Raw genomic sequence first — 47,912 nt, 5'->3', positions numbered from 1 at the left:
GCCGTTTACGCTGAGGTAGTGACGGTTGGTCTGGATCGTGGTGCCGGAGACGGTGTCGATCTCGCGTTCGAAACCCAGGCCACCGGCGTTATCCGGATTCACGAAACGCGTCGTGCGCATGCCCAGGGTCGAGATGCGGGCTTCAAGGATGCAACGCCACGCAGACCCGCGTGCCGTTTTTTTATCGCGAGTGCTATGTTGCCGGCACAAACCTCACCACCCGCCATGCCCACCATCATCACGCACGCCGCGTGCGCCGCCACGCTGCCCGACGCCGACACCGCCGGACTGCTGTTCGGCATCCCCTTTGGCACGCCATATAGCCACCGTGGCTTTACCCATTCGATCTGTTTTGCCGTGCTCATCGCTACTGGCGCTGGGCGCCGCCCGCAAACTGAACACAACGCGCCTGCGCGCCAGCTTATTTGTGTTTATCGCCACGGTGTCGAATCCCTTGCTGGATATGTGCACCGACGGCGGCAGCGGCGTGGCGCTGTTCTGTTTATGTAGCCACCAATGTAATCAATCACTGCGCCCTGGGGCGAAACATAGCATTTGAGATGATGCGCCCATGAAAATCGTTGCTCAGACCATTCTCCTTCTTCAGCTCTTCCAAAGCTTTACCCCATTCTCTTCGGCTGAGATCCTGGTCAAAGTGTTCGTTCAGCCGGTTCGCCGTTCTCTTATCAATCTTGTTGCCGCCGGTCTGCAGCACCTTGGCCTTTTCGTCTTTCTTGTCAGGACCAGGATTGTTCGGATCATCAGGCGTTCCCTTCGCATCTGCCGGCTTTTCTTTGTTTGTACCCACCGGTTCCGCCAGTGGCGCTTCCGGGTTGTTCTGCTTGGAAAAAACTGCGGTCGCACGCATATCTTTGTAGCTCAGGTTGCCGCCTCGCCCCCGTGATTCGTATTCAACTGCACGGTTAACTAAACCACGCGCAATGACCAGTTATACAATTCCAACCGTCTTGCACCTTTCGTGGTTTTCTTTGCTGTGCCATATGCAAACGCAACCATAATGCCTACTGGATTCGTGTGTGCAATCTTCCCCGCCCGCAGCTTTTAATTCCGAAGAAAAAGTTCCACCGAACTTGCCCAATACCCTTGCTGTCTTTGCCGCATCTAACCGGCGTTATTGCATTCAAGCATTACCGTAACATCCAATGGCTGCTCTTCAACAAACACATCAGGCAAAGTAGCATTCACAGCGAGTCTTTGGATGGACTCAGGTAATACTTCTAATGTAATCGGATTAAGTGGCACCGCTACAGGCTCGTATGAATGGGTAGATTCATACGCAGTACGATGTATATCACCCCAGTCGTAAACGAAGAATCCGCGCCGAGCAATTTCGATGAAATCATCGGGTCGCTTCATCTGGACAAGCAGGCGAATCTCTGAGACGTGTGGCAGCTCACACACTGCCGCTTCAACATCTTCGATTGGAAACGACGCATCGCTCAATGCGGACGTGGGGATAGGGCCAGCGCCTGCCGTAACAAACGCAGCAAGATGTCCGTTCCGATCAGCGGCGAGCCAAACACAATCAAGCCCGTCAGGATACTCACGTGTAGTCATTTTCATCTATTGATCTGATTTGAATAGGGTCCCTGGCGGGAAAGAATCGTGACCGCCGGAAGCTCCAGGCCGCAAAAAACCGGCGCGGATCGCTCCGGCACCGGCTTTTCAATTTACCCTATGCGGCGCAATGCGCTTCGATTCAATTACGCTTTACAGCCTTATTTGCTCTGCTCGTATCAAATTCCAGACATCCGGATCTTGAGACTCCAAAACATCTTCAAACCAGCTCCATCCATGATCGGATACAAGGCCGGCTTCTTCCGTGGTAATGGGGACTAACAAAGCAAAAATGACTGGCAGCTCAGCGCCAGAGAATTCGGCGAATCCAGTATCGAATGGAGTTGGATTCGTTACATAAACAGCATTTACCGTAGCGTTACTTATCAGAGGGCGCCATGGTCCGATCACTTCACCGCGTAAAACCGCCCGCCCACGAATCTTGATGTGCTCGGCAAGAGAGAGTAAAAACGCCGCAACATCACCACCGGCAAAGGAATCATTCGCAGAAACAACCAACTCCTGTCGAATCTTCCGCCCTTTTGGCAAATCAAGCTCGTTTTCACTAAGCCCGAGCGTCACATAAGTAGTAATACCGGGGATAGGCTGCTCTTTAAAGCACACAACCTGGATTCCATGCGAGCTAGCACCGTCAGACCACCCTGACGAAATTGGGCCGAGGTGACCTTCAATATGCTCAGCGACAGAACCAAAAGCACTAGCTACCATTTTCCGTCCTATTGCAATTTACCCAGCGCAAACGCGTGTCGCGGTTAAATTCGTCAAACACACCCTTGCGATGCTTTTCGTTCAAGTCACGGTCACGCCAAGGGCCATCTTCGGCAAGGCTAGTCGCCCTCATCTCCATAGGCGGCTAATTCAAAACCATATTCACGCCGTGAATCCCTGGATTCTTATCTATTGAAGTCATCCGCTTTGAGAAGCGATGTACCGACATCGACAACCAGCATCGCTGGTCTGATGACAGCCTTTCTTCGATCCGACGAAGATCCCGCTCTTCTCCGAGTTCATATAAATCCAGTTCGGGGCCGCAGGCCAAAGCGGCATGCTCGAAGGTTTCCATGGCCCATCCCGCAAGCTGGGCAAGAACCCAGGATGCCGACCATGCTTCCTGAGCTTCAGCACTGACAAGCCGCGGGTGCAAGGAGAGTGTGATGACACTTTCGTTTTGACGGCTGTCGAGGGACACGCTCTGGCGCCCGGCCGCATCATTTCCGCCGACCACGAAATAGGTGAAAAGTAATGCCCCAGACTCAAGCGGAGCCTCAACCAGCTGCGCGGATGAGTCCCATGGCAAAACGGTAGCCGCACCAGTCCGACCATCAATCCGCATTACCTCCACAGGCGCCGCAATCGGCCCCTTAAAGCGTGACAGAACTTGTTCAATGCTCGACCGATGCTCAAGCGCCGACAGCATCCGGTCGCCCACGCAAATGAAGTTCAAACGTTCGCCCATCTGGTGCCTCACTTGATCGGACATAGACGCCGCCTCAACGTCTTCGATTAAAAACGACGAATCGCTTAAAGAGCACCACCCTGCACAGCAGCCACCGAAACGCCGTTGATGGTGACTGCGGCACTGCCGCTGTGGTTGCCCGTGCTCAGGTGGGTGGCAAATGTCGCTGCCGTCGTCGCGGCCGAACGATAGGCCTGTTGCTGGCTGGGCCGGTTGCGGGCCGGTTGCCATAGGCGCGCCGGAAACGCGCAAATTAACTTACCGGGTTCGCCACCTTTTCATCAAACCAGGCATCGCTTAGCGGCGAATAAAATCGATAGCCAAAAGATGGATATTTTTCTATTCAATTCACGCCCCATCTTCGCGACTCCATTTACCTGTTTCCTGGCCACCTTTGCAGAAGTCCGGCCAGAGCCCCATGCTGGAATTGATTCACCAGCATGCGGGCCGGGCTTCAAAGTATTCTTCTTACCGTCATTCGCGCTTTCACTGTTTGTACCATCTGTTCACGCCGTTCGCGAACAATCTACGCTCTGGCATGGAGTACAAACAATCCACAATTCTGAGCCATTACTTCGATTTCCGCACGGTACCGTTGATCCGCCAATATGAGCAAATCGGTTCTATCGTAGCCACCAACAACCCTGACTTGATTAGCGACAAAGTAGGCATCCATGAGCCGCTTTTCACGGAGGCTTTCTAAAAAAACCGTCTGAAGTCGGCAATCATCATTCCGCATAAATTCTGGTTGAGCATCGGAATTTAGAACGACGCCATCTACAGCAAGCGAGGAATAGAAATCCAGGAAGCGTTTTTCGCCAATGATGTAGTCGTCCTCAGCGTCCTGGCCAAGCGCGACCTTAAAATTCATAAATCGACAGCTGCCAGCTTCTTCTTCGCTCAACCAGTGATCGAATACAGAAATGCTCATCAGTGCGATATTCGGCACTATCAGTTCGCCCTCACCAGAATAGATTTCCGGAAAATGCATTAAAAGCGGACTCTTAGTCGTCTTAATAACCAATTTTTCCTCGCGAATTTATCTATTTCGTTACGAATGAGGCATTCGAATCGAGCATACCAACACGATTGCCGGCGTTATCGAATAGCTTCCAGATGCGCCTACCGCGCGCCTGCTCACGAACAGCCCCTGATCGGCACCTCGATTAGCGTGTAGCGCGCGCCCCGCCCACCAGTTCCAGCGGATCGCTGCGGCGGCAGACCCGTTCGGTGGCCCAGCATACTTCCACCCCCAGGTGCACCGGCGCCTGCGCCGCCAGCAAGCGGGTCTGGCCGCAGTAGCTGCGGGTTTGCGTCGACTTCTGCCCCATCTCGTCCGCCCCCGCTTCGCATTCGCGCGCTTTGGTTTGGTCCGCGCCGATGGCCTGGCCGCTGTCGGCGTCGATCCAGCGCCAGCGCACGGGCTGTTTGCCCGCAGCCAGCATAGGCACTGACCACATCACCACCCACGAATCCGCCACCTTGCCCAGCAAAGCCAGTTTGGGCAACGCGGCGGGGTCAACTCCGGCCAGCATTACTTCAAGCGGATAAACCTCGCTGTCGGCACAGTCGAGTTTGCTGCACAGGCGCACGGTCAGCGCGTGGGTGCCCGCCGCCAGCTCGCGCAGTTGCGTGCTGGCGCTTTGGGTATGGTCGGTGTTTTCGTTGAAGGTGGTGGATTCATAAACCACGCGGCCCTGGTCCAGCACCTGCCAGTAATGGCCCGGCGTGCCCCACCACATATGCCAGGTCAGTTCCAGCGGCTCGCCGGTGCTGACGTTGGGCAGCCATTCGATCTCGGGCACGCTGGGGCTGCCGATGGCCTGGTCGGTGCCGCCCACCCAGGTATTGCCGCTCACGCTGGTGCAAAGCGGGCTGCCGTCGATATTGGCGTTGCAGAGGCGTACTTCAAATAAATGGCGGCCGGCGGCCAGGCGGCGCAGCGTGTATTCGCCGCTTTGTACCGCGACGGCGCGGGCGCTGATATCGGGTTTGCTGGATGACACCAGCGTGCGCTGGGTGAAGTCCTGACTGCGTATGGCCAGCACGCCGTTGTCGTAGATTTCCCAATATTGCGCGGTGGTGCCGAAATTGATGTCCCAACCTATACGCAGGCTGTCGCTATCCAGTTTCTCCGGGATGGCGTCGAGTGCCGGTTTGATTGGGGCCTCGGCGCTGCGTGGCGGGAAATGTTCGCCGCTGTATTGGATGGCAGGCAGCGGCTGGATGCTGGGGTCATTGCCGGGTGCGGGGTCGGGCGCGGCCAGGTCGGTGCAGTCGAGCATGCCGCCCCGCGCCGGTTTGCAGACCCGGTTGCCCGGCTGCTGCGCTTCTTCTGGGGTCAATAAAGTGGCGTACGCAGTACTGCTCAGCCCCGCGTAGCCCAGCGCCCATATCGTCAGCATCGCCGGCGCAATCCGGCGCCATGGTTCTCGCATCCGTGCATCCTCTTTTTGTTTTGACCACGCAACAACCGCTGCCCGGATGGCGGCTTCGGCTTATTCGCAATGCTCCAGTTGTAGCTGCAAAATGCGCTCGCCGCGAAATTCGTTCACCGAGATCGAAAACACCGCCGTCACTTGTTGCGGCAGCGTGTCCGGATGTTGAAAGCGGATGGCATCCAGCACGTGGCCATAGCGCGTGCGCAGTTTTACCTTGAGATGGCGTTCGCCCACCACCCTTTGTTCCAGCACGCGAAATTCGTCATGAAACCGCGGCGCCGGAAATCCCTGGCCCCAGACCTGGCGGTCCAGTTTCTCGGCGACGGCCATGCTATAGCCGTCTTCGGGCAAGGCGCCGTCGGTCTCGATTACGCGTTCCAGTGCGCTGGTGGGCATCAGCTCGCGACACACCGCTTCAAAGGCCTGCTGGAAAGTTTCAAAGTCGCCCGGGCGCAAGCTCAAGCCTGCTGCCATGGCGTGCCCACCAAATTTGAGGATCAGGCCGGGATGGCGTTTGGAGACCAGGTCAAGCGCGTCACGTAAATGCAGGCCCACGATGGAACGGCCAGAGCCTTTGATTTCATCGGGCCCGCCATCGGCAAACACAATGGTGGGGCGATGAAAGCGGTCTTTAACGCGCGAAGCAACGATGCCAACCACGCCCTGGTGCCAGTCAGCGCGATACAGCGCCAGGCTGTAGCTGGCTTCGCAGTCGAGGCTGGCAAGCACGGTTTCGGCTTCGTCGCGCATACCGGCTTCGATGTCGCGGCGCGCACGGTTCATCTGGTCCAGTTCTTGTGCCAGCGGCAGCGCGGCGTCGACGCTCCCGGCCAGCAAGCAGGCAATGCCCAGGCTCATATCGTCAAGACGGCCAGCCGCGTTCAGGCGCGGGCCGAGGGTAAAACCGAGGTCAAAACAAGTGGCTTTGTAGGGATCGCGCCCGGCGGCGGCAAACAGCGCCATCACGCCCGGACTGGCGCGACCGGCCCGCATGCGTTTGAGGCCCTGTTCGACCAGGATGCGGTTATTGCCGTCCAGCTTGACTACATCGGCCACCGTGCCCAGCGCCACCAGATCGAGCAACTGGCCCAGGTTGGGCTCGGCCTGGTCGGCAAACACGCCACGTTGGCGCATTTCGGCGCGCAAGGCCATCAGCACGTAAAACATCACGCCCACGCCCGCCAGATTGCGCGACGCAAAAGTACAGCCGGGCTGGTTCGGGTTGACGATCAGGGCGTCCGGCAGCGCGTCGCCGGGCAGATGGTGATCGGTAATCAGCACATCGATCCCACGCGCCTTGGCGGCGGCAACACCGGCCACGCTGGCGATGCCGTTATCCACGGTCACCAGCAGATGCGGGTTTTTTTGCGCGGCCAGCGCCACGATTTCGGGGGTCAGGCCGTAGCCGTATTCAAAGCGATTGGGCACCACAAAATCGACGATGCCGCCCAACAAACCCAGGCCACGCATGGCTACGGCACAGGCCGTGGCGCCGTCGGCGTCGTAATCGGCCACGATCAGAATGCGCTCTTGCGCGGCGATGGCGTCGGCCAGGCGGCGCGCGGTTTCGGCTATGCCTTTCAGGCCGGCAAAGGGCAGCAGGCGCGCCAGTTCGTGTTCCAGATCGGTGGGTTCGCTAATGCCGCGAGCGGCGTACAAGCGGGCTTCCAGCGCCGACAGGCCGCTTTGCAGCAAGCGGGCCTCAAGCTCGGCAGGAATGGAACGGGGCTGGATTCGGGGCATGGCAGACCAGGTTGGGTGCAACACAAACAATCGGAACAACACGCGTCGCGCGCGCGGACGGTATTAAAACGGCAGGCGTTTGCCTTGCCAGAAGCGCCACCGCAGGCTGGCGTCGGTGCGCACTTGCCAGCCCGCATCGGGCGCGGTCAGGGTCACGCTGCTGACACTGCCCTCCTGCAAACCGGCCAGCAACGGCGCAAACCAGTGCTGCTCCAACGCTTGCCACGCGGCATACCAGGCTTGCGCATCGTTAGCGCGGACCGCCGCGGCCAGGCTGTCGACAATGACCAGGCCCGGCCGCGCTGGCAAATCCTGCGCGCCCGCCGGCATGGCCAGCGCGGTGCCGCCGCTGGCACGAGTCAGTCCTTGCACGATGTCGTCGTCGCTCCACACCACGCGGTCGGTCTGTTGAGGCAAAGCGGGCATCGGCCACGCGCCGCCGCCCCACAGCCAGATGCTGTTGATGCTGAGCTTGCCCAAAGCCTCACGCACATCATTGGTCGCGTGGGTGTACAGCAGCATTTGCAGTTCATTCAGTGCGCGATGCCAGTTCATGGCATCCGGGCCGCGCGGTAGAAACGGATCGATATTCAGGCCGATCACTTCATCCAGCGGGGTGAACTGCAATTGCGGGTCAGCCGCCAGCTGTAAATACCAACGGTTGGGATGCGGGGCATGAAAAGTCCAGCCATCCTGTTTAAACAAACCATTCAATGCCAGCACCAGCGCGTTGGCGTCGTTCTGGCTGATATCCAGCGTGCGGGCATCCTGCAGGCTCAGTTGATCGCGGCCCACGTGCAGATGCACCGGGTCGGCGCGCAGCCAGTAGCCGGGCGCGGCATCGGGCAGATCCAGCGCCAAGGTCAAGGGTGCGGCGGCGGCGCTGCCAAATTGCATATGCAGCCAGCTCGACCACGCTTGCGCGGGCACGGACTGGCGTTGGCCTTTGCCAAACAGGGTGGCAAGGGCAGGAAGTTGTAATTGCGCGCTGATTTGCGATTGCAGGGCCGGATCGGGCCAGCTGGCATGCGGAAGGACAAGATGCGGGTTCATGCGGCGGGATTTTACATGGGCCGGGGCGCACGTGCATAAGTACGCCCCACCCGCTCATCCCCACGCCATTCAATGCTGGACGCTGGGTGCGCCAAATTCGCCATGGGCCAGCGAATCGTGGAATTCAGCAATCCACTCCGGCGGTCGATATTGTTGAAAACCTCGGTCACGCAACACCGTGACCACCTCGATACCGTCACACAGGGTGTCGGGAAAATGCGCATCGGCACTGACCACAAAGTCATGTGGCTCAAAGCCGAACTCACGACAAATGGCTTCAAACGCAGTGCGTTCTTGCTCAGGAAACTGGTCCAGGGTCATCAGGCTCATCGTGGTCTCCAGGTGCAGAGGTCTGGGGTGCGGCAAGGGCCAGTTTGTACCTTGTCGCGGCGATGGGTTCTGGCCGGACGCTTCTGACGGCGCACCGGGGCGCAGAACGCCGGGCAAGGCCGAATGTCGCAAATGCAAACAGCTTACGCATCTGTCGCCCGATGGAAGGTGGCTTGCGGGTTATTGATACAAACGCGCAAACCGAGCCTCCGGTCGCAAATGCGCCAATGTGATTGTTTTGCTACAGCTTTTTTGCGGCGGCGCAAGGTCGAAAGCGCTTGCAAATTCAAAAACCGTCGTCGCGATGTCGCGCTAACATAGCGGCCTTGCCACGCTTTACTGACGTCACTCAACGCATGGATCTCCACCTTAGCCTGCACGGCCGCACTGACTTGTCGGGCCAGATCTATCGCCAATTGCGCAGCGCCATCCTCGACGGCCGCCTGCCGCCCGGCGAACGCTTGCCGTCCACGCGCGATCTGGCAACGCAGCTGGGGGTATCGCGTAAAACCACGCTGGATGTGTTCGAGCGTTTGCTGGCCGAAAGTTTTTTACTCAGCAAGCCGGGCCACGGCACGTTTGTGGCCGACGGCCCGCAACGGCTGCCGCAAACCCAGGCGGCGCCGCAGCAGGCGCGGCCATCGCCAGTCTGGCAGGCCATGCCCCCGGCGCTGGCGCTGCAATCGCGCTCGCTACATGCCGATGATTTTATGGGCGGGGTGACTGATAAATCGCGCTTTCCGTTTGAGCCGTGGCGACGCTGCATGAACCACGCCTTGCGCTTGCAGGCACGCGGACGCGGCGGTTATCACGACCCAGCCGGCGAGCAGGAACTGCGCCTGGGCATCTCGCGTTATCTTGGCTTTAATCGCGCGGTGGCCTGCAGCTGGCAAGACGTGATCGTTACGCAAGGGGCGCAACAGGCGCTGGATTTGCTGGCACGCGTGCTGTTGCAGCCGGGCGATATCGTGGCTATGGAAGAGCCCGGCTACGCCCCGGCGCGTGCTTGTTTTAATGCCGTGGGCGCGCGCGTAATCAGTGTGCCGGTGGATGCCGAAGGTATGCGCGTGGATGCCCTGCCCGACCAGGCGCGCCTGGTGTATGTGACGCCATCGCATCAATTTCCGCTGGGCGTACCGCTCAGCCTGGATCGGCGCATCGCCTTGCTGGAATGGGCGCAACGGAGCGGCGCAGTGATTGCGGAGGACGACTATGACGGCGAATTCCGCTTTGAAGGCCGGCCGCTCGATGCGCTGAAGAGTCTGGATCGCGCGGGTCTGGTCGCCTACGTCGGCACCTTCTCCAAAACCATCTTTCCGGAATTGCGCGTGGGCTATCTGGTGCCACCGCAGTCGCTGGCAGCGGCGCTGATCAAGGCCAAGCAACTGAGCGACTGGCACAGCGCCTCGCTCACCCAGGCGGCACTTGCGCGCTTTATGCTCGATGGCGAATTTGCCCGCCATTTGCGCCGCAATCACAAGCTGTATCAAGCGCGACGCGCCATGCTGATCCGCCATCTGAGTGGGCCACTGGCACCGTGGTTCAGGCCTATCGTGACCATGGCTGGCATCCACATGACGGCGTTGCTGCGGCCCGGCATCGACGAAGACGCAGTGATTGCCTGCGGCGATGCGGTGCAGGTCGGCTTGTACGGCACACGCCATTTTTATGCCGACAGCCCGGCGCAACCGGCTTTGTTGTTTGGCTATGGCGAAATCGACGTCTGCCGCATCGACGCCGCATTGACCCGGCTGGAACAGGCCTTGCGTGAGCGCATGCCAGTGGTCACCTGAAAACGCCACAAATTGGCGATTTATGCCGACCACGTCCCGGCCTAAGCTGGCGCTCAGATTCTCACCCACCCCTGGAGCCTGCCATGTCTGAACGCCTTAACTTCTACAAAGCCAATTCCGCCGCCGTGATGGCCCAGAGTGCGGTTGAGCAATATCTGGCCAAATCGACCATCGAAAAATCACTGGCTGAACTGGTGCGCTTGCGTGCTTCGCAAATCAATGGCTGCGCCTTTTGCGTGGATATGCATGTGGCTGACGCACGCAAAGGCGGCGAAGATGAGCGCCGCCTGGCCACGGTCTGCGTCTGGCAAGAGACCCATCTGTTTACTGACCGTGAACGTGCCGCGCTGGCATGGACCGAAGCACTGACCCGCATTGCCACCCAGCCAGTGACTGACAAGCTGTACGACGATCTGGCCACGCATTTCTCTGAAGCCGAACGCGTCGATCTGACCTTGCTGATAGGCAGCATCAACACCTGGAATCGCATGGCCATCAGCTTTCGCAAACCACTGCCCTAAGCAGGCTCGCCCACGGCACCCCGCGCCGTTGGGCTGATTGCCAGGTATTACGCTTGCTCGCGGGCCGCCGCATCCTTTTAAATCCGGCTGGCCCGCGCGGCTTGTCTGGTGCGGGCTTGTTTGCAACCCGTATCGAGTTCTCTTTTATGCAAGCCGTCGCCGAGCAGATCGGCCAGGCGCAAGTCCGCGCCGTGGTCACCGAATTTTATAGCCGCGTGCGCACGCATCCCGAACTGGGCGTGCCGTTCAGGCGCGTGAGTGACTGGCCGCATCATCTGGATATCCTCACGCACTTCTGGTGGGTCACGCTGGGCGGCGAGCGTTACCTTGGGCATCGCTACGAAGTCACCGAGCGCCATCTGGCTGCGGGCTTCACCCCGGCGCTGCTGGACATCTGGTTGGCGCTGTTCACGCAGACGGTGCACGAAATGCTGGCGCCAGCGCTGGCCGATGCATGGCTGGAGCGCGCCCAGCGTATCGGCAAATCGCTGCGTATTCTGTACGTATGGCAGCAAGACCCCAGCCGCGCCGAGCGCGAGTTGTAAATCTGTTGTAAACATCCCGCATGTCGCTGGCTGCAATATAAACCACGCGACAAGCCTGCACATAGCTGTCTAAACTAGACAGCGTGTGCGCGTCCGGGCGTGCACGGCCATCACTATAAATTTGCCGTCCACGGCATTGTGTCGCGTCGCAAGGGGTGTTTTACATGAAAACCAGAACCGTTAAACTGCCGCTCGGCATCACGCTGGAAGTCTATAACCGCGCGGGCACCAACGCCGTGTCCGTCGCGCTTAAACGGCGCGAACGCACGCTGTTGTTCTTGTTTGATAACGTGCCGCAAGCGCATGTGCTCAGCGCGCTGGATGAATTCCGCGACGCGGTGGCCGCCTTACCTGCGGCGCATGCCGCCCATACCGAAGCCAGCAAACCTGTCGCTCTTGAAAGCGATTTGATTACGCTGCGCACCGGGCTACGCCAGGCCGTGATGCGCGGTTTGTTGGCCGACGACAAACAACCCACCGGCCCGCAACCGCCGCAAGTTTATGCCTCGATCATTGGCGATTTTGCCTGGGTGGCCAAGCAGCCGCTGACGGAAAGCGGCGTCAGCCCGGAAAACCAGCTCACCGGGCTGCTGGAACGCAATATCCGCCGCTCCGACAGCCCGCTCAGCAAAGCCGACGCCGCCCACGTCTCGCAACGGCTGGTGGACGCGCTGCTGGCTGAATTCAATTTTGTGCCGCTGCGCCGCTAACAGCGCAAGCCGGCCCGGCCGGCGCTTGCAGCTGGCGCAAGCGCTTGTCGGCTGCTGTTGATATAACGCCTTGCAGATGAGAACGGTTCTCGTTTATATTCTGCCGCATGGATACCCGTCGCCCTCACCCGTCCCCCACGCCCGCTCCGTCTGCAGTCAGCCACGGGGTCGAGCACACGCCGGTCATCAATAGCCGTGATCTGCTGCATGCGGGTCATTCGGTGGTGATCGAACACAACGGTGTGCGCTACACACTGCGCGAGACGCGACAGAGCAAGCTGATCCTGACCAAGTAGGCCCGGCCCTGATCAGCGCTTTCCATAACCACCCATAACAATCACAAACCGCGCACGCCAGCCAGCCGCGTTTATTTGTGCTGCCCGCAGCACAAGCCAGCCAGCCGCGCCGAGACCTTACCGTCATCTATTACCTTGCTCGAAGGTTTGACGGGTGCGTCTCTACGCTCAAGGAAACTGGCATGAACCGAATTCCGCATCGCCCCGTCGCGGCGGCGCTGACCTTAATGGTGTGCGCGCTTAGCAGCGCCTTTGCTCACGCCGCCACGGCCGACACCGTGGCCAGCGCCGCCAGCACGGCAGCCGCAGCGAGCGACAGCGCCTTGTCGCCGGTGGTGGTCACCGCCACCCGCACTGATAAAACGCTGGCTGAACTGCCGCCGTCGGTGACCACCACCGACCGCGCCGAGCTGGACCAGCAATTCATCCGCGACTTTACCGACCTTGGCAATCGCGCCGAGCCGGGCGTCAGCATCAACAAACAGCCGCGTTACGGCGCCACCAACATCAATATCCGCGGCCTCGAAGGCAACCGCATCCTGATGCTGGTGGATGGCATACGGCTGCCGGACACCTTTTCGTTCTCGGGCCGCGACACCTTTATCGGCCAGGACATGGTCGACTTTGGTTCGCTGGCGGCCATCGATATCGTGCGCGGCCCTGGCTCCACGCTGTATGGCTCGTCCGCACTGGGCGGCATCGTCGGCTTGCGCACGCTGGACCCGACTGATTTGCTGAAGGGCGGCAAAAAGTTTGGCGGGCGCATCGATGCTGATTACGACAGCGCTGACAACAGCTACGGCGCACGCGGCACCGTGGCGGGCGAAGCGGCGCCGGGCACGTTCTGGCTAGCGCAAGTGGGCGGGCGCAAAGGCCATGAGATGGACAACAAAGGCGAGACCGGTGGCACCGGCAGCAATCGCACCGAACCCGATCCGCAAGATTCATCCAGCGAAAACTTTCTGGGCAAGCTGCAGCATTACTTTGATGGCGGGCACAAGCTGGGTTTGACTGGCGAATACCGCCACACCAGCACCGATTCGGACATGTACAGCGATCTGACCAGCGCCATCAAATCCAGTCGCGCCGAAGACGTGCAATCGCGCAAACGCGTTTCGCTGGAGTACGACTACACCGCCCCCGATAACGCGCATTTTTTTGACAGCGCCAGTGCACGCGCCTGGTGGCAGCAACTGGACAGCGATCAGCATCGTTACCAGGTGCGTACCACCGCTGCCAACTATCAGCGCGATGGCCAATACCAGGAAGACATGTATGGCCTGAATGGCCAGCTGGTTAAAAACATCGATGGCGCGGTATCGCAGCAACTGGTGTTGGGCGGCGAATGGTGGCGCAGTAAAACCACCGAATTCGCCGCCGGTACGCCCGCTTCGTCCACCATCAATGTGCGAACCGTACCGGTGACCACCGCGTCGCAATGGGGCGTGTTTGCCCAGGATGAAATCGGTCTGGGCCGTGGTTTTACCCTGACGCCTGGCCTGCGTTACGACCGCTATGAACAGAACCCGGAAGTAGATGCGGTGTTGGCCGCACAAATTGCAGCCGGGGCCGGCATAGCGCCCAAGGATCAGAGCGATAGCAAATGGTCGCCCAAAATACTGCTCAGCTATCAGGCAGCCGAGCATCTCACCTTGTTTGGCCAGTACGCCCAGGGCTTTCGCGCGCCCACGGTGGTGGAAGTCAACGGCCAGTTTACCAATACCGCCTTCGGCTACACCCTGGTGGCCAATCCGGATCTGAAGCCGGAGACCAGCTCGGGCGTGGAATTCGGGGCCCGCTGGGGCACCGATGATCTGGGCGGCTCGGCCACGGTCTATGACAACCGCTATCACAACTTTATTGAGCAGGTCACGCTCAGCCAGGGCGACAGCGGCTGGATCGCGGGTTATCCGGCGGGGGTATTCCAGAACGTCAACATCAGCAAAGCGCGTATCTCCGGCACCGAAATCGCCGGGCATTGGGTGTTCTGGCCGCAATGGCACAGCAACGCTACGCTGGCGTACACGGTGGGTCGCAACGAGACCGATGATGAATGGCTGGATTCGGTAGCCCCGTTCAAAGCCGTGTTCAACGTGGGTTACGCCCGCGAACAATGGGGCGTGGACAGCACCTTCACCACGGCCAGCGCCAAGAAACACGTTTCGGCCGACACCCTCTACCAGGCGCCTGGTTATGGCGTCATCGACTTCACCGGCTGGTATGTGCTGGCCAAAGATCTGCGCTTGTCGGCTGGCGTATTCAATCTGTTCGATCACAAATATTGGGATAGCCAGACCCGCCAGACCAGCAATGGCGGCCCGGGCACCTTGCTACAAGCCAATAACCCGGCCATCGACCGCTATACCGAACCGGGCCGCAGTTTCCGCGTTTCGGCCAACTATCTGTTCTAGGCCCGCACTCCCTCAGTCAACCGCGCGCCATCCATAAGCAACCGCGCGCCGCCGCCCGCCGTGCACCCGCTCTCATCCAGCGGGACGGCCGGGCGGCGTTTTTATCCAAGGACATCTCATGACCGAAACCACTGTCGCCACCCCGAGCTACACCGAGTTTGCCGCCGAACTACACAGCCGCTATGCCGCGCTGGTGGCGGCTGAACCGCGACTGCGTATCCGCGATCTGGCCAGCAAGCTGGGCGTAACCGAAGCCGCGCTGGTCGCGGCGCAATGCGGCGTGCAGTCGCAGCCATTAGCAGGCAGCGCGCAAACACTGTTAAAACAGCTGGGCACGCTGGGCCGGGTACTGGCGCTATCGCGCAACGATGCTTGTGTGCACGAACGTCACGGCCGCTATGAAGACATCCACGCCGAAGGTGCGGTCGGCATGGTGTTGGGGCCGGATATTGATTTGCGCCTGTTCTTCAATTGCTGGCAGTTCGCCTGGCATGTGACTGATCCGGCGCACGGCCGCGACAGCATCCAGTTTTTTGCCGCTGATGGTAGCGCGGTGCACAAGGTGTATCGCACCGACGAAACCGACGTCGCCGCCTGGGCCGCGCTGCTCGCCGCCTTTGGCCAGCACGAACGCAGCGTGCCGCAATTCAGCGCCTTGCCGGTGGCGGAAGAAGCGCATGTGGCCGCCGACGCCGGCGCCGTGCGGAATGCGTGGCTGGCGCTGGACGACACGCATGCGTTCTTCCCGATGTTGCGCAAATTCAAGCTGTCACGTCTGGGCGCTTTGCAGGCCGCAGGCGCCGATCTGGCCCAGCGCGTGGCCAATGACGCCGTCGAGACGCTGCTGCAACGCGCGGCCGACACCGGCCTCGCCATCATGTGCTTTGTCGGCAACCGCGGCATCGTGCAGATCCACAGCGGCCCGGTGCAGAAACTGCTGCGCACCGGCCCATGGTTTAACGTACTCGATCCCACTTTCAATCTGCATTTGCAGACCACGGCCATCCACAGCAGTTGGGTGGTCAACAAACCGACGCGCGATGGCTGGGTGACTTCACTGGAAATCTACAACGCCAGCGGTGAGCTGATTGTGCAGTTCTTTGGCGTGCGCAAACCGGGCCAGCCCGAGCTACCGGCGTGGCGCGCCCTGCTCACCGATCTGTGCGCGCAGCCGCTGGCCGCGTAAGGCCGCTCCGTCCCCACTCCCGAGAATCGCGATGAAATCCTTGCTGTCTATCCTGTTTTGCCTGAGCAGCCTGACCGCCCTTGCCGCGCCGCCACAGCGCGTGGTCAGTCTGGGCGGGCCCTTGACCGAAGTCATTTACGCCCTCAATGCCGGGGATCGGCTGGTGGGTGATGACGCCTCCAGCCTGTATCCGCCCGCCGCCACCAGATTGCCGCAGGTGGGCTATTACCGCGCGTTTTCGGTGGAAGGCGTGGTGGCTTTGCATCCTGACCTGGTGCTCGCCACCGATCAGGCCGGGCCCCCTGCTGCGCTGGCGCAGCTGAAGCAACTGGGCATCAAAGTCACCGTTCTGCCGGGCGCTGCCACGCTGGATGCGCTGGAACAACGCGTGCAAGGCGTGGCCAGCGCCTTGGGCTTGCCCGATAACGGCGGCCAGATGGTCGCCCGTATCCGCCAGCAAGTGACGGCGCAAACCACCCGACCGAGCAATGTGCGCACGCTGTTTGTGATGAACCGCAGCGGCAAGCTCGAAGGCGCGGGCAAGGATTCAACCGCCGATGCGATGCTGACCCTGGCCGGCGCGCGCAATGTGCTGGCTGCACAGAGCGGCTACAAACCGTTGTCGGCCGAAGCCGCGCTGGCCTTGGCACCGGACGCCATCGTCACCACCCGCATGTCGATCGATGCCTCGGGCGGCTTGCAGCGCTTTATGGCCTTGCCCGGCGTGGCGGGCACGCCCGCCGCAAGCAATGGTCGCGTGGTGGTGATGGATGATTTATTGCTGCTGGGCTTTGGCCCACGTTTGCCCGAGGCGCTCAAGACGTTGAAAAACGGCCTCGACGCCCCGACCACCGCCAGCAATTAAGCGCATGACGACCGCACTCCTTATGCACCCGGCGCGCACACGGCCGCGCCCAGCCGTGTGGCTGGGCGTTGCTGTGTGCAGCCTGCTGCTGCTCACCCTGGTTGCTGCCGCACATGGTGCGGTGGCGATTCCGCTCAGCGCTTTACCCCGCTTGTTACTGGCGCACGATCTGAGCGCACAAGAACAGCTGTGGCGCAATGTGTTGCTGCAGATCCGCTTGCCGCGCGTGGCACTCGCCATCGTTGCCGGGGGCGGTCTGACCATCACCGGCACGGCGATGCAGGCGCTGTTTCGCAACCCCCTGGCCGAGCCCGGCCTGATCGGCATCGCCTCAGGCGGCGCCTTAGGTGCGGTGGCCGCCATCGTACTGGGTGCGCCCGGCCTGTTCTGGCTGACGCCAGCCGCCTTTATCGGCAGCCTGCTTGCCACCGCGCTGTGCTACCAGTTGGGGCAACGGCGGCCCGGCATGAGCAGCTTGTTGCTGGCTGGCGTGGCCATCAATGTGATCTGCGGCAGCGTGATCGGGCTGTTTACTTATGTGGCCGACGACGCGCAATTACGCAGCCTGACCTTCTGGAATATGGGCAGCCTGGCCGGTGCCAGCTGGACGCAGCTGGCCTTTCTCGGCCCGTGGACGCTCGGATTGAGCCTGTTGCTTCTGCGCGAATGGCGCGCCCTCAACGCCTTGCTGTTGGGCGAGCGTGAAGCACAGCATCTGGGGTTTGCGCTGAACCCATTGCGCCGCCGCTTGATTGTGCTGGTGGCGTTGATCGTCGGCCCCTTGGTGGCGGCTACCGGCGTGATCGGCTTTGTCGGGCTGGTGGTGCCACATCTGGTACGGCTGAGTCTGGGGGCTGACCATCGCTGGCTGTTGCCACACACCTGGGTGGCGGGCGCGATTGCCTTGTCGCTGGCGGACTGGCTGGCACGCGTCGCGGTCATTCCAGCAGAGCTGCCCATCGGCATCGTCACCAGCCTGATCGGCGGGCCATTCTTCTTATGGATGCTGACGCGGAGGACGCGCTGATGCTGCGCGCTGAACAACTTTGCTGTGGGCGGCAGGGTGTGGCCGTGCTGCGCGATGTCACGCTCGCGCTCGAGCCCGGCTCGGTGACCGGCGTGCTGGGTGCCAACGGCGCGGGCAAATCCACCTTGTTGGCAACGCTGGCGGGCGAATTACCCGCTTTGTCGGGCAGCCTGACTTTGCAGGGCAAGCCGCTGGCGGCCACGCGGCCGGGCGAACAAGCACGCTGTCGCGCGGTGTTGCCACAATCCCCGTCGCTGGCTTTCGAATTAGCCGTGCGCGCGGTGGTCGGCACCGGTGCTTATCCTTTTCCTGAAGTCAGCCCGGCACAACTGGAACAACTGATCGATCGCGCGCTACAACTGGCCGACGCCAGCCATCTGGCATCGCGTCGTTACAGCGCACTGTCGGGCGGCGAGCAACAACGTATCCAGTTTGCCCGCGTGTTAACCCAGGTATTGGCGCACAAATCGGCTGGCGATTATCGCGCCCTGTTGCTGGATGAGCCCACCGCCAGCCTTGATCCCAAACACCAGTGGTTGCTGCTGCACACCGTGGCGCGTCTGGCGCGCGACGAGCAACTGGCGGTGCTGGTGATCCTGCATGACGTCAACCTGGCCGCGCAGTGGTGTGATCGTTTGTTGCTGCTGGCGGCTGGCACCGTGGTGGGCCACGGCGCGCCCGAAGTGGTACTGACGCCCGCTGCGATGATGAGCGTGTATGGCATGGCGGCACAGGTGGTGCCGCATCCGCTGGAAGTACGCCGCCGCATGGTGTGCTTTGTTGGCTGAGGTGCCGGAATCGCTCAGCCAGCGCCGACGGCGCCGCGCCATTGTTCTTCAATAATCTGGATCAGATGCGCCATCTCGCTTTGGTGGCCCAGATAAAAGCGCGCGGCGGACTGATCCGCCTGCTCCACCCGCACGGTGAGCCATGTGGGCGGGGCTTGGCGGAAAGCAATCTCGTCGGTCTCGTCGTCGCCAATAAACAGCGCCTCAGCCCGGCCCGCTTGGGCCAGCAAATACTGGATAGCCGCATATTTATTCGGCGCGCCCGGAGGCAACAGATTCAGCACGCATTTGCCCCCGATCAGATCGGGTGCCGGATCCAGCGATCGCGCCAGTTGCAGCACCGCCGCCTGCGCGGTTTCGCGGTCACGGGCCAAGCGGTAATGCAGGCTGAGCGAAAAGCGTTTGCGTTCCAGCGTTACGCCATCAGGCAAAGGCAAGGCATCGATCTGGATTTGCCAGCGCTGCATCACCTGTTCCAGTGCCGGCGTATCGACGCCGGCCATGCCTTCCGCGCCGTGATTGCCGATAATGTATTGCGGCACAAAACCCAGCCGCGCCGTCACATCGGCAATGCTGCGGCCGGTCACGATGGCGACCGGCGCAATCGCACACAGACGTCGCATGGCACTGCTGACCGGCGTGGGCGCATAGGCGTTGTCAGGCAGGGGCACGATGGGGGCGAGCGTGCCGTCGAAATCAAACACCAACAAGGGCTGGCGCGCGATGGCTTGCTTCATTTCCTGCAAGCCGGCGGTATTCAGTAAATAACGCATTTACGATTCCTTGCGATTGGCCGAGATACGCGCCTCGATGCGCTCGCGCAAGCGGGTGCGCGCCGCATCGGCCAGCATATCGGCCGCCCACAGATACACATTGTTGTGTTGCACGGTAGAACGCAGGCTGCGCATGCGGTCGCGCTGTTCGGCGTCGGACATGGTCAGTGCATCGTGCAAAGCGGATGCGGTGTCTTCAATGTGATAAGGATTGATGATCAGCGCATCGGGCAATTCGTCGGCTGCCCCGGCAAAGCGGCTGAGCAACAATACGCCGCGTTCATCGTCACGCGCGGCAATGAATTCCTTGCACACCAGGTTCATGCCGTCATGCAGGCTGGTCACCATGCAGGCATCGGCGGCACGGTAATAGCGTTGCAGGGTAATGGCATCGTGGTGGCTGGCAAACAGATGCACCGGCTGATAGCCTGGCTGGCCAAAGCGCGCATTGACTTCATGCACCCGTTTGTCCAGCCGTTCCTGAAAGGTGCGGTATTCATCGAGCGAACTGCGAGTGGGCGCGGCGATTTGCACCAGGCTAAATCGCCCGACCAGTTCCGGATGCTGCTCCAGCATCGCCGCCACCGCGCTGACGCGCTCGATCAAGCCTTTGGTGTAATCAAACCGATCCACCCCTATAGCGATCAGATGGTTGGCATCCGCGCCTATCCGCTCGCGTAATTCCTGCCGACACGCTTCGACCGGCGGCATGCTGCCTTCCGGCCAGGCAATCGAGATTGGATAGTTTTTGACCAGCGTCTGATGCCCGCCATAAGTGATGGTGGAATGCTCTTGCTCGATATTGGCTTCCAGCAAATGGTCGACGGTTTCGGTGAAATGCTTGCAGTGATACGGCGTGTGGAAGCCAAGAATGGTGCTACCCAGCAAGCCATCGACTATCTCGCTGCGCCACGGGCAAATGCTGAACGATTCGCTATTGGGCCAGGGGATATGCCAGAAGGTGATGATGGTGGCGCGCGGCAGCTTCTCGCGCACCATGCGCGGCACCAGCGCAAAGTGATAATCCTGCACCAGCACCACCGGGTCTTCGGTGCGCGCGGCGCTCACCACGGCATTGGCAAAGCGTTGGTTCACGGCGCGATAGTGTTCCCAATCGCTGGCCCGAAACACCGGCCGCACATGCGCGATATGGCACAAGGGCCACAGGCCTTCGTTGGCAAAGCCAAAGTAATAACCGGCCTCTTCGGCCTCGGTCAGCCAGACCCGTTTGAGCTGATAGCTGGGGTCCTCCGGCGGCACCGCCACCTGGTCCAGCTTGTCGACGGTGTCACGGTCGGCGCTGCCGCTGCCATGCGCAATCCAGATGCCGGAACACGCCCGCATCACCGGCTCAACCGCCGTAACCAGCCCGCTGGCGGGCCGATTGATCTTGATGCCGCCTTCCGGCTTGTGCTCATGGATATACGGTTCGCGGTTGGAAACCACGATGATTTCGTCGCCACGCAAATCGCTCTTGAGCAAGCTGCGCAAACGCTCGGGCGTCCAGATATTGCTGGCGCGATGCAGCACGCGCCGCTGGTCTTCCAGTTCGCGCAACATGCCGCGCAATTCTTCCACCACTGGCATCAGCTCACGATTGCCCATGCCGCCAAACGGCCGCACCAGACCCTCACCGCGCAACAGGGCCTGCACCCCGGCCAGCCAGCCCCGCCAGGTCAGTTGCGCAATCACCAGCGTAATCAAGGCAATCACACTGCCCAGCACCACAAACAGCACGATCAGATATTGCCGGGTGATCTGGCTGCGCCGTTCAACAAAGCTCATATCGTGCAGCAAGACCAGCTGCTCGCCGCTCTGATCGACGGCTAATGGCAGCACGGCCACATGCGCCAGGCCATACGGCAGATGCGCCAGTGGTGGTTGTTTTTGCGCCAGTTGCGCCAGCGTGGCGCAATCAAAACCGGCGGCAGGAAAGCCCAGCGAACGTACGCTCCACGCGCCTTGTGCGGTGCAGATGCCCGCGCCCAGCACGCGTTCGTCACTGACGATACGGTCCAGCAAGGTTTGCGCGTGGGCGGGCCGTTCTGGCACCGAGGTATCGCCCATGCTTTCGCTGAAGGTGGTGGTGATCAGACTGGCGCGAGTGTCCAGATCTTTGACAAACCAGCGCAGGGTAAGCTGGTCGACGATGGGAACGGTAATGTAGGCAGCCAGCAGCAAAACACACAGCAGTGGCAAGAAAAAACGCAGCGGCAAAGGCAAAAACTTCAAATCGAGGGCCTCCAGGCGGTCGGTGAAAAGGACGGGCGCGTGGCTGCCTGGCACGAGGCGAGACGTTTTTAAGATAAACCGCAAAACTGCATTTGCACAAATGGAAATCAGCGCGCGGGCTGCTGCGGCGGGTGCGCTGAATACGGGGCGGCGTGCAAAAAAATCACCGGCGCGTTACCCGCCGCCGGTGATGGATTGCACCCCTGCATGCCCGTTTTGCTTGCCTCAAAACGACGCGCAATCAGGCACTTATTGAATCACCATGGTGGCAACCCCATTGAGCTGCGTAACGCCATTGGTGGCGCAGGCATCGATTTGCAGATTGGGATAAACCAGCGTTTCGATCACTGTTTTCCCCAGATATCGCCCACTCAATACCGTGGACGTGCGCACGATGACCGTATTGTTATCAACCCGGGTAACCAGAGGCGCCGGTCCATTCCAGACACTGGTTTCGCCATCGCTCCAGGTCAGCGTTTTATTGCCGATTGGGCTGCCACCAGGCAATTCGAGTTCTTCACAACTCATTTGCGAATCAAAAATCGATTCCCCGTGCGCGGTACCCGACCAGAGCGGCAACAATTCGGTACAGCTGGGGTAATCGGTAATGGTGGTGCGATGTATCAATTGACTGGTATTGGTCAGGCCCGGGGTATAGCTGTCCGCGACCGTGCCTATGCAGGTGGTTGGCGTTGCCTGAGCAACGCCGCTGCAAAATATGAATAGCGCAAACCATAAAAGCGGCCCGCGGAAAACGCCTGATAAATGCAAATGCCTTGCTACGAATTGACTGGGTTTGCCCATCACCACTACTCCTTGGTCCAAAGACGGAAAAAGCACGGAGAGCGGGTTTGGCGAGTCTGAAGCTCGTCTGCTGTTCTGGTTTTATATATCTAATGCATAAAAATGCTTTAACGGCAGATCGGTGGCTGGATGAATTATTTTTTTAATTATTTCAAATGACTTGATTGCACTCGTTTTTAGCGCGTATGCAATAAAGCTGCAATAGCACCAGCCAACCTTGCCACCCTGCGCCGTCATCAACAAAATACCGCCTCAGCACAGTGTTGGGCGGAGCTATGCCCCGACGCGCAATCCCCCCAAATCAGAACAGGCCGCGGTGTTGCTTTACGCTGCCGCCCCCCCATCACACTACCGCACTCTGGAAAAAGACCATGAGCCACGAACCCGGGCACAACGCAGACACCGCCGCCTCTGACCACATCGAGTGCGACCGGCACGGCCATGCCCACGCGGCATTTATTTGCCAGCATTTACTGGCGCAGCCACGGCAGCATTGGGCTTGCGAGTACCCCACGCCTGACCAGCCGTGGCCCGACGCCTGGTGCGCGGAATGCGACGCCGCATTTTTGCAGGCAGGCGGCTGGGACGAGAGCAACGAAGCCACTGCGGACATTCAGATGGTATGCAGCAGCTGCTACAACGAGCTCAAGGCGGAAAGCGTGCTGACGCTGGACGAGGCCGAGCTGGAAGCATGGAACGCCGGGCAGCACGCATCTGGCCAATGGCTGGCAGCCAGACAAGCCGCGCTGATCGCCGAGTACGCGTTTACCAGCTATCCGCGGTACGACTACGACCAGCACGCCGCCACCCTGACTTTTTCTGGCGCTGAGCGGCCCGACCTGATCGCCGACGTGGAATTTGTCGGCACTTTGTCGACTGCGAGCGGCACCTGGATGTGGTCCTGGGCTAATTTCAGCCTGGCCGAACCGGTGCGTTCCAGAATCACGCAAGTGCGCGACGCGCACACGGGCATACCGCATTTGACGGTGCCGCTGTGGGCTGCAGATCAGCACGATGGCTGGCATATGACCGCGATCGCGGCGGAAGTGCTGGATGCCAAAGGTGCATACCGGGTACCGACGGACCACGGATTTATTTATATGGTCATGCTTGATATGCACTATCGCCAATAAGCCTGGCTACGGCCCGCCCGCCGCTGCTGCGCTTCAGGCAAAAAGATCAGAACGGCCTCGCCAAAGCGGGGTCATCCCCGCAAAATAGCGGCCTTTGCCCCTGCAGCGGACAGCCCATGTACACCCTGTTTTATTCCCCCGGCAGCGCCAGTCTGGTGGTGCACCAGACCCTGCTGGAAATCGGCGCGCCGTACACCCTGCGGCGTGTCGACTTTGCCGCGCGCGAGCAAAAAGACCCGGATTATCTGGCGCTGAACCCGCAAGGCGTGGTCCCGACGCTGGTAGTGGACGGCCAGGCGTATGGCGAATCAGCGGCTTTGCTGCAGCTGCTGACCGAGCGCCATCCTGCCAGCGGCCTGGCGCCTGCGCCGGGTTCGCCCCAACGCGCGCAGTGGCTGTACTGGACCACCTGGCTGTCCACCACGCTGGGCGCGTGCTACCGCGCGCATTTTTATCCCGCTGATCTGGGGCTGGCCGAATGGCCCCCGGCACAGCGCGAGGCCTTGCAGCAGCGCTTTGCCGGTTTCTGGACGCAACTGGAACAGCAGTTGCAACAGCATGGCCCGTGGCTATTGGGCGAACAGATGAGCACGGCCGATCTGCAATTGATGATGTATCTGCGCTGGTCGCGCAATATGCAGCGCCCCGCCACGCAATGGCCGGGCCTGGCCGCTTTTGCGGCACGGATGGCGGCGCGCCCGAGCTGGCAGCAGGCTCATCAACTTGAGGGCCTGCCGCTCTGGCCGTAGTGGCGGCCGTTAGCCCAGGACCCCGTCAACCAGCCACAGATTAGTGACGGTAATGACGGCAAACAAGCCCCACGCCACCCAGCGTGACGGCCGATTGATGGTGTAGCGGCCCATCACCTTCGGGTCGCTCACCGAACGGATCAGCGGCCACATTGCAAACGGCAACTGCAAGCTAAGCAATACCTGGCTCCAGATCAGCAATTTGCCGGCCGAATCGTTGCCCAGCCACAGCACGCCCAGCAGTGCCGGTGCCAACGCCAGACCGCGCGTAATCAAGCGACGTTGGTAGCACGGAATTTTGAGATGAAAAAAGCCGTCCATGATGACCTGGCCCGCGATGGTGCCGGTGAGCGTAGAGCTTTGCCCGGACGCGAGCAGCGCAATCCCGAATAACCAGGCGGCTGCCGCGCCGGCAATGGGCGTAATCAGCGTATAGGCGTGTTCGATATCGGCCACTTCGGTGTGGCCGGAATAATGAAACGCCGTGGCGGCCAATACCAGAATGGCGCCATTCACCAGCATGGCAATCAATAAGGCCGCCCAGGTATCGAGCCGCACCATATTCAAGGTGGATTCCACGTCGTGTACCGATTGCGCGCCGATTACGCGCCGCGTTTGCACCACCGAAGAATGCAGATACAGGTTATGCGGCATGATGGTCGCGCCCACGATGCCCAGCGCCAGAATAATGGCGTCTTTGTGATCATGCCCCGGATTACCCGGAATCAGCCCCAGTGCCACGGCGTGCCAGTCTGGCTTGACCATGATCACCTGAATTAAAAAACACAGCGCCATGGTGGAAATCAAACCCAACACAATGGCCTCGACCTGGCGAAAGCCTTTGCCCTGCATGCCTAATACGATGACGGTATCAAAGGCCGTCAACACAATGCCCCACGCCAAAGGAATGCCGAATAAAAGCTTGAATGCCAGCGCGCAACCAATCACTTCGGCGATATCGCAGGCAATGATGGATATTTCGGCGGTAATCCATTGCAGCACTTTGCCAAACGGACCGTATCTTTCATAACTGGCTTGCGCGAGGTCTTTGCCTGCAATCAAGCCCAGACGTGCCGCCAGCATTTGCAAAAAAATTGCCGCCAGGCTGGAAAACGCCACCACCCACAACAGGGCGTAGCCAAATTGCGAGCCCGCCTGTATATCCGTGGCCCAGTTGCCGGGGTCCATATATCCAATGGCCACCAATAAACCCGGCCCGGCAAAACGTTTGAGTTTGGAGAAAGTAGATGCCGTTGCGGCAATAGTGATGCTGCCTTTGACTTCAGTTGGACAAAACGGAGCGGTAGCGGTGGTGGGTAGTCGCATAACCTTTTACGCAGATTTTTCAGATGCAATTAAAACGCGATAAACCGCCTTGTTCGGCGGGGCCGCAGGCTGGGTCAAACCCGGCGCTGCAGATTTCAGAACATTGTATTGTCGTTGGCCGAATGTTCCGGCACGGCCTCGATCACGTCCCAATGCTCCACAATCTTGCCGTCTTTGACGCGAAAGATATTCACAATGGCGCGCCCGCGATCATCCGGCCCACTGCGCGAATCATTGTGCATCCATACCATGTCGCAATCGACCGCCGTTCGGACGATACGTGAACGGGCTTGCGGGTTCTTTTTAAAAAAACCGGTGAAATAGTCAACAAAGGGCGCTTTGCCATCGGGCACGGTGGGATTGTGCTGTTTGTATTCAGGCGCAACCAGTTTTGCCGCCGATTCAATATCGTGTTGGTTGAAAAACTGGTCGTAGAAGTGGATGACCAGTTGGCGGTTTTGCTCAGCGTTATCGCAGGCGGCGGGCGCGGCCCAGGCAGGGGCTGCTGCCAATACGCCCGCGAGGAATGTGATTATTGCTTTGCATTGCAGTGGCATAACGGGACTCCAGAATCGTTTTACTCGGTGCAAATCGGGCCTGAGCGTGGGCGGCAAAGTCTGTGTTTGCCGGCCATGGCGAGTATTGCGGCCAGCGGCACTCTAGCGCAATCCGGGCGGCGCTCGGCCATTGCGCATGGATGGCGCTGGGTCACGCTGATGCGGACGAATCGAACGCGGAAGTCGCCATGGTGAATACGCCCAGGGTTTCCACCCACAGCCACATCAGTCCGCCGCTGATAACCGCCTGCGGCACGCCTGGCCAAACTACCTGACAACCCCCATCGCATTAACGCGGTGGCCAAGGAGGGCAGTATGAGTGAACCGCACAAAGACAACCGCCACGCAGCGGACCAGATTCCTTCCAACCAACATAACAAGAGCAATTTTGAATCGAATTACCCGGACGGCGCCGCCGATAGCACTGGCCAGGATAAACGTAGCCAGCGCGACGCCAGCCAGTTGCACGGCAAAGAAATCGGCAAGCCCACGCCGCATCATGATGATCAATACGGCCCGGCGCCGCCACGTGACCAGATCCGCCCGCCAGAACTGGACCCCGCCGCCCAGAATAGCCCGGCTGCGGGCGAGAGCATTCCGGCTTCGGTAAGCAAACGCAGCGACGGCGAAGAATACGCGCGCCATTTTGGCGAGGGTAATACCGGTGATGCCGGTGCCAACCCCAATGCACGCGGTGGCAATACCCGCCACTGATTGCGCAAAGAACCCTGTGGCGGCACAAAACACAGCCGGTGTTTTGTGCCGTTTTTTTATGGGCGCAATCCGGGCGAGCGCATCGGCCAGATCGTCGATCAATACAAATTCCGGGCAAAAAAACGCCTCGACGTCGAATATCGGGCGGTCGAGGCTACAAGGCACCAGGAGGCTGATCCGATACGCCCTGAGCGTACCGCGATGAGCTTGATTTCATGGTCCCCCACTCGCGCCCTGCTTTAAGCCAGACCGCGTTGGCTTTCTACGCAAAGAAAACCCGCACGCCGCTGCCAGCCAGTGGCCCCACAGATTGTGTCGCCACGCCTACACAGCCGATACACGGCGGCCTGACCAGTCAGACCGTTTTCTGCATGGTGCTGCCGCGATCTGCCGCTTTAATCCATCTGCGTTTAAAACGTTTCCGCCGCAATGCCAATAACGGCGCGGGTTGTAGCGGCATCTCATGCTGCAACGCAACAAGCTGCAACCTGTCCGGAATGTGCATGAACACAGCAGAAAACAACATACCTATCCGCCTTGGCATGACGCACGATTCCGCTCATTCCGCACTTTGCGGATACACACTGGCCGCGCACAGAACGAGCCAGCACGATAGCGTTCAACAGGAGTCGAGCGACATGCGATCTGCAAAACTGAAAGTTCTTGCCGTAATCACACTGGCTGCCGCGGGGCTGTATAGCTCGATGGCGGTGGCCGCCGACAAACTCGTCCTCGGTTTTGCCCAGGTGGGGGCAGAGAGTGAATGGCGCACCGCCAATACCGAGTCCATCAAGAGCAGCGCCAAAGAAGACGGCGTTGACCTCAAGTTTTCCGATGCGCAGCAAAAGCAGGAAAACCAGATCAAGGCCATCCGCTCTTATATTGCGCAAAAAGTGGACGTGATTGCGTTCTCGCCCGTGGTTGAATCAGGCTGGGAACCGGTCTTGCGTGAAGCCAAAGCGGCCAAAATCCCGGTGATTCTGACCGACCGCGCCGTCAAGGTCAGCGATGACAGCCTGTATACCGCGTTTATTGGCTCCGACTTCCTTGAAGAAGGTCGTCGCGGCGGCCGTTGGCTGCAAGAAAAGTACAAAGGCCAGCCTGGCCCGATCAATATCGCCGAGTTGCAAGGCACGGTGGGTTCGGCCCCGGCCATTGATCGTCGCAACGGTCTGCTGGAAATCATCAAGAATGACGATCGCTTTAAAGTGATCGCCAGCCAGAGCGGCGACTTTACCCGGGCCGGTGGCAAGCAGGTGATGGAAGCTTTCCTGAAGGCCCATGGCAAGCAAATCAATGTGGTGTATGCCCATAACGACGATATGGCTATCGGCGCCATTCAAGCCATTGAAGAAGCGGGCCTCAAACCCGGTAAGGACATCATCATTGTGTCCTTCGATGCCACCAAGGGCGCCTTCCAGGCCATGATGGCCGGCAAGATGAATGTGTCGGTCGAATGTAGCCCGCTGCTGGGGCCACAACTGATGGAAACCGCCAAGCTGGTCGCCGCTGGCAAGCCGGTGCCCAAGCGCATCGTGACCAAAGAAACGGTCTTCCCGATGGAAACGGCCGCAGCCACCTTCCCTTCGCGTAAGTACTGATCGGACGCATCAGGCGGCGCAGGTCGCCTGAACCCGTCCGCATAAGCGCGCGCCCTCCAGGCGCGCGCCAAGGAGCTTGCATGACGACCGCCGCCGCACCCGCTTCCGCCGCCCCGATCCTGACCATGACGGGCATCTGCAAATCTTTTCCTGGCGTTCGCGCGCTGCATGACGTGACCTTTCGCCTGTTTGCGGGCGAAGTGCACACCATCATGGGCCAGAACGGCGCGGGCAAATCCACGCTGATCAAGGTGTTAACCGGCGTACACCCCACCGATGCCGGCCAGATCACGCTCAATGGCACGCCGCTGACCATAGACACCCCGCGCTCGGCCGAGGCGGCAGGCATCCGCACCGTGTATCAGGAAGTGAATCTCTGCCCCAATTTATCGGTGGCAGAAAATATTTATATCGGCAACCTGCCGCAAAAAAATGGCCGGATTGATTGGCCAACCTTGAACGCCGCCGCCGCAAAATTACTCAGTGGCCTGGCGCTGCAAATCGATGTCACGCGGCCGCTGGATTCCTATCCGATTGCCATCCAGCAAATGGTGGCCATCGCCCGCGCTTTGAGTACCGAAGCGCAAATCCTGATTCTGGACGAACCGACTTCCAGCCTGGACGAGGATGAAGTCCAGCGCTTGTTTAATCTGCTGCGCCAACTTAAAGCGCGTGGCATGGCTATTTTGTTTGTGACGCATTTTCTGGCGCAAACCTATGCCATTTCTGATCGCATTACCGTGCTGCGCAATGGCGAGCTGGAAGGCGAATATCTGACCGGCGATTTACCGCAGCTCAAGCTGATCCACAAAATGGTCGGCCGCGAGATTGACGTCGATACGCTCACCCAGCCGCAAGCCGCGCAAATGGCGCAACCGGGCGCAACCTTTATCAGCACCCAAGGCATGGGACATAAAGGCACGGTGCATGATCTGGATCTGGAAATCCATGCTGGCGAAGTGCTGGGCCTCGGCGGCTTGTTGGGTTCCGGTCGTACCGAAACCGCGCGTTTGTTGTTTGGCGTGGATCGCTGCGACAGCGGCGCCGTTAACATCAATGGCCAGGCGGCACGTTTTAATTCGCCGCGCGATGCCATCAAGCACGGCATTGGTTATTGCCCGGAAGATCGCAAAAAAGAAGGCATCGTGGCCGAATTGTCGGTACGCGAAAACATTATTCTGGCCCTGCAGGCGCGGCGCGGATTGTTCCACTTTTTATCGCGCAAACGCCAGGACGCCATCGCCAATGAATACATCAAGGCATTAGGCATCAAGACGCCCGATGCGGAACAGCCGATTGGTTTGTTATCCGGGGGCAATCAACAAAAAGCATTGCTGGCGCGTTGGTTGGCCACTGAACCCGGCATGTTGATTCTGGATGAGCCCACGCGCGGTATCGATGTCGCGGCCAAGCTCGAAATCATGGATCAGGTATTGGCGTTGTGCCGCAAAGGCCTGGCCATTTTATTTATCTCGTCCGAAATGGGCGAAGTGGTGCGCGTCAGCCATCGCATTGCCGTATTGCGGGACCGCGAAAAAATCGGCGAACTGGAAGCGGGCCAGGCCGATGAACGCGCGGTATTTCATATGATTGCTGGAGGTGGCGCATGACCCGAGCCCGGTTCTCCGCCCTGATGCGCCATCCTTTGGCGCTGCCCTTGATTGCGTTGATTGTGCTGTTGCTGGTTAACCGCGCGTTTAATGCCACGTTTTTTCATATCGAAAGCAAAGACGGCCATTTGTTTGGCAGTCTGATCGACATCCTGAATCGCGCCTCGCCATTGGCCCTGGTGGCATTGGGCATGACGCCGGTGATTGCCACGCGCGGTGTGGATGTCTCCGTCGGCGCAGTAGTCGCCATTTGCGCCGCCGTGGCCGCCGTTATGATCGGCGGGCAAATGCACGTGGAAAACGGCGTGGAGGTTTATGTTTCCAACGTACCGATGCCACTGGCGATATTGGCGGCATTGGCGGTCGGCCTGATTTGCGGTTTATGGAATGGCACGCTGGTTTCAGTGGTCGGCATGCAACCGATTATTGCCACGCTGATTCTGATGGTGGCCGGGCGCGGCATTGCGCAATTGCTGACCTCGGGCCAGATCATCACTATTTACTACCAGCCTTATTTCTTTCTTGGCGCGGGCTATCTGTTCGGTTTGCCTTTTTCGCTGTTTATCGTTGCCGCGGTGTTGTTATTGCTGTGGCTGCTGACCCAACGCACCGCGCTCGGCTTGTTTATTACCGCTATCGGGATTAATCCGGTCGCTTCTTACTTTGCTGGCGTCAAGGCCCGGGCCATTACCTTGTGGGTCTATGGCTTTTGCGGCCTGACCGCAGCCATGGCGGGTTTGATGATCAGCTCAAACGTCAAAAGCGCCGATGGCAATAACGCGGGCTTGCTGATGGAGCTGGATGCCATTCTGGCGGTAACGCTGGGCGGCACCTCTTTGGGCGGCGGCAAATTCAGTTTGATCGGCACGGTCATCGGCGCCTTGATTATCCAGACTCTGACCTATACCACCTGGTCTTTGGGCGTGCCGCCCGAAGCCAATCTGGTGGTTAAAGCGGTCGTGGTGTTTATTGTTTGCGTAACGCAATCGGACCAGCTGCGCCAATGGCTGGTGCGGCGTCCGCTGGAGGCTTGACCGATGAATCTGCCACTTTGGCGCACCGGGCGTTTATCTGACCCGCGCACCCTGCCCTTGCTGATTACGCTGGCGTTGTTTATTGCCATGTTTGCCTACGGCTCGTTTGCCTATCGCGGCTTCTTTTCGATGCAGGTGTTTTTGAATCTGTTTATCGACAACGCGTTTCTGCTGATCGTGGCCATCGGGATGACTTTTGTGGTCATTTCCGGCGGCATTGATTTGTCGGTGGGAGGATTGGTGGCGCTCACCACCATGGTTTCCGCCACGCTGGCGCAAAACCACCATTGGCCAATCTGGATAGTAATTCCGCTGGTATTGGCTTTGGGCGCTTTGTTTGGCGCGTTCCAGGGGGTATTGATCCAGTATTTTCGCTTGCAGCCTTTTATTGTGACGCTGGGTGGTTTGTTTCTTACCCGTGGGCTGTGCTTTTTAGTGAATATCGAATCAATCACCATTACCGACCCGGCCTACACGCATCTGTCCGAATTCCGCGTGCACCTGGGCGAATACGCCATTACCACCAATGTGCTGATTGCCGCGGTGACCTTTGCCGCAGCGATCTGGCTGGCGCATTTCCGCCCGTTTGGCCGCTATGTTTATGCCATCGGCGGCAATGAAAAATCGGCCCTGCTGATGGGCTTGCCGGTGGCACGCACCAAGGTGCTGGTGTACACGCTGTCGGGCTTTTGCGCCGCATTGGGCGGGGTGACGTTTACCTTCTACATGCTGTCGGGCTACGGCTTGCATGCGCAAGGCATGGAGCTGGATGCCATCGCCGCCACCGTCATCGGCGGCACCCTGCTCACCGGCGGAGTGGGCTATCTGACCGGCACGCTGTTTGGGGTGTTGATACTCGGTGTTATCCAGACCCTGATTACCTTCGACGGCACCCTCAGTTCCTGGTGGACGCGTATTGTCATCGGTGCCTTGCTGTGCGTGTTCTGCGTAATGCAACGCCTGTTGGAAAAGCACACCGCCGGACGGCAAAAGCATCGCTCAGACATCAAACCCGTATCGGGCGGCCGACGCGAAACTGCGCCGGTCACACCTGCGGCAGCGCGCACCGGCACGCTGGACCAACTGGCGTCCTGAGCGGCGCGCCACTGCCACCAAGCTGCCGGGCATGTAGGCCTTTGTAGGCCGCAGCCCGGCAAGTGGGTGATTTGAATTACCGTTTCCATTCAACAGGTTGACGACTATGACAATGTCGTTAAACTAGCCCGCGACCCGTCAATAAGGCGGGCGTTGATTAAACATGGATGGATGGAGACGTTAATGAAGAACCCTTTGTTCGCACGCGGACAACGGAAGCTTGCGCTCGTCGCGCTTCCGGCCGCTTTTGCAGCCTCAATGGCTTTTGCTTATCCCGCCTGGCAAGACGGCGGCACTTATACCGCCGGCACCATCGTGGTTTATAACGGCCACGATTACAAAGCGCTGGTCAACCAGACCGACTACGCAGGCGCTGGCTGGAACCCGGCCGCGACCCCGGCGCTGTGGCAAGACTTGGGAGTGGATAGCGGCGGCACTACGCCGACGCCTACCCCAACGCCCGCGCCGACACCCACACCTACTCCGGCCCCCACGCCCAAACCCACGCCAACGCCAACGCCAACGCCGGCCCCCACCCCGGTGCCCACGCCCACACCAACCCCGGCGCCGACACCAACCCCTACGCCGACCCCCGCTCCCACCCCATCAGCCAGCCTGCCCAAGCATGTGCTGGTCGGCTATCTGCATTCCAGCTTCGCCAACGGTTCTGGCTACATCCCGATGGCCAATGTCTCGAATGACTGGGATGTGATCGCGCTGGCGTTTGGCGATTCCGACACCAACGGCAACATCACCTTTACCCGCTGCAAACCGTCGGAGTGCCCCAATGTCGAAAGCGACGCCGACTTTAAAGCGGCAATCAAGGCCAAACAGGCACTCGGCAAAAAGGTGATCATTTCGGTGGGCGGCGCCAACGGCCTGGTGCAACTGACCAGTGCCACGGCGGTGAGCAATTTCGTCACTTCGGTAGAGAAAATCATCGATACCTGGGGCCTGGACGGCGTAGACATTGACTTTGAAAACCAGTCCGTAATGCTCAACCAGGGCGACAACGACTTCACCGCCCCCACTACCCCCATCGTGGTCAATCTGATCTCGGCGCTCAAACAGATCACCAGCCATTACGGCAGCAAGTTTGTGCTGACCATGGCGCCGGAAACCTTCTTTGTGCAACTGGGCTACAGCTTCTACGGTCCGGGGCCAAACGGGTCTTCGGATGCGCGCTCGGGGGCCTTCTTGCCGGTGATTTACGCCATGCGCAACGAGCTGACGCTGTTAATGGTGCAGGACTACAACTCCGGCCCGATCACCGGACTGGATGGGCAGTATCACACCATGGGCGGCGCTGACTTTTTGACCGCGATGACCGATATGGAACTGGCCGGGTTTACCGTAGCCAGCACCGGCAAAACCTGGCCGGGTCTGCGCCCGGATCAAGTGGCCGTAGGCATCCCGGCCAATGCCAACGCGGGCAACGGCTTTGTTGACACCGCCGGGGTGGAAAGCGCGCTGGATTGTTTGATGAAGGGCAGCAACTGCGGCAGCTACAAGCCCAAAGCGATCACCCCGACCCTGCGCGGGCTGATGACGTGGTCGATCAACTGGGATGCGTACAGCAACTTTGCCTTCTCGAAACCGTATCGCACTTACTTGAACAGCTACGGCAATTAACCGGTGCATCGGGTGGGTCTGGACCCACCCGCCAAAGCTGCCATTCACGAACTGTGGCACGTGGAATGGCATTGAGCGGTGGGTCTGGACCCACCCTATCTTGCTACGGCAAGTAACCGGTGCATAGGGTGGGTCTGGACCCACCCGCCAAAGCCGCCATTCACGAACTGTGGCACGTGGATATGGCATTGAGCGGTGGGTCCAGACCCACCCTATCTAGCTACGGCAAGTAACCGTTGCACGGGGTGGGTCTGGACCCACCCTATCTTCATGCCACGCAGCCTGTTAATTTGATTGCGCGCAATCCATCCTAGTAGCACTACCAGTTCTGCCCTGGGTCACGCTTACATACCATTGTCATCAAGAAGCACCGCCAACGGTGTGGAGAAGAAGATGACAATCAGCAAGTATTTTAATGTGGTGATCAACCCGTATTTCGAGGTGCGGGCGGTCAATGAGCAGGGGCAGCCCACCGAGGCGCTGCATGGCATGTGGCGGGCGCGGATGGTGGAGTCTCCGTTTGCGGGCGTGTTGCGGGCGGTCGAATTGCGTTTGGTCAAAGACGCGCCACCGGTCTATATCACCGACGGCCACCCCATGGCGGACAAGATCGACTGGTATCACTTTCCGCATCGCAGCGCGCTGTTTACTCCGACAGCGCAATCAGTGCGGGCCAACCGCCCCTCCCTGGCCATGCAATTGCGTGAAGCCAGCGGTAGCAAAGAAAACTGATCGCGCCGCCTTGGCGCCATCCCTCCTCACAAAAAAAACGAGCGCAGCCGTAGGCCACGCCCGTTTCTTCCGGCAAGTCTGCTGCAGCCGTGCTTATTCGCTGCGACCAGCGCGCTTTTTACGCGCAGCCAGCAAAGCCACCAACCCCAATCCCATCATGGCGTAGGTTTCCGGCTCCGGTACGGCTGCCAGGGTGTAGTCATAGGCCAAGGTCACCGATTGCCCGGCGGCCAGCGTGCCCAGATTAAAGCCCAACGCCAGATCCAGGTCGTCCGTACCCGAAGTGAAGCTGGACGCCGCACTGAGTTCGTACGGATCAATGCTCCACGGGTATTGCGACGAAATCAGCCCGCTGACGCCACCGCTACTTACATCGCTCAGGGTCAGCTTGAGCCCGCTCAATGCGCCATAGGCCGAGCCACTCCCCGCACTGTTCTGCGTATTGGTGGTTTCGAATTCGCCGCCGGAATAGTAGTTGAGGTCGGCATCAGTGCCCACCGCATACGCCACCTGATTGATGTCGGCGTCGGTGGTGTTGGTAAACGTCACGGTAAAGTGCACCGTGCCGCCGTCCAGACTCACCGTTTGCAGCAGACCAAGCCCGTTGTACGACCCTTGTTGGGTTAGCGTCGACGCCGTGCTGCCGGTAATGCTGAAGCCAAAGGGATTGGTGCCCTGATAGAACTCGCCGCCCGTGGTGTCGTAGCTGCCGCCCACGCCGAGCGAGCTAAAGCCGAACGCCACGCCTGGCCAGACCAGGTCATTGCCGTAATTGCCCTTGCCGCTGGGGTCGTAAGTCAGGCCCAGCATTGCGGTCTGGTCGATGAGGGCGCCGCCGTCATCAACACCCACCTGCAGCGTGCCGTTCTGTAACACATACGCCTGGGCCAGCGGTGCGCACAGCGCCGCCAGTAAGCTTAACGCCAGTACTTGTTTATGCATTCCTGCCTCTCCTCAGATAACCGCAAAATACGGCCCCGTCCGGCCGCCCTTATCGCTTTCGCATTGCTTCGCCCATTTGTGTTTTGGTGCACCGCAGCGGGGCAGCGCTCGCATCTGGTCGCCCCGCGTAAGCAATAAACCTACAGCGCAGTATTAATCTTCTTACCCTACTTGTAACTTTTTGTTTCGGGGTTATTATGAAACCGCTTTCACAAATATGCCAAGTGGATACGTAAAAATTTCATCAAAACAAGAGTTTGCTGATATTTGGGTTCAGTTGAAAACGCATTGGTTACAAAACACAGAAAGCATCTTCATGCGCAACCGCGCACAAATGGAGCAGGAGGTACGATGAAGCGCGCAACAACCGCGATGCACAGCTTTGCATCGAAATGGCACCCCAATCTGGTGCGCAGCGGCCTGGCCGTTGCGATGACCGTAGCCTTGGCGGCGTGTGGTGGCGGTGAGGACGGCAGCAGTCTCAGCGCCAACCAGCTGGCCGCCGCACCCACCCCAACCCCGAACCCCGGCAACCCCACCCCGACACCCGCACCGGTTACGCCAACGCCCACACCGGCACCCGTTACACCGACGCCAACACCGGCACCGGGCAATAACGCCGCCCCGCCGCTGACCCAACTTAACGACTGGCCCAAAATCAGCTACCCACGTCCCAACGACGCGCAAGTCGAAGCGCGCGTTACGGCGTTGCTGGGCCAATTGACGTTGGCGGAGAAGGTCGGGCAAATGACGCAAGTCGAAATCGCCTCGGTCACCCCGGCTGAGATCACGCAGTACCACATAGGCTCGGTCTTGAATGGCGGCGGCTCATGGCCCGGCGGCAAGCAAGCGGCCAGCGTGCAAGACTGGCTGACTTTGGCCGATAGTTTGTGGGCTGCCTCGACCAGTTCGGCCAATGCGCATCCGATTCCGCTGATCTGGGGCACCGACGCGGTACACGGGCACAACAACGTGCGCGGCGCCACGCTGTTCCCGCAGAACATTGGCCTGGGCGCCACGCGTGACCCGGCCTTGCTGCGGCAGATTGGCGCAGCGGTGGCACAGGAGGTCACGCATACCGGTATCGACTGGGCGTTTGGCCCCACCGTGGCGGTAGTGCGCGATGATCGTTGGGGTCGCACTTACGAGGGCTATGCCGAATACCCCGAAGTGACCGAAGCCTATGCCCGCGAAATCGTCGAAGGCATGCAAGGCACGCTCGGCCTGGATAGCAGCAATGAAAAAGTGGTCGCTACGGTGAAGCACTTTCTGGGCGACGGCGGCACCACGCTGGGCACCGACCAAGGGGTGACCGCAGTCGACGAGTACACGCTGCGTAATATCCACGGCCGCGGTTATATCGGCGCACTGGAAGGCGGCGTGCAAACCGTGATGGCATCGTTCAGCAGCTGGCAAGACACCGCCAACCCCAACGCCAAAGCCATCAAGATGCACGGCAACAAGTATCTGCTGACCGACGTGCTCAAGACCAAAATGGGCTTTGACGGCTTTGTGGTGTCGGACTGGAATGGCATCGGCCAGATCACCACCGCCAACAGCGATAGCGCCACCAATTGCAGCAATAGCGATTGTCCGTGGGCCATCAATGCCGGCGTGGACATGATCATGGTGCCGGCGCATGACGACTGGAAAGCGTTTATCGCCAATACCATCGCCGAAGTGCAAAGCGGCGCGATTGCGCAATCACGGATCGATGACGCAGTGCGACGCATTCTGCGGGTGAAGGTACGCTTGGGCTTGTTCGAGAAGCCACGTCCGTCTGCGCGCACCAAGTCGCATGCCATCGGCACGGCGGCCAATCGGGCACTGGCGCGGCAAGCGGTACGCGAATCACTGGTCTTGCTGAAAAACAACGACCAGACCCTGCCCTTGAGCCGCAGCGCCAGAATCCTGGTGGCGGGCAAGAGTGCAGATAGCGTATCCAACCAATCGGGTGGCTGGACCATCAGTTGGCAAGGCACGGGTCTGACTGCGGCGGATTTCCCCGGCGCAACCAGCTTCTGGTCTGCCGTGAAGAGCATTGCGCCCAACGCCACGCTCGACACCAGCGCCACCGGCGACAAGGCCAATTCGACCTATGACGTAGCCATTGCGGTGATCGGCGAAACGCCGTATGCCGAAGGCCAGGGCGATATCGGCAAGACCAAGACGCTGGAACTGGCACGACTGCATCCGGAAGATCTGGCGCTGATCGAAAGCCTGAAAGCCAAGGGTGTGAAGAAGATCGTGACCGTGTTGTATTCGGGCCGCGCGCTGTATACCAGCCGTGAAATCAACCGTTCGGATGCGTTTGTGGCCGCATGGTTGCCGGGCTCGGAAGGGGGTGGTGTCACCGACGTCTTGTTCCGCAAGGCTGACGGCACCGTCAACTACAACTTCCACGGCAAGCTGTCGTACTCATGGCCCAAGTCGGCCTGCCAGGCACCGCTCAATATCGACGATGCCAGCTATAGCCCGCTGTATGCCTATGGCTACGGTCTGACTTATGCCTTCACGCCCAACCAGCCGCAATATGACGAAACCAGCCAGGCTTATGGTTGCGGTCAGAGCGGCACCGGCGGCCCAGGCGCCACCGATACGCTGGAAGTCTATCTACACGGCAACCAGGACCCATGGACCATGTATATCGGCGCACCCTCCAACTGGGGCGGCGTGACGGTGGCGCAAGCCACGGCCAACGCCACGGCCACGCCAGCGGGTGAACTGAAAGCCACCCCGGTCGATGACCAGGGCGGTATTCAGTGGGGCGCGATGAAGTTCAGCTGGAACGGCGTCGGTCAGGCTTATATGCAGGCCACCAGCGTGGATCTGTCTTCGTATCTGGCGACCGGCTCGCTGGTATTCGACGCGAAGATCAGCAAAGCGCCCAGCGACGACGTGATTGCGCGTGTCGATTGCGGCTATCCGTGCATGGGTCAGATCAACATCAAGAGCGCCATTGTGGCGCAGCCACTGAACACGTGGAAAACGCTGGCGATTCCGCTGGCATGCTTCGCGGCGGCGGGCACGGACTTCACGCAAGTGAATACGCCGTTCTTGATGTACAGCAGCGGTACGTTCGAGATCTCGGTCGGCAATATCCGCTGGGAACCGAACAATGCCGGCAACATTACTTGCGCGGGCACCGCCAAGTAGCACAGCAGTAGAAAACTCTCCTTGTCATATGACGCGGGCCGCTGAATGCGGCCCGTTTTTTTTACGCCACGCCCGCTGGACGATCCAGGCGCCGATGGCATTATCGGCATTGCGCCGACGGCTTTGCCCAAGGCTGGCGAGTACAACCGCAGCATCGCCCGTCTAACCGTGCGCACGCGCAGAGGCCTGTCATGGCTGCCCAGCTCGACGAATACAACCGCAAACGTGATTTTCATGCCACGCCCGAACCGGCTGGCAAACCCGTCGCCCGGCGGCCGGACCATGCCTTGCAGTACTGCATCCAGAAGCACGACGCCACGCGCCTGCATTACGACTTTCGGCTGGAACTCGACGGCACCATGAAAAGCTGGGCCATCCCCAAAGGCCCTTGCCTTGATCCCGCCGTGCGGCGTCTGGCCGTGCATGTGGAAGACCATCCCTTGTCTTATGCCTCGTTTGAAGGACATATCCCGGAAGGCCATTACGGTGCGGGCGATGTAATTGTGTGGGATCGCGGCGTGTGGATTCCGCAGGGTGATGCGGAAGAAGGCTATCGCCAGGGCAAGCTCAAATTCACCCTGGAAGGCGAAAAGCTCTCCGGCCTGTGGAATCTGGTACGCACCACCATTGCGGGCCGACAAGAACAATGGTTTTTGATTAAACATCGCGATAGCGCAGCACGGGCCGAGGGTGAATACGATGTCGTCGCGGCCCTGCCCGACAGCGTGCTGAGCGAGCGCAGCATCGTACCCAAACAACGCGGCGGCAAGGCGACCAGACCCAAGCCCGTCGCGGCCAAGCCCGCCACGCCGCGCCCCGGCCCCCGCAAAAAAAACGCCGCCGCAGCCCCCAACGCGCCGATGCCCGAGCAAATCGGCCCGCAACTGGCCACCCTGGTTGAATCCGTGCCCGATGGCGACTGGCGCTATGAGATCAAATTTGATGGCTACCGCATCATGGCGCGAATCGAAAATGGCGATGTGCGCTTGCTGACCCGCAACGGCCACGACTGGACCCGCAAAATGCCGCGTCAGGCCGAAGCGCTGGCCAGCCTTGGACTGGAATCGGCGTGGCTGGATGGCGAGGTCATCGTCGCCAACGACAACGGCGTACCCGATTTCCAGCTTTTGCAAAACGCCTTCGAGAGCGGCCGCAGTGGCGAAATTGTTTACTACCTGTTTGATCTGCCCTATCTCAATGGCCACGATTTGCGCCAGCTTCCCCTCGAACAGCGCCGCGCCGCGCTGGCCGAAGTACTGCAGCGCGCTGAAGACGAGGTATTGCGTTACTCGGAAGACTTTGCCGAATCGCCCGACGCCTTGTTGAACAGCGCATGCCAAATGAAGCTGGAAGGCTTGATAGGCAAACGCGCGGGCAGTCTGTATGTGTCACGGCGCAGCAATGACTGGATCAAGCTCAAGTGCAAATTGCGGCATGAATTTGTGGTGGTCGGCTATAGCGAACCCAAAGGCTCACGCAGCGGCTTTGGCGCTTTGCTGCTGGGTCTGTACGACGCTGATAGCGGCGAGTTGCGCTACGCGGGCAAAGTCGGCACCGGGTTTAATGAGGCGACGTTGCGCACGATTTATGCCCGCTTGCAGGCGCTGCACAGCAAAAAGATTGCCGTGGTCAATCCGCCCAGCGGGGCTGATGCACGCGGGGTGCACTGGATCAAACCGGAACTGCTGGCCGAGGTGGCGTATGCCGAAATGACGCGCGAAGGCTCGGTGCGGCATGCGGTATTTCATGGTTTGCGCAATGACAAACCCGCCGCAGGCGTGACGGAAGAAAAAGCAGTGCCCGCGCGCACGGTGGCGAATAAATCCAGCGCCACCCCAACACGCAGCCCCGCCCCGGTCACCACCCACAAAGTGGCGCGCAAACCCGCCAGCAAACTGCATATCACGCATCCGGAACGCGTGATTGATGCCAGCAGCGGCACCACCAAACTGCAGCTGGCCGAGTACTACGCCCAGGTGGCCGCGTATATCTTGCCGCATCTGCAAGACCGGCCTGTGGCCCTGGTGCGCGCGCCGGAAGGGATCGCGGGCGAGCTGTTTTTTCAGAAAAACGCTGCCACGCTGCGCATTCCGGCCATCCAGTCGCTCGATCAGGCTTACTCCGGCCAACCCGTCATGATCATCAATAGCGCCGAGGCCTTGCTCGGCGCGGTGCAGATGAGCAGCATCGAATTCCACACCTGGAACGCCACCGGCGACCAGCTGGACCAGCCCAACCGCTTTATCCTCGATCTGGACCCCGACCCGGCCTTGCCATGGAAAACCATGGTCGAAGCCGCACAGTTGACCCTGGCGGTGCTGGACGAGCTGGGCTTGACCAGCTTTATCAAAACCAGCGGCGGCAAAGGCCTGCATATTGTGGTGCCGTTAACCCCGCGCGACGGTTGGGCCGAGGTCAAAGCGTTTAGCGAGGCCATCGTCAAACATATGGCCAAACAGATTCCGTCACGTTTTTCGGCGGTATCCGGCCCCAAAAACCGCGTCGGCAAAATCTTTATCGACTATCTGCGCAACAGCCAGGGCGCCACCACCATCTGCGCCTATGCCGCACGGACGCGGGAAAATCTGCCGGTGTCGGTACCGATCTGGCGCGAGGAAATCCACGATCTGAAGAGCGCCAATCAATGGACCATCCACAACCTGCATGAACGGCTGGCCGAGCTGGAAGGGAGCGATCCGTGGGCTGATTATGCGAACACACAGCAGTTGATTACGGCGGACATGCGCAACCGCCTTGGCATGAAGCGCACCTGAGGAGCCAACCATGGAAGAGCAAGTGAGTGTGAGTAAAGAAAACGGCGCTTTTGTATTTCATAAAAGCGGCAAGAGCCTGCTGCGCATCGGCGAAGAAGAATGCAATACCCACGAGCAGCTATTGGCGCGCGCCAATGAATTGCGTGCCCAGGCGTGGGCCACCGCGGCGATAGTGGGCGAATTTACCCAACTGGCTGGCGATTACGATTCCGAACTTTGATGCGAACGCCGCCACCCTTGGCCCAGCCGATACAGCACGGCCAGATTGCGCGCAGTGGCCTCCAGCCGCGCGGCGGTATCGCGTAATGCATCGTCCAGCGAACCCGGACCGGGCTGAATGCTGAAACCGGCCGCAATGCCATGGCTTTGCAACTCGGCCGCATCCGCGCTGACGCGCCCTGCCAACGCAATGACCGGCACGCCGTGCGCACGCGCCAGCGCGGCCACACCCAGCGGCGCTTTGCCGTGCAGCGTCTGCGTGTCGAGATGACCTTCGCCGGTAATGACCAGATCGGCGTCCGCGAGATGACGCGCCAGGTCTACGGTCTGCAGTACCAGCGCAATGCCCGGGCGCAGTTGCGCTTGCAAAAAAGCCAGGGCAGCCGCGCCCATCCCACCCGCCGCGCCCGCGCCCGGCACATTGGCCACTGCGCGACCAATGGACTGCTCGATCACGCGGGCATATTGGCTGAGTGCGGTATCGAGTTGCTTCACCTGCGTGGGAGTCGCCCCTTTTTGTGGACCGAAGATGACGCTGGCACCGTGCGGCCCGGTCAGTGGATGGTCCACATCACAGGCCACATCAAAACGACAGGTTGCCAGCCGGGGGTCGAGCCCGGATCGATCCAGTGACGCCAGTCTGGCCAGGGCCAGGCCGCCAAACGGCAAGGATTTGCCCGCAGCGTCCAGCCAGCGCATACCCAGCGCCTGCAGCATGCCCGCGCCGCCATCATTGGTTGCGCTGCCGCCCAGCCCCAGCACAATATGGCGCGCGCCATGGTCGAGCGCGGCGCGGATCAATTCACCCACGCCATAAGTGGTGGTGCTGCCGGGATCGCGCAACGCCGGGGGCACTAGCATCAAACCGGCGGCGCTGGCCATTTCTATAAACGCCGTCTGCCCGTCGCCGCTCAAGCCCCACTGCGCTGGCACGCATTCGCCCAAGGGCCCGGTCACGCTCTGGCGTAACAGCCGGCCGGCGGTGGCGGCCACCAGCGCGTCCACCGTGCCTTCGCCGCCATCGGCCACCGGCAACAGCACGCATTCGGTTTCGGGCCAGGCGCTGTGCCAGCCGCGTGCAATCGCCTGCGCCACCCTGGCGGCGCTGAGGCTTTCTTTGAAGGAATCGGGGGCAATGACCAGTTTCATCGCGCGGAGCATGTCGCCATCAGTAACGGCGGCGCTGCGTGGATTCGCGCACCACCACCGTTAACGGCAAGGCGATGGGTTCGCATTTTTCGCCGCGCAACAAACGCATCAGTGCGCTGGCGCTTTGATAGCCGATTTCGTACACCGGTTGCCGCACCGTGGTCAGCGGCGGCGTACAAAAAGAAGCTGCGGGCAAGTCATCAAAACCAATCAGCGAGACGTCTTCCGGAATACGAATGCCACGCCGATAGAACGCCAGGCGTGCGCCGATGGCCATCTGGTCATTGGCAGCAAACAGCGCGGTAAAGTGCTGGCGGCTTTCCAGCAACTGCGCCACCGCCACCACACCCGAGTCATCGCGAAAATCGCCCTGCACCACCAGGCCGGGATTGAACTCGATATTGCGTTCCGCCAAAGCGCGCTGATAGCCCTGCAGCCGCGCGATCGAATCGCCCATATGCGGTGGCCCGGCAATATGCGCGATGGCGACGTGGCCCAGGTCAAGCAAATGGCAAGTTGCCTGGTAGGCAGCGTGTTCGTTATCCAGTTGCAGATACACCGCGTTGTCACGCACCACGCGATGCCCCATGGTCACCATCGGCACGCGCTCGGCAAAGCGGGTGAGCAAATCGTCGGGAATCGCGCCAGTCAGCACAATCAGGCCATCGACCGGCCGCCGCGCCAGCATGGTCAGGCGCTGGATTTCCTCGTCGGCATTCCAGTGGCCGCTGGCAAAGATGGGCGCAAACCCGGTGCCCACCAGACCATCTTCCACGCCTTGCAGAATCTCGTTGTAGAACGGACTGGAAATATCCTGGGTCAGCACGCCGATGGTCATGGTGCGCCCGCGCGCCAACCCTTGCGCCATGGCATTGGGCTGGAAATTGAGCGCAGCAATGGCGCTTTCGACGGCGGCGCGCTTGGCCTGATCGACCCGCGCGGTGCCGTTGAGTATGCGCGACACCGTACTGGGCGAAACGCCGGCAGCCGCGGCCACCTGCGCCAGAGTGACAGGAGAAGTATTCATGGCGCCGATTCTTGGCGCAGCGCAGCAGCGCGTCAAGCAAACGCCGCCGACGTGACGGCCGGGTTTTGGCGTTTGAATCTTTTACGAGACATGCAAGCTTCTAGCTGCGGCTTTGCTGCGCCGCCAGTTGCAGGGCAACTGTGGTCAAGGCGGCATAGACCGCACCGATCTCGGGCGCCAGTTGTTGGGTCAGGGCTTGCTCGGCCTGCAGAATGGCGTGATCGCCGCGTGCGGCAGGCCCGGTCAGCGCTTCCACCGTGCCGCGCGCAGCGATATTGGTCAGTGTGCCTTGCACCAGGGGCTGCAAGGCCGGCCATGCGGCCGCACGCGGCAAACCCGCCGTCTCCATGCATTGCAGCGCGGTATCGATTAAAGCCACCAGATGATTACAGGCCAGAACGGCGCCAGCGTGATACAGCAATTTATGTTCAGCCTGCAGGGCAAACCACTGCCCGCCGATCGCCTCGAAGATGGGCTGCAGCACCGCCAGCGCAGCGGTATCCCCTTCGCCGCCACACCAAGTGCCAGCAAAACTGGCGGCCGCGGCGAGCGGCTCGGCAAAGGATTTGAGCGGATGCACGCTGGCAATGTGCACACCCTGTTCGCGTAAGGGGGCCAGCACCGTACTGGCGGTCGCCCCGCTGCAATGGAACAGCACGTCGCCGGGCCGCAACACGCGCGCAGTGGCAAGATGGTGCGCCACCGTGGCAATGGCAGCGTCGGGCGTGGCAATCAGCGTCAACGCGGCAGGCGGCAAGGCGCTGAGCTCGGCCGGCGCGCCAGCACCGATCAGGGCACAGGCCGCTGCGGTCTTGCGCGCGTCGCGCCCGCACACGGCTTGCAACTGCACCACGCCCGCTTGCTGCCAAAGCCGCCCCAGCGTCTGCCCCAAGCGGCCCGGCCCGATCAGATTAAGGCGCGGCATGCCATTGTCCTGTCTTGATTTGTCCATGCAAGCCACCCATGTAAGGCAAAGGCCCGTATTATGCCGCCCCCTGCCCATCACCACGAAGCCCACCATGTCCGCACGCCGTCGTCCGTTTGGTTTTGTCATCATCATGTTGTTGGCCCTGCATGCCTATATCGGCGCGCGTTTACTGCCTGATCTGCAAGGTGGGCTCGCCGTCTGGGTGCTGGGTGGACTGGTCTTGTTAGCCTCTTTGATCCTGATGCCGCTGGGCATGATGTCGCGTAATTTCAAGAATCATGCACTGGCTGATCGCGTCAGCTGGGCCGGCATGCTGGCAATGGGCTGGTTTTCCTCGCTGCTGGTTTTCACCTTTGTGCGTGACCTGGTGCTGCTGATATTGGCGCTGTTGCCAGGTTCGCTCAGCCCGAGCGTGCAGCACGACAGCGCGGTCTTCGTGCCCGCACTGGCTTTATTGATTAGCGCGATCGGCTTTTTTAATGCGCGCCGCACTGCCAGCGTGGTGAGCGTGGACATCCCGGTGGCTGATCTGCCGGCTGAATTGCAAGGCTTCACCATTGCGCAAATCAGCGACATCCATGTCGGCCCGACCATCAAGAACAACTACCTCAGCGCCATCGTCGCGGCTGTCAACGCACTGGACGCCGATGTAGTCGCCATCACCGGCGACCTGGTCGACGGCAGCGTCGCGCAACTGGCACCACATACGGCGCCACTGGCGGATCTGAAGGCGCGCTATGGCAGCTATTTTGTGACGGGCAACCACGAATACTATTCGGGCGCAGCTGCCTGGGTGGCCGAGTTGCAGCGGCTTGGTGTGCAAGTATTGATGAACGAACATGTGGTATTGAATGCTGCGAGCGCGCCGCTGGTGCTGGCTGGTGTGACGGACTTTGGCGCGGGCAGTTTTGACCCGGCCAATGCCAGTGACCCGGTGCGGGCCATGCGCAATGCGCCCGCTGACGCGGCGGTGCGCATCTTGCTGGCACACCAACCGCGCAGTGCTCCGGCGGCAGAACAGGCGGGCTTTGACGTGCAATTGTCGGGACACACCCACGGCGGCCAGTTCTGGCCGTGGGGGCATTTCGTGCGCTTTCAGCAACCGTTTACTGCCGGGCTGCATCGGCTGGGCAAGCTGTGGGTGTACACCAGTCGTGGCACCGGCTACTGGGGGCCGCCCAAACGCTTCGGCGCTCCTTCCGAAATCACCCGTTTGCGCCTGGTGCGTGCCTGATACCCGAAGCGGGTAACGACCCGGCAAGCAAAGCCACCAGGCGCGACGCATGCAGCTCGCCACGCCGCTGTGAGCGGTGGCTTTAACAACCTGAAAACCAAAGCGCTGAGCTTCCGCCATTGCGGCTGGTCACGCCGTCGCCTGGCCTGGGCCTTGATCCACCCTGGGCTTGCTGCAATCGGCTAATGCGCGTCCGCATAAACCTGGATAGAATCCGCCCCCCGCTCAGAAGCTGGCGACCCACTCGTCGAGCAGCGCGCCGATGGTTACGCCGCGCGCTTCGGCTTTCTCTTTGAGCAGGCGCCGTGTGCGCTCATCCACCACGGCATTGAGCTGCACCGGAATCTGCACATTCGCCACATCCCCCGACTTGAGCGCTTGCTGCAGCCGGTTCTGCCGACTACGGCGCTTGCGCTCTGCACTTGTCATCGGGCGCAAACCCACGCAGGGTCGGCCACGGCGCGCGGCCTTGGGCATGCCTGGCAATTCTGCGGTAACGAAATCGGCTGAGTGCTTCATGAGAGTGTATCCGGCGATCGATTGAGGGATGACGCAATTTTGCCCCAAGTCACGAAATCAGGCAAGCAAAAACAGCGGGGCTTATCAAGGCGGAATGCGGCCGGAGCAGGCAATACAAGCGCGTCACAAAACCCCTCTCCAACTCAATCCATTACTTGATGAAACGATCTCAAGCCATTGATTAATAACGACACGGCAAATAAACGTGACTCGGTCACAAAATCGTGACCGCCCGTAACACTGGCGAGCACACCCATCGCACCCGATAATCCCGCATCCTCGTCCCGCCCTGGCTCCATTTTGCCCAGCAATCGCCGCGCCCTTCTTTTGCTTGCCCTGCTAGCCAGCGCTTTGCTGCTGGCGCTTGTGCTATCGATCGCCAGCGGCGCCCTGTCGATTCCGTTGACGCAATTTCCCGGACTGATCCATCCGCAGACGACGGAGCACGCCCTCTGGCAAAGCATCGTGCTGGAGGTGCGCCTACCGCGTGCGCTGCTGGCCGCCCTGACGGGGGCCGCGCTGGCCCTGTGTGGCGCGGTGATGCAGGCCTTGTTTCGTAACCCGCTGGCGGAACCGGGACTGGTCGGCATTTCTGCCGGCGGCGCTTTGGGCGCGGTCGGCGCAATCGTACTGGGCGCAACCAGCAGCTGGACTATCGCGCCCTCGGCCTTTGGTGGCAGCCTGCTCGCCACCACCGCCTGTTACGTGCTCGGCCGTCGCCAGCACAATATGGCCGGACTTTTGCTGGCTGGCATCGCCATCAACGCCTTGTGTGGCAGCCTGATCAATCTGCTGACCTACTTTGCCGATCCGGCCCAGCTGCGTGGCCTGACCTTCTGGACCATGGGCAACCTTGGCGGCGCCACCTGGCCGCTATTGGCGGAACTGGCGCCATGGACCCTTGCGCTGAGCGTTTTGCTGTGGCGCGACTGGCGTGCGCTCAATGCACTACTGCTCGGCGAGCGTGAAGCCAGCCATCTCGGCTTTGCAATCAAGCCCTTGCGCCGTCGACTTATTGTGATGGTTGCGCTGTTAGTCGGCCCTTTGGTGGGCGCCACCGGCACCATCGGTTTCGTTGGCCTGGTGGTGCCCCATCTGGTGCGCTTGCTGTCGGGCGCGAACCATCGTTGGCTGCTACCCAATTCAATGCTGGGCGGCGCCGCGGCATTGACCGGCGCGGACTGGCTGGCGCGCACATTGATGCCGCC

General features: G+C 60.4%; 45 protein-coding genes (1 of these 45 cut by a window edge). 25 read left to right on the top strand and 20 right to left on the bottom strand.

Annotated elements, in window-relative coordinates; genetic code table 11:
• Positions 1-510, top strand: a 510-nt coding sequence (locus ACYQ1A_RS07285) for a metal-dependent hydrolase (RefSeq protein WP_499361359.1), incomplete at its 5' end; no start/stop codon positions are given.
• Between the two features lie 16 nt (positions 511-526).
• On the opposite strand, the gene ACYQ1A_RS07280 is transcribed toward ACYQ1A_RS07285, so the two are convergent.
• From ACYQ1A_RS07280 to ACYQ1A_RS07240, 9 genes are all read right to left on the bottom strand, one after another.
• The gene (locus ACYQ1A_RS07280) at positions 527-868 is read right to left on the bottom strand and encodes a hypothetical protein (RefSeq protein ID WP_499361358.1); all 342 of its coding nucleotides are present in this window, start codon (positions 866-868) and stop codon (positions 527-529) included.
• Positions 869-1,122: 254 nt separating this feature from the next.
• Entirely contained in the window at positions 1,123-1,578 is a 456-nt protein-coding gene (locus ACYQ1A_RS07275; protein ID WP_499361357.1) for a hypothetical protein, read from the bottom strand.
• 153 nt (positions 1,579-1,731) lie between these two features.
• A complete protein-coding gene (locus tag ACYQ1A_RS07270) occupies positions 1,732-2,307 on the bottom strand; it encodes a suppressor of fused domain protein (protein WP_499361354.1) in 576 nt (191 codons plus the stop codon).
• Between the two features lie 145 nt (positions 2,308-2,452).
• Positions 2,453-3,079, bottom strand: coding sequence for a hypothetical protein (locus tag ACYQ1A_RS07265; RefSeq protein ID WP_062225209.1), 627 nt, complete (start codon positions 3,077-3,079; stop codon positions 2,453-2,455).
• Positions 3,080-3,581: 502 nt separating this feature from the next.
• On the bottom strand, positions 3,582-4,046 hold the full coding sequence (locus tag ACYQ1A_RS07260; protein ID WP_499361353.1) for a hypothetical protein: 465 nt from the start codon (positions 4,044-4,046) through the stop codon (positions 3,582-3,584).
• Positions 4,047-4,221: 175 nt separating this feature from the next.
• On the bottom strand, positions 4,222-5,460 hold the full coding sequence (locus ACYQ1A_RS07255) for a chitinase N-terminal domain-containing protein (protein WP_499361351.1): 1,239 nt from the start codon (positions 5,458-5,460) through the stop codon (positions 4,222-4,224).
• Positions 5,461-5,553: 93 nt separating this feature from the next.
• Positions 5,554-7,239: a single-stranded-DNA-specific exonuclease RecJ gene (gene recJ, locus ACYQ1A_RS07250; protein WP_499361350.1), complete on the bottom strand. Its 1,686-nt coding sequence runs from the start codon at positions 7,237-7,239 to the stop codon at positions 5,554-5,556.
• Between the two features lie 63 nt (positions 7,240-7,302).
• A complete protein-coding gene (locus ACYQ1A_RS07245) occupies positions 7,303-8,292 on the bottom strand; it encodes a hypothetical protein (RefSeq protein ID WP_499361348.1) in 990 nt (329 codons plus the stop codon).
• Positions 8,293-8,361: 69 nt separating this feature from the next.
• Positions 8,362-8,622, bottom strand: a complete 261-nt coding sequence (locus ACYQ1A_RS07240) for a hypothetical protein (protein WP_062225784.1) — start codon at positions 8,620-8,622, stop codon at positions 8,362-8,364.
• 356 nt (positions 8,623-8,978) lie between these two features.
• Here ACYQ1A_RS07240 and pdxR point away from each other — a divergent pair, with 356 nt between their 5' ends.
• The 10 genes from pdxR to ACYQ1A_RS07190 all read left to right on the top strand — a co-directional run bounded on the left by pdxR (position 8,979) and on the right by ACYQ1A_RS07190 (position 18,764).
• The gene (pdxR, locus tag ACYQ1A_RS07235; protein ID WP_499361346.1) at positions 8,979-10,415 is read left to right on the top strand and encodes a MocR-like pyridoxine biosynthesis transcription factor PdxR; all 1,437 of its coding nucleotides are present in this window, start codon (positions 8,979-8,981) and stop codon (positions 10,413-10,415) included.
• Positions 10,416-10,498: 83 nt separating this feature from the next.
• On the top strand, positions 10,499-10,936 hold the full coding sequence (locus ACYQ1A_RS07230) for a carboxymuconolactone decarboxylase family protein (RefSeq protein ID WP_499361345.1): 438 nt from the start codon (positions 10,499-10,501) through the stop codon (positions 10,934-10,936).
• A 116-nt stretch (positions 10,937-11,052) separates the two neighbouring features.
• Positions 11,053-11,481, top strand: coding sequence for a group III truncated hemoglobin (locus tag ACYQ1A_RS07225; protein ID WP_499361341.1), 429 nt, complete (start codon positions 11,053-11,055; stop codon positions 11,479-11,481).
• A 164-nt stretch (positions 11,482-11,645) separates the two neighbouring features.
• A complete protein-coding gene (locus tag ACYQ1A_RS07220; protein ID WP_499361337.1) occupies positions 11,646-12,191 on the top strand; it encodes a hypothetical protein in 546 nt (181 codons plus the stop codon).
• A gap of 107 nt (positions 12,192-12,298) precedes the next feature.
• On the top strand, positions 12,299-12,487 hold the full coding sequence (hemP, locus tag ACYQ1A_RS07215) for a hemin uptake protein HemP (RefSeq protein WP_062225367.1): 189 nt from the start codon (positions 12,299-12,301) through the stop codon (positions 12,485-12,487).
• 182 nt (positions 12,488-12,669) lie between these two features.
• Positions 12,670-14,898, top strand: coding sequence for a TonB-dependent hemoglobin/transferrin/lactoferrin family receptor (locus ACYQ1A_RS07210; protein ID WP_499361332.1), 2,229 nt, complete (start codon positions 12,670-12,672; stop codon positions 14,896-14,898).
• A gap of 118 nt (positions 14,899-15,016) precedes the next feature.
• Positions 15,017-16,084, top strand: a complete 1,068-nt coding sequence (locus ACYQ1A_RS07205) for a hemin-degrading factor (RefSeq protein WP_499361329.1) — start codon at positions 15,017-15,019, stop codon at positions 16,082-16,084.
• Positions 16,085-16,115: 31 nt separating this feature from the next.
• Positions 16,116-16,949 (top strand): heme/hemin ABC transporter substrate-binding protein, encoded by an 834-nt coding sequence (locus ACYQ1A_RS07200; RefSeq protein ID WP_499361326.1) that lies wholly within the window; start codon positions 16,116-16,118, stop codon positions 16,947-16,949.
• 4 nt (positions 16,950-16,953) lie between these two features.
• Positions 16,954-17,976 (top strand): FecCD family ABC transporter permease, encoded by a 1,023-nt coding sequence (locus ACYQ1A_RS07195; RefSeq protein ID WP_499361324.1) that lies wholly within the window; start codon positions 16,954-16,956, stop codon positions 17,974-17,976.
• Positions 17,976-18,764, top strand: a complete 789-nt coding sequence (locus ACYQ1A_RS07190) for a heme ABC transporter ATP-binding protein (RefSeq protein WP_499361323.1) — start codon at positions 17,976-17,978, stop codon at positions 18,762-18,764. Before ACYQ1A_RS07195 ends, ACYQ1A_RS07190 begins: the two co-directional genes overlap by 1 nt.
• Positions 18,765-18,778: 14 nt before the next feature.
• Here the strand turns inward: ACYQ1A_RS07190 and otsB are convergent, their stop codons facing one another.
• From otsB to ACYQ1A_RS07175, 3 genes are all read right to left on the bottom strand, one after another.
• A complete protein-coding gene (otsB, locus tag ACYQ1A_RS07185; protein ID WP_499361322.1) occupies positions 18,779-19,537 on the bottom strand; it encodes a trehalose-phosphatase in 759 nt (252 codons plus the stop codon).
• Positions 19,538-21,769, bottom strand: a complete 2,232-nt coding sequence (locus ACYQ1A_RS07180) for an alpha,alpha-trehalose-phosphate synthase (UDP-forming) (protein ID WP_499361321.1) — start codon at positions 21,767-21,769, stop codon at positions 19,538-19,540.
• A gap of 249 nt (positions 21,770-22,018) precedes the next feature.
• The gene (locus ACYQ1A_RS07175) at positions 22,019-22,573 is read right to left on the bottom strand and encodes a hypothetical protein (protein WP_499361320.1); all 555 of its coding nucleotides are present in this window, start codon (positions 22,571-22,573) and stop codon (positions 22,019-22,021) included.
• A 371-nt stretch (positions 22,574-22,944) separates the two neighbouring features.
• Between ACYQ1A_RS07175 and ACYQ1A_RS07170 the strand changes: the two genes are divergently transcribed.
• Positions 22,945-23,706, top strand: a complete 762-nt coding sequence (locus tag ACYQ1A_RS07170; protein WP_499361319.1) for a DUF6882 domain-containing protein — start codon at positions 22,945-22,947, stop codon at positions 23,704-23,706.
• 116 nt (positions 23,707-23,822) lie between these two features.
• A complete protein-coding gene (locus ACYQ1A_RS07165; RefSeq protein WP_499361318.1) occupies positions 23,823-24,455 on the top strand; it encodes a glutathione S-transferase family protein in 633 nt (210 codons plus the stop codon).
• 9 nt (positions 24,456-24,464) lie between these two features.
• Here ACYQ1A_RS07165 and ACYQ1A_RS07160 read toward each other — a convergent pair whose 3' ends face one another.
• On the bottom strand, positions 24,465-25,781 hold the full coding sequence (locus tag ACYQ1A_RS07160) for an Nramp family divalent metal transporter (protein WP_499361317.1): 1,317 nt from the start codon (positions 25,779-25,781) through the stop codon (positions 24,465-24,467).
• A gap of 95 nt (positions 25,782-25,876) precedes the next feature.
• Complete coding sequence (locus tag ACYQ1A_RS07155; RefSeq protein ID WP_499361316.1) at positions 25,877-26,395, bottom strand: nuclear transport factor 2 family protein; 519 nt, start codon at positions 26,393-26,395, stop codon at positions 25,877-25,879.
• A 258-nt stretch (positions 26,396-26,653) separates the two neighbouring features.
• On the opposite strand from ACYQ1A_RS07155, the gene ACYQ1A_RS07150 reads away from it, so the two are divergent.
• Positions 26,654-27,052, top strand: a complete 399-nt coding sequence (locus ACYQ1A_RS07150; protein ID WP_499361314.1) for a hypothetical protein — start codon at positions 26,654-26,656, stop codon at positions 27,050-27,052.
• Between the two features lie 355 nt (positions 27,053-27,407).
• Here ACYQ1A_RS07150 and ACYQ1A_RS07145 read toward each other — a convergent pair whose 3' ends face one another.
• A complete protein-coding gene (locus ACYQ1A_RS07145; protein ID WP_499361313.1) occupies positions 27,408-27,578 on the bottom strand; it encodes a hypothetical protein in 171 nt (56 codons plus the stop codon).
• A 112-nt stretch (positions 27,579-27,690) separates the two neighbouring features.
• On the opposite strand from ACYQ1A_RS07145, the gene ACYQ1A_RS07140 reads away from it, so the two are divergent.
• The 6 genes from ACYQ1A_RS07140 (at position 27,691) to ACYQ1A_RS07115 (ending at position 34,756) form a co-directional block, all read left to right on the top strand.
• Positions 27,691-28,653: an ABC transporter substrate-binding protein gene (locus ACYQ1A_RS07140; RefSeq protein WP_499361312.1), complete on the top strand. Its 963-nt coding sequence runs from the start codon at positions 27,691-27,693 to the stop codon at positions 28,651-28,653.
• 80 nt (positions 28,654-28,733) lie between these two features.
• Positions 28,734-30,263: a sugar ABC transporter ATP-binding protein gene (locus tag ACYQ1A_RS07135; RefSeq protein WP_499361311.1), complete on the top strand. Its 1,530-nt coding sequence runs from the start codon at positions 28,734-28,736 to the stop codon at positions 30,261-30,263.
• Positions 30,260-31,297 carry an ABC transporter permease gene (locus ACYQ1A_RS07130; protein WP_499361310.1) on the top strand — a complete coding sequence of 346 codons (1,038 nt, stop codon included), beginning with the start codon at positions 30,260-30,262 and terminating at the stop codon, positions 31,295-31,297. The genes ACYQ1A_RS07135 and ACYQ1A_RS07130 overlap by 4 nt, the downstream gene beginning before the upstream one ends.
• Before the next feature lie 3 nt (positions 31,298-31,300).
• Entirely contained in the window at positions 31,301-32,392 is a 1,092-nt protein-coding gene (gene yjfF, locus ACYQ1A_RS07125) for a galactofuranose ABC transporter, permease protein YjfF (protein WP_499361309.1), read from the top strand.
• 258 nt (positions 32,393-32,650) lie between these two features.
• Positions 32,651-34,024 carry a carbohydrate-binding protein gene (locus ACYQ1A_RS07120; protein ID WP_499361308.1) on the top strand — a complete coding sequence of 458 codons (1,374 nt, stop codon included), beginning with the start codon at positions 32,651-32,653 and terminating at the stop codon, positions 34,022-34,024.
• Positions 34,025-34,417: 393 nt separating this feature from the next.
• A complete protein-coding gene (locus tag ACYQ1A_RS07115; protein ID WP_499361307.1) occupies positions 34,418-34,756 on the top strand; it encodes a hypothetical protein in 339 nt (112 codons plus the stop codon).
• A gap of 93 nt (positions 34,757-34,849) precedes the next feature.
• On the opposite strand, the gene ACYQ1A_RS07110 is transcribed toward ACYQ1A_RS07115, so the two are convergent.
• Entirely contained in the window at positions 34,850-35,698 is an 849-nt protein-coding gene (locus ACYQ1A_RS07110) for a PEP-CTERM sorting domain-containing protein (RefSeq protein WP_499361306.1), read from the bottom strand.
• A 351-nt stretch (positions 35,699-36,049) separates the two neighbouring features.
• Between ACYQ1A_RS07110 and ACYQ1A_RS07105 the strand changes: the two genes are divergently transcribed.
• From ACYQ1A_RS07105 to ACYQ1A_RS07095, 3 genes are all read left to right on the top strand, one after another.
• A complete protein-coding gene (locus tag ACYQ1A_RS07105) occupies positions 36,050-38,854 on the top strand; it encodes a glycoside hydrolase family 3 protein (RefSeq protein WP_499361305.1) in 2,805 nt (934 codons plus the stop codon).
• A 191-nt stretch (positions 38,855-39,045) separates the two neighbouring features.
• Positions 39,046-41,628, top strand: a complete 2,583-nt coding sequence (gene ligD, locus ACYQ1A_RS07100; protein WP_499361304.1) for a DNA ligase D — start codon at positions 39,046-39,048, stop codon at positions 41,626-41,628.
• A gap of 10 nt (positions 41,629-41,638) precedes the next feature.
• Positions 41,639-41,848 carry a hypothetical protein gene (locus tag ACYQ1A_RS07095; RefSeq protein ID WP_499361303.1) on the top strand — a complete coding sequence of 70 codons (210 nt, stop codon included), beginning with the start codon at positions 41,639-41,641 and terminating at the stop codon, positions 41,846-41,848.
• Here the strand turns inward: ACYQ1A_RS07095 and ACYQ1A_RS07090 are convergent.
• The 3 genes from ACYQ1A_RS07090 to ACYQ1A_RS07080 all read right to left on the bottom strand — a co-directional run bounded on the left by ACYQ1A_RS07090 (position 41,830) and on the right by ACYQ1A_RS07080 (position 44,975).
• On the bottom strand, positions 41,830-43,008 hold the full coding sequence (locus tag ACYQ1A_RS07090) for a glycerate kinase (protein WP_499361301.1): 1,179 nt from the start codon (positions 43,006-43,008) through the stop codon (positions 41,830-41,832). The two genes, ACYQ1A_RS07095 and ACYQ1A_RS07090, sit on opposite strands and share 19 nt — an antisense overlap.
• 7 nt (positions 43,009-43,015) lie before the next feature.
• A complete protein-coding gene (locus tag ACYQ1A_RS07085) occupies positions 43,016-44,023 on the bottom strand; it encodes a LacI family DNA-binding transcriptional regulator (protein WP_499361298.1) in 1,008 nt (335 codons plus the stop codon).
• A gap of 100 nt (positions 44,024-44,123) precedes the next feature.
• On the bottom strand, positions 44,124-44,975 hold the full coding sequence (locus tag ACYQ1A_RS07080; protein ID WP_499361294.1) for a Rossmann-like and DUF2520 domain-containing protein: 852 nt from the start codon (positions 44,973-44,975) through the stop codon (positions 44,124-44,126).
• A gap of 67 nt (positions 44,976-45,042) precedes the next feature.
• Between ACYQ1A_RS07080 and ACYQ1A_RS07075 the strand changes: the two genes are divergently transcribed.
• Positions 45,043-46,185: a metallophosphoesterase gene (locus ACYQ1A_RS07075; RefSeq protein WP_499361293.1), complete on the top strand. Its 1,143-nt coding sequence runs from the start codon at positions 45,043-45,045 to the stop codon at positions 46,183-46,185.
• Between the two features lie 225 nt (positions 46,186-46,410).
• Here the strand turns inward: ACYQ1A_RS07075 and ACYQ1A_RS07070 are convergent, their stop codons facing one another.
• Complete coding sequence (locus ACYQ1A_RS07070; protein WP_062224992.1) at positions 46,411-46,704, bottom strand: hypothetical protein; 294 nt, start codon at positions 46,702-46,704, stop codon at positions 46,411-46,413.
• A 327-nt stretch (positions 46,705-47,031) separates the two neighbouring features.
• Between ACYQ1A_RS07070 and ACYQ1A_RS07065 the strand changes: the two genes are divergently transcribed.
• Positions 47,032-47,912, top strand: partial view of a FecCD family ABC transporter permease gene (locus ACYQ1A_RS07065; protein WP_499361292.1) — the 5' portion only. It continues 82 nt past the right edge of the window; only the first 881 of its 963 coding nucleotides appear in the window; its start codon is at positions 47,032-47,034; its stop codon lies off the right edge, out of view.

Source organism: Silvimonas sp. JCM 19000, from assembly GCF_054652575.1.
The sequence above is the reverse complement of the archived record's forward strand: the minus strand, read 5'-3'. Positions and strand labels throughout refer to the sequence as shown.

Coding starts and splice junctions, on each gene's coding strand:
- ACYQ1A_RS07280 (WP_499361358.1), bottom strand. CDS start 868: ATGCGTGCGACCGCAGTTTTTTCCAAGCAGAACAACCCGGAAGCGCCA.
- ACYQ1A_RS07275 (WP_499361357.1), bottom strand. CDS start 1,578: ATGACTACACGTGAGTATCCTGACGGGCTTGATTGTGTTTGGCTCGCC.
- ACYQ1A_RS07270 (WP_499361354.1), bottom strand. CDS start 2,307: ATGGTAGCTAGTGCTTTTGGTTCTGTCGCTGAGCATATTGAAGGTCAC.
- ACYQ1A_RS07265 (WP_062225209.1), bottom strand. CDS start 3,079: ATGTCCGATCAAGTGAGGCACCAGATGGGCGAACGTTTGAACTTCATT.
- ACYQ1A_RS07260 (WP_499361353.1), bottom strand. CDS start 4,046: ATGCATTTTCCGGAAATCTATTCTGGTGAGGGCGAACTGATAGTGCCG.
- ACYQ1A_RS07255 (WP_499361351.1), bottom strand. CDS start 5,460: ATGCTGACGATATGGGCGCTGGGCTACGCGGGGCTGAGCAGTACTGCG.
- recJ (WP_499361350.1), bottom strand. CDS start 7,239: ATGCCCCGAATCCAGCCCCGTTCCATTCCTGCCGAGCTTGAGGCCCGC.
- ACYQ1A_RS07245 (WP_499361348.1), bottom strand. CDS start 8,292: ATGAACCCGCATCTTGTCCTTCCGCATGCCAGCTGGCCCGATCCGGCC.
- ACYQ1A_RS07240 (WP_062225784.1), bottom strand. CDS start 8,622: ATGAGCCTGATGACCCTGGACCAGTTTCCTGAGCAAGAACGCACTGCG.
- pdxR (WP_499361346.1), top strand. CDS start 8,979: ATGGATCTCCACCTTAGCCTGCACGGCCGCACTGACTTGTCGGGCCAG.
- ACYQ1A_RS07230 (WP_499361345.1), top strand. CDS start 10,499: ATGTCTGAACGCCTTAACTTCTACAAAGCCAATTCCGCCGCCGTGATG.
- ACYQ1A_RS07220 (WP_499361337.1), top strand. CDS start 11,646: ATGAAAACCAGAACCGTTAAACTGCCGCTCGGCATCACGCTGGAAGTC.
- hemP (WP_062225367.1), top strand. CDS start 12,299: ATGGATACCCGTCGCCCTCACCCGTCCCCCACGCCCGCTCCGTCTGCA.
- ACYQ1A_RS07210 (WP_499361332.1), top strand. CDS start 12,670: ATGAACCGAATTCCGCATCGCCCCGTCGCGGCGGCGCTGACCTTAATG.
- ACYQ1A_RS07205 (WP_499361329.1), top strand. CDS start 15,017: ATGACCGAAACCACTGTCGCCACCCCGAGCTACACCGAGTTTGCCGCC.
- ACYQ1A_RS07200 (WP_499361326.1), top strand. CDS start 16,116: ATGAAATCCTTGCTGTCTATCCTGTTTTGCCTGAGCAGCCTGACCGCC.
- ACYQ1A_RS07195 (WP_499361324.1), top strand. CDS start 16,954: ATGACGACCGCACTCCTTATGCACCCGGCGCGCACACGGCCGCGCCCA.
- ACYQ1A_RS07190 (WP_499361323.1), top strand. CDS start 17,976: ATGCTGCGCGCTGAACAACTTTGCTGTGGGCGGCAGGGTGTGGCCGTG.
- otsB (WP_499361322.1), bottom strand. CDS start 19,537: ATGCGTTATTTACTGAATACCGCCGGCTTGCAGGAAATGAAGCAAGCC.
- ACYQ1A_RS07175 (WP_499361320.1), bottom strand. CDS start 22,573: ATGGGCAAACCCAGTCAATTCGTAGCAAGGCATTTGCATTTATCAGGC.
- ACYQ1A_RS07170 (WP_499361319.1), top strand. CDS start 22,945: ATGAGCCACGAACCCGGGCACAACGCAGACACCGCCGCCTCTGACCAC.
- ACYQ1A_RS07165 (WP_499361318.1), top strand. CDS start 23,823: ATGTACACCCTGTTTTATTCCCCCGGCAGCGCCAGTCTGGTGGTGCAC.
- ACYQ1A_RS07160 (WP_499361317.1), bottom strand. CDS start 25,781: ATGCGACTACCCACCACCGCTACCGCTCCGTTTTGTCCAACTGAAGTC.
- ACYQ1A_RS07150 (WP_499361314.1), top strand. CDS start 26,654: ATGAGTGAACCGCACAAAGACAACCGCCACGCAGCGGACCAGATTCCT.
- ACYQ1A_RS07145 (WP_499361313.1), bottom strand. CDS start 27,578: ATGTTGTTTTCTGCTGTGTTCATGCACATTCCGGACAGGTTGCAGCTT.
- ACYQ1A_RS07140 (WP_499361312.1), top strand. CDS start 27,691: ATGCGATCTGCAAAACTGAAAGTTCTTGCCGTAATCACACTGGCTGCC.
- ACYQ1A_RS07135 (WP_499361311.1), top strand. CDS start 28,734: ATGACGACCGCCGCCGCACCCGCTTCCGCCGCCCCGATCCTGACCATG.
- ACYQ1A_RS07130 (WP_499361310.1), top strand. CDS start 30,260: ATGACCCGAGCCCGGTTCTCCGCCCTGATGCGCCATCCTTTGGCGCTG.
- yjfF (WP_499361309.1), top strand. CDS start 31,301: ATGAATCTGCCACTTTGGCGCACCGGGCGTTTATCTGACCCGCGCACC.
- ACYQ1A_RS07120 (WP_499361308.1), top strand. CDS start 32,651: ATGGCTTTTGCTTATCCCGCCTGGCAAGACGGCGGCACTTATACCGCC.
- ACYQ1A_RS07115 (WP_499361307.1), top strand. CDS start 34,418: ATGACAATCAGCAAGTATTTTAATGTGGTGATCAACCCGTATTTCGAG.
- ACYQ1A_RS07110 (WP_499361306.1), bottom strand. CDS start 35,698: ATGCATAAACAAGTACTGGCGTTAAGCTTACTGGCGGCGCTGTGCGCA.
- ACYQ1A_RS07105 (WP_499361305.1), top strand. CDS start 36,050: ATGAAGCGCGCAACAACCGCGATGCACAGCTTTGCATCGAAATGGCAC.
- ligD (WP_499361304.1), top strand. CDS start 39,046: ATGGCTGCCCAGCTCGACGAATACAACCGCAAACGTGATTTTCATGCC.
- ACYQ1A_RS07095 (WP_499361303.1), top strand. CDS start 41,639: ATGGAAGAGCAAGTGAGTGTGAGTAAAGAAAACGGCGCTTTTGTATTT.
- ACYQ1A_RS07090 (WP_499361301.1), bottom strand. CDS start 43,008: ATGCTCCGCGCGATGAAACTGGTCATTGCCCCCGATTCCTTCAAAGAA.
- ACYQ1A_RS07085 (WP_499361298.1), bottom strand. CDS start 44,023: ATGAATACTTCTCCTGTCACTCTGGCGCAGGTGGCCGCGGCTGCCGGC.
- ACYQ1A_RS07080 (WP_499361294.1), bottom strand. CDS start 44,975: ATGGACAAATCAAGACAGGACAATGGCATGCCGCGCCTTAATCTGATC.
- ACYQ1A_RS07075 (WP_499361293.1), top strand. CDS start 45,043: ATGTCCGCACGCCGTCGTCCGTTTGGTTTTGTCATCATCATGTTGTTG.
- ACYQ1A_RS07070 (WP_062224992.1), bottom strand. CDS start 46,704: ATGAAGCACTCAGCCGATTTCGTTACCGCAGAATTGCCAGGCATGCCC.